Source organism: Sulfuricella sp., from assembly GCF_035531155.1.
Taxonomy (GTDB): Bacteria; Pseudomonadota; Gammaproteobacteria; order Burkholderiales; family Sulfuricellaceae; genus Sulfuricella.
In genome coordinates, this window is record NZ_DATKTK010000043.1 from 1 (window position 1) to 55,144 (window position 55,144).

Annotated in this window: 65 protein-coding genes and 1 pseudogene (1 of these 66 cut by a window edge); 16 read left to right on the plus strand and 50 right to left on the minus strand. The window is 57.4% G+C overall.

Annotation, left to right across the window (positions count from 1 at the left end):
• A pseudogene (locus tag VMV64_RS08960) lies at nt 1-202 on the plus strand (IS4 family transposase); the annotation flags it as partial.
• A 16-nt stretch (nt 203-218) separates the two neighbouring features.
• Here VMV64_RS08960 and VMV64_RS08965 read toward each other — a convergent pair.
• The gene (locus VMV64_RS08965; RefSeq protein ID WP_325329618.1) at nt 219-1,214 is read right to left on the minus strand and encodes a glucokinase; all 996 of its coding nucleotides are present in this window, start codon (nt 1,212-1,214) and stop codon (nt 219-221) included.
• 150 nt (nt 1,215-1,364) lie between these two features.
• Here VMV64_RS08965 and VMV64_RS08970 point away from each other — a divergent pair, with 150 nt between their 5' ends.
• The gene (locus tag VMV64_RS08970; RefSeq protein ID WP_325329619.1) at nt 1,365-1,625 is read left to right on the plus strand and encodes a hypothetical protein; all 261 of its coding nucleotides are present in this window, start codon (nt 1,365-1,367) and stop codon (nt 1,623-1,625) included.
• On the opposite strand, the gene VMV64_RS08975 is transcribed toward VMV64_RS08970, so the two are convergent.
• The 3 genes from VMV64_RS08975 to tadA form a co-directional block, all read right to left on the minus strand.
• Nucleotides 1,622-3,223, minus strand: a complete 1,602-nt coding sequence (locus VMV64_RS08975; RefSeq protein WP_325329620.1) for a methyl-accepting chemotaxis protein — start codon at nt 3,221-3,223, stop codon at nt 1,622-1,624. The genes VMV64_RS08970 and VMV64_RS08975 overlap by 4 nt on opposite strands.
• A 179-nt stretch (nt 3,224-3,402) precedes the next feature.
• Nucleotides 3,403-3,888 carry a L,D-transpeptidase gene (locus VMV64_RS08980; protein WP_325329621.1) on the minus strand — a complete coding sequence of 162 codons (486 nt, stop codon included), beginning with the start codon at nt 3,886-3,888 and terminating at the stop codon, nt 3,403-3,405.
• Nucleotides 3,878-4,330, minus strand: a complete 453-nt coding sequence (gene tadA, locus VMV64_RS08985) for a tRNA adenosine(34) deaminase TadA (protein ID WP_325329754.1) — start codon at nt 4,328-4,330, stop codon at nt 3,878-3,880. The genes VMV64_RS08980 and tadA overlap by 11 nt, the downstream gene beginning before the upstream one ends.
• Before the next feature lie 170 nt (nt 4,331-4,500).
• Between tadA and VMV64_RS08990 the strand changes: the two genes are divergently transcribed.
• On the plus strand, nt 4,501-4,812 hold the full coding sequence (locus VMV64_RS08990; protein WP_325329622.1) for a DUF2288 domain-containing protein: 312 nt from the start codon (nt 4,501-4,503) through the stop codon (nt 4,810-4,812).
• An 81-nt stretch (nt 4,813-4,893) separates the two neighbouring features.
• On the opposite strand, the gene guaA is transcribed toward VMV64_RS08990, so the two are convergent.
• Both guaA and guaB read right to left on the minus strand, forming a co-directional pair.
• Nucleotides 4,894-6,456 carry a glutamine-hydrolyzing GMP synthase gene (guaA, locus tag VMV64_RS08995; RefSeq protein ID WP_325329623.1) on the minus strand — a complete coding sequence of 521 codons (1,563 nt, stop codon included), beginning with the start codon at nt 6,454-6,456 and terminating at the stop codon, nt 4,894-4,896.
• Between the two features lie 86 nt (nt 6,457-6,542).
• On the minus strand, nt 6,543-8,003 hold the full coding sequence (gene guaB / locus VMV64_RS09000) for an IMP dehydrogenase (RefSeq protein WP_325329624.1): 1,461 nt from the start codon (nt 8,001-8,003) through the stop codon (nt 6,543-6,545).
• Between the two features lie 181 nt (nt 8,004-8,184).
• On the opposite strand from guaB, the gene VMV64_RS09005 reads away from it, so the two are divergent.
• Nucleotides 8,185-8,532, plus strand: a complete 348-nt coding sequence (locus VMV64_RS09005; RefSeq protein ID WP_325329625.1) for a hypothetical protein — start codon at nt 8,185-8,187, stop codon at nt 8,530-8,532.
• Nucleotides 8,533-8,546: 14 nt separating this feature from the next.
• Entirely contained in the window at nt 8,547-9,011 is a 465-nt protein-coding gene (locus VMV64_RS09010; RefSeq protein WP_325329626.1) for a DUF4124 domain-containing protein, read from the plus strand.
• A gap of 176 nt (nt 9,012-9,187) precedes the next feature.
• Here the strand turns inward: VMV64_RS09010 and VMV64_RS09015 are convergent, their stop codons facing one another.
• Both VMV64_RS09015 and VMV64_RS09020 read right to left on the minus strand, forming a co-directional pair.
• Entirely contained in the window at nt 9,188-9,514 is a 327-nt protein-coding gene (locus VMV64_RS09015; RefSeq protein WP_325329627.1) for an RnfH family protein, read from the minus strand.
• A complete protein-coding gene (locus tag VMV64_RS09020) occupies nt 9,511-9,948 on the minus strand; it encodes a type II toxin-antitoxin system RatA family toxin (RefSeq protein WP_325329628.1) in 438 nt (145 codons plus the stop codon). Before VMV64_RS09020 ends, VMV64_RS09015 begins: the two co-directional genes overlap by 4 nt.
• 74 nt (nt 9,949-10,022) lie before the next feature.
• Between VMV64_RS09020 and smpB the strand changes: the two genes are divergently transcribed.
• The 7 genes from smpB to VMV64_RS09055 all read left to right on the plus strand — a co-directional run bounded on the left by smpB (nt 10,023) and on the right by VMV64_RS09055 (nt 14,061).
• Nucleotides 10,023-10,466 (plus strand): SsrA-binding protein SmpB, encoded by a 444-nt coding sequence (gene smpB, locus VMV64_RS09025; RefSeq protein WP_325329629.1) that lies wholly within the window; start codon nt 10,023-10,025, stop codon nt 10,464-10,466.
• A gap of 92 nt (nt 10,467-10,558) precedes the next feature.
• Nucleotides 10,559-11,134, plus strand: coding sequence for a molybdopterin-guanine dinucleotide biosynthesis protein B (gene mobB / locus VMV64_RS09030; protein WP_414718875.1), 576 nt, complete (start codon nt 10,559-10,561; stop codon nt 11,132-11,134).
• 10 nt (nt 11,135-11,144) lie between these two features.
• A complete protein-coding gene (glp, locus tag VMV64_RS09035) occupies nt 11,145-12,350 on the plus strand; it encodes a gephyrin-like molybdotransferase Glp (RefSeq protein ID WP_325329756.1) in 1,206 nt (401 codons plus the stop codon).
• A 17-nt stretch (nt 12,351-12,367) separates the two neighbouring features.
• Nucleotides 12,368-12,622, plus strand: a complete 255-nt coding sequence (gene moaD / locus VMV64_RS09040) for a molybdopterin converting factor subunit 1 (protein WP_325329630.1) — start codon at nt 12,368-12,370, stop codon at nt 12,620-12,622.
• Between the two features lies 1 nt (nt 12,623).
• The gene (moaE, locus tag VMV64_RS09045) at nt 12,624-13,085 is read left to right on the plus strand and encodes a molybdopterin synthase catalytic subunit MoaE (protein ID WP_325329631.1); all 462 of its coding nucleotides are present in this window, start codon (nt 12,624-12,626) and stop codon (nt 13,083-13,085) included.
• A 152-nt stretch (nt 13,086-13,237) separates the two neighbouring features.
• Nucleotides 13,238-13,561, plus strand: a complete 324-nt coding sequence (gene flgM / locus VMV64_RS09050) for a flagellar biosynthesis anti-sigma factor FlgM (RefSeq protein WP_325329632.1) — start codon at nt 13,238-13,240, stop codon at nt 13,559-13,561.
• Nucleotides 13,562-13,563: 2 nt separating this feature from the next.
• The gene (locus VMV64_RS09055; protein ID WP_325329633.1) at nt 13,564-14,061 is read left to right on the plus strand and encodes a flagellar protein FlgN; all 498 of its coding nucleotides are present in this window, start codon (nt 13,564-13,566) and stop codon (nt 14,059-14,061) included.
• Between the two features lie 9 nt (nt 14,062-14,070).
• Here VMV64_RS09055 and motD read toward each other — a convergent pair whose 3' ends face one another.
• From motD to trmJ, 18 genes are all read right to left on the minus strand, one after another.
• Nucleotides 14,071-14,928: a flagellar motor protein MotD gene (gene motD, locus VMV64_RS09060; RefSeq protein WP_325329634.1), complete on the minus strand. Its 858-nt coding sequence runs from the start codon at nt 14,926-14,928 to the stop codon at nt 14,071-14,073.
• Nucleotides 14,929-14,960: 32 nt separating this feature from the next.
• Entirely contained in the window at nt 14,961-15,701 is a 741-nt protein-coding gene (locus VMV64_RS09065; RefSeq protein ID WP_325329635.1) for a flagellar motor protein, read from the minus strand.
• Between the two features lie 52 nt (nt 15,702-15,753).
• Nucleotides 15,754-16,464 (minus strand): RNA polymerase sigma factor FliA, encoded by a 711-nt coding sequence (locus tag VMV64_RS09070; RefSeq protein ID WP_325329636.1) that lies wholly within the window; start codon nt 16,462-16,464, stop codon nt 15,754-15,756.
• Between the two features lie 9 nt (nt 16,465-16,473).
• Nucleotides 16,474-17,376: a P-loop NTPase gene (locus tag VMV64_RS09075; RefSeq protein ID WP_325329637.1), complete on the minus strand. Its 903-nt coding sequence runs from the start codon at nt 17,374-17,376 to the stop codon at nt 16,474-16,476.
• The gene (gene flhF / locus VMV64_RS09080) at nt 17,351-18,694 is read right to left on the minus strand and encodes a flagellar biosynthesis protein FlhF (RefSeq protein ID WP_325329638.1); all 1,344 of its coding nucleotides are present in this window, start codon (nt 18,692-18,694) and stop codon (nt 17,351-17,353) included. Before flhF ends, VMV64_RS09075 begins: the two co-directional genes overlap by 26 nt.
• On the minus strand, nt 18,691-20,754 hold the full coding sequence (gene flhA, locus VMV64_RS09085; protein WP_414718876.1) for a flagellar biosynthesis protein FlhA: 2,064 nt from the start codon (nt 20,752-20,754) through the stop codon (nt 18,691-18,693). The genes flhF and flhA overlap by 4 nt, the downstream gene beginning before the upstream one ends.
• Nucleotides 20,755-20,771: 17 nt before the next feature.
• Nucleotides 20,772-21,914 carry a flagellar biosynthesis protein FlhB gene (flhB, locus tag VMV64_RS09090; RefSeq protein WP_325329640.1) on the minus strand — a complete coding sequence of 381 codons (1,143 nt, stop codon included), beginning with the start codon at nt 21,912-21,914 and terminating at the stop codon, nt 20,772-20,774.
• Between the two features lie 143 nt (nt 21,915-22,057).
• Complete coding sequence (gene iscX, locus VMV64_RS09095; RefSeq protein ID WP_325329641.1) at nt 22,058-22,252, minus strand: Fe-S cluster assembly protein IscX; 195 nt, start codon at nt 22,250-22,252, stop codon at nt 22,058-22,060.
• 11 nt (nt 22,253-22,263) lie between these two features.
• Nucleotides 22,264-22,602, minus strand: a complete 339-nt coding sequence (gene fdx / locus VMV64_RS09100) for an ISC system 2Fe-2S type ferredoxin (RefSeq protein ID WP_325329642.1) — start codon at nt 22,600-22,602, stop codon at nt 22,264-22,266.
• A 3-nt stretch (nt 22,603-22,605) separates the two neighbouring features.
• Complete coding sequence (hscA, locus tag VMV64_RS09105) at nt 22,606-24,474, minus strand: Fe-S protein assembly chaperone HscA (RefSeq protein ID WP_325329643.1); 1,869 nt, start codon at nt 24,472-24,474, stop codon at nt 22,606-22,608.
• Nucleotides 24,474-25,007 (minus strand): Fe-S protein assembly co-chaperone HscB, encoded by a 534-nt coding sequence (gene hscB, locus VMV64_RS09110; protein WP_325329644.1) that lies wholly within the window; start codon nt 25,005-25,007, stop codon nt 24,474-24,476. The genes hscA and hscB overlap by 1 nt, the downstream gene beginning before the upstream one ends.
• Before the next feature lie 22 nt (nt 25,008-25,029).
• Nucleotides 25,030-25,353: an iron-sulfur cluster assembly protein IscA gene (gene iscA / locus VMV64_RS09115; RefSeq protein WP_325329645.1), complete on the minus strand. Its 324-nt coding sequence runs from the start codon at nt 25,351-25,353 to the stop codon at nt 25,030-25,032.
• 11 nt (nt 25,354-25,364) lie between these two features.
• Entirely contained in the window at nt 25,365-25,790 is a 426-nt protein-coding gene (gene iscU / locus VMV64_RS09120) for a Fe-S cluster assembly scaffold IscU (protein WP_325329646.1), read from the minus strand.
• A gap of 15 nt (nt 25,791-25,805) precedes the next feature.
• Nucleotides 25,806-27,017 carry an IscS subfamily cysteine desulfurase gene (locus tag VMV64_RS09125; RefSeq protein WP_325329647.1) on the minus strand — a complete coding sequence of 404 codons (1,212 nt, stop codon included), beginning with the start codon at nt 27,015-27,017 and terminating at the stop codon, nt 25,806-25,808.
• 99 nt (nt 27,018-27,116) lie between these two features.
• Nucleotides 27,117-28,265 (minus strand): cysteine desulfurase family protein, encoded by a 1,149-nt coding sequence (locus tag VMV64_RS09130; protein WP_325329648.1) that lies wholly within the window; start codon nt 28,263-28,265, stop codon nt 27,117-27,119.
• A complete protein-coding gene (iscR, locus tag VMV64_RS09135) occupies nt 28,246-28,737 on the minus strand; it encodes a Fe-S cluster assembly transcriptional regulator IscR (protein WP_325329649.1) in 492 nt (163 codons plus the stop codon). The genes VMV64_RS09130 and iscR overlap by 20 nt, the downstream gene beginning before the upstream one ends.
• Before the next feature lie 52 nt (nt 28,738-28,789).
• Entirely contained in the window at nt 28,790-29,542 is a 753-nt protein-coding gene (gene cysE, locus VMV64_RS09140) for a serine O-acetyltransferase (RefSeq protein WP_325329650.1), read from the minus strand.
• Between the two features lie 67 nt (nt 29,543-29,609).
• Nucleotides 29,610-30,359, minus strand: a complete 750-nt coding sequence (trmJ, locus tag VMV64_RS09145; protein ID WP_325329651.1) for a tRNA (cytosine(32)/uridine(32)-2'-O)-methyltransferase TrmJ — start codon at nt 30,357-30,359, stop codon at nt 29,610-29,612.
• 70 nt (nt 30,360-30,429) lie between these two features.
• Here trmJ and VMV64_RS09150 point away from each other — a divergent pair, with 70 nt between their 5' ends.
• Together VMV64_RS09150 and mutS are read left to right on the plus strand one after the other, a co-directional pair.
• The gene (locus tag VMV64_RS09150; protein WP_325329652.1) at nt 30,430-31,224 is read left to right on the plus strand and encodes an inositol monophosphatase family protein; all 795 of its coding nucleotides are present in this window, start codon (nt 30,430-30,432) and stop codon (nt 31,222-31,224) included.
• 11 nt (nt 31,225-31,235) lie between these two features.
• The gene (mutS, locus tag VMV64_RS09155) at nt 31,236-33,797 is read left to right on the plus strand and encodes a DNA mismatch repair protein MutS (protein WP_325329653.1); all 2,562 of its coding nucleotides are present in this window, start codon (nt 31,236-31,238) and stop codon (nt 33,795-33,797) included.
• A 78-nt stretch (nt 33,798-33,875) separates the two neighbouring features.
• Here mutS and VMV64_RS09160 read toward each other — a convergent pair whose 3' ends face one another.
• The gene (locus VMV64_RS09160; protein ID WP_325329654.1) at nt 33,876-34,358 is read right to left on the minus strand and encodes a peptidylprolyl isomerase; all 483 of its coding nucleotides are present in this window, start codon (nt 34,356-34,358) and stop codon (nt 33,876-33,878) included.
• A gap of 4 nt (nt 34,359-34,362) precedes the next feature.
• The gene (locus tag VMV64_RS09165; RefSeq protein ID WP_325329655.1) at nt 34,363-34,827 is read right to left on the minus strand and encodes a peroxiredoxin; all 465 of its coding nucleotides are present in this window, start codon (nt 34,825-34,827) and stop codon (nt 34,363-34,365) included.
• Between the two features lie 259 nt (nt 34,828-35,086).
• Here VMV64_RS09165 and VMV64_RS09170 point away from each other — a divergent pair, with 259 nt between their 5' ends.
• Together VMV64_RS09170 and VMV64_RS09175 are read left to right on the plus strand one after the other, a co-directional pair.
• Nucleotides 35,087-35,590: a hypothetical protein gene (locus VMV64_RS09170; protein WP_325329656.1), complete on the plus strand. Its 504-nt coding sequence runs from the start codon at nt 35,087-35,089 to the stop codon at nt 35,588-35,590.
• Nucleotides 35,591-35,844: 254 nt separating this feature from the next.
• The gene (locus VMV64_RS09175) at nt 35,845-36,057 is read left to right on the plus strand and encodes a hypothetical protein (RefSeq protein ID WP_325329657.1); all 213 of its coding nucleotides are present in this window, start codon (nt 35,845-35,847) and stop codon (nt 36,055-36,057) included.
• A gap of 71 nt (nt 36,058-36,128) precedes the next feature.
• Here VMV64_RS09175 and VMV64_RS09180 read toward each other — a convergent pair whose 3' ends face one another.
• From VMV64_RS09180 to VMV64_RS09285, 22 genes are all read right to left on the minus strand, one after another.
• The gene (locus tag VMV64_RS09180) at nt 36,129-36,893 is read right to left on the minus strand and encodes an MBL fold metallo-hydrolase (protein ID WP_325329658.1); all 765 of its coding nucleotides are present in this window, start codon (nt 36,891-36,893) and stop codon (nt 36,129-36,131) included.
• Nucleotides 36,894-36,910: 17 nt separating this feature from the next.
• The gene (bamC, locus tag VMV64_RS09185) at nt 36,911-38,068 is read right to left on the minus strand and encodes an outer membrane protein assembly factor BamC (protein WP_325329659.1); all 1,158 of its coding nucleotides are present in this window, start codon (nt 38,066-38,068) and stop codon (nt 36,911-36,913) included.
• Between the two features lie 7 nt (nt 38,069-38,075).
• Nucleotides 38,076-38,963, minus strand: coding sequence for a 4-hydroxy-tetrahydrodipicolinate synthase (gene dapA / locus VMV64_RS09190; protein ID WP_325329660.1), 888 nt, complete (start codon nt 38,961-38,963; stop codon nt 38,076-38,078).
• A 323-nt stretch (nt 38,964-39,286) separates the two neighbouring features.
• Nucleotides 39,287-41,107: an adenosylcobalamin-dependent ribonucleoside-diphosphate reductase gene (locus VMV64_RS09195; RefSeq protein WP_325329661.1), complete on the minus strand. Its 1,821-nt coding sequence runs from the start codon at nt 41,105-41,107 to the stop codon at nt 39,287-39,289.
• 78 nt (nt 41,108-41,185) lie between these two features.
• Complete coding sequence (locus VMV64_RS09200) at nt 41,186-41,413, minus strand: hypothetical protein (protein ID WP_325329662.1); 228 nt, start codon at nt 41,411-41,413, stop codon at nt 41,186-41,188.
• A 93-nt stretch (nt 41,414-41,506) separates the two neighbouring features.
• Nucleotides 41,507-42,031, minus strand: a complete 525-nt coding sequence (locus tag VMV64_RS09205) for a class I SAM-dependent methyltransferase (RefSeq protein ID WP_325329663.1) — start codon at nt 42,029-42,031, stop codon at nt 41,507-41,509.
• Entirely contained in the window at nt 42,031-42,825 is a 795-nt protein-coding gene (gene fliR, locus VMV64_RS09210; protein WP_325329664.1) for a flagellar biosynthetic protein FliR, read from the minus strand. Before fliR ends, VMV64_RS09205 begins: the two co-directional genes overlap by 1 nt.
• Before the next feature lie 11 nt (nt 42,826-42,836).
• Complete coding sequence (gene fliQ, locus VMV64_RS09215; RefSeq protein WP_325329665.1) at nt 42,837-43,106, minus strand: flagellar biosynthesis protein FliQ; 270 nt, start codon at nt 43,104-43,106, stop codon at nt 42,837-42,839.
• A complete protein-coding gene (gene fliP, locus VMV64_RS09220) occupies nt 43,103-43,807 on the minus strand; it encodes a flagellar type III secretion system pore protein FliP (RefSeq protein WP_325329757.1) in 705 nt (234 codons plus the stop codon). The genes fliQ and fliP overlap by 4 nt, the downstream gene beginning before the upstream one ends.
• 67 nt (nt 43,808-43,874) lie before the next feature.
• A complete protein-coding gene (gene fliO, locus VMV64_RS09225; RefSeq protein WP_325329666.1) occupies nt 43,875-44,339 on the minus strand; it encodes a flagellar biosynthetic protein FliO in 465 nt (154 codons plus the stop codon).
• Nucleotides 44,336-44,839 carry a flagellar motor switch protein FliN gene (fliN, locus tag VMV64_RS09230; protein WP_325329667.1) on the minus strand — a complete coding sequence of 168 codons (504 nt, stop codon included), beginning with the start codon at nt 44,837-44,839 and terminating at the stop codon, nt 44,336-44,338. The genes fliO and fliN overlap by 4 nt, the downstream gene beginning before the upstream one ends.
• Complete coding sequence (fliM, locus tag VMV64_RS09235) at nt 44,832-45,833, minus strand: flagellar motor switch protein FliM (protein ID WP_325329668.1); 1,002 nt, start codon at nt 45,831-45,833, stop codon at nt 44,832-44,834. The genes fliN and fliM overlap by 8 nt, the downstream gene beginning before the upstream one ends.
• Nucleotides 45,834-45,869: 36 nt before the next feature.
• Nucleotides 45,870-46,367, minus strand: coding sequence for a flagellar basal body-associated protein FliL (fliL, locus tag VMV64_RS09240; RefSeq protein ID WP_325329669.1), 498 nt, complete (start codon nt 46,365-46,367; stop codon nt 45,870-45,872).
• A 252-nt stretch (nt 46,368-46,619) separates the two neighbouring features.
• Nucleotides 46,620-47,651 carry a flagellar hook-length control protein FliK gene (locus VMV64_RS09245; RefSeq protein ID WP_325329670.1) on the minus strand — a complete coding sequence of 344 codons (1,032 nt, stop codon included), beginning with the start codon at nt 47,649-47,651 and terminating at the stop codon, nt 46,620-46,622.
• Nucleotides 47,652-47,712: 61 nt separating this feature from the next.
• Nucleotides 47,713-48,174 carry a flagellar export protein FliJ gene (gene fliJ / locus VMV64_RS09250; RefSeq protein WP_325329671.1) on the minus strand — a complete coding sequence of 154 codons (462 nt, stop codon included), beginning with the start codon at nt 48,172-48,174 and terminating at the stop codon, nt 47,713-47,715.
• Nucleotides 48,175-48,193: 19 nt separating this feature from the next.
• The gene (gene fliI / locus VMV64_RS09255) at nt 48,194-49,594 is read right to left on the minus strand and encodes a flagellar protein export ATPase FliI (RefSeq protein ID WP_325329672.1); all 1,401 of its coding nucleotides are present in this window, start codon (nt 49,592-49,594) and stop codon (nt 48,194-48,196) included.
• A 36-nt stretch (nt 49,595-49,630) separates the two neighbouring features.
• Complete coding sequence (locus VMV64_RS09260; protein ID WP_325329673.1) at nt 49,631-50,236, minus strand: flagellar assembly protein FliH; 606 nt, start codon at nt 50,234-50,236, stop codon at nt 49,631-49,633.
• The gene (gene fliG / locus VMV64_RS09265) at nt 50,229-51,221 is read right to left on the minus strand and encodes a flagellar motor switch protein FliG (RefSeq protein ID WP_325329674.1); all 993 of its coding nucleotides are present in this window, start codon (nt 51,219-51,221) and stop codon (nt 50,229-50,231) included. Before fliG ends, VMV64_RS09260 begins: the two co-directional genes overlap by 8 nt.
• Nucleotides 51,218-52,828 (minus strand): flagellar basal-body MS-ring/collar protein FliF, encoded by a 1,611-nt coding sequence (gene fliF, locus VMV64_RS09270; protein ID WP_325329675.1) that lies wholly within the window; start codon nt 52,826-52,828, stop codon nt 51,218-51,220. The genes fliG and fliF overlap by 4 nt, the downstream gene beginning before the upstream one ends.
• A gap of 95 nt (nt 52,829-52,923) precedes the next feature.
• Nucleotides 52,924-53,244, minus strand: coding sequence for a flagellar hook-basal body complex protein FliE (fliE, locus tag VMV64_RS09275; RefSeq protein ID WP_325329676.1), 321 nt, complete (start codon nt 53,242-53,244; stop codon nt 52,924-52,926).
• A 106-nt stretch (nt 53,245-53,350) separates the two neighbouring features.
• Nucleotides 53,351-54,685, minus strand: a complete 1,335-nt coding sequence (locus VMV64_RS09280; RefSeq protein ID WP_325329677.1) for a sigma-54 dependent transcriptional regulator — start codon at nt 54,683-54,685, stop codon at nt 53,351-53,353.
• Between the two features lie 26 nt (nt 54,686-54,711).
• On the minus strand, nt 54,712-55,144 hold the final stretch of the coding sequence (locus VMV64_RS09285) for a sensor histidine kinase (RefSeq protein ID WP_325329678.1). The gene runs 749 nt beyond the window's last position; the window shows 433 of its 1,182 coding nt (coding positions 750-1,182); the start codon falls outside the window, past its right edge — the gene reads right to left on this strand; its stop codon occupies nt 54,712-54,714.

The following is a 55,144-nucleotide window of genomic DNA, read 5'->3' on the forward strand; positions in this document are numbered from 1 at the left end:
AATCTGGTGCGCCGTGTCCACCTACGTGCTGATCGCCATCGTTAAAAAGGAGCTTCATCTCAATGCCTCGCTCTACACTTTGCTACAGATTTTGTCGGTCTCGGTTTTTGAGAAAACCCTTATTTCATGCGCCTTGCAGCCCGACACCACCAGAACTATTGCGACACAACCAAGCAACCAAATGATTCTGTTCGATTTTTAACCGGACACTAGTGTTTTTATACAACGATCCTCTCTGCCACCCGCGCCGCTCCCATCAGACCGACCTTGGGGTTGAGCACGACATGAACGGGAATATCCCCCAGCAGCCCGGCAAAGCGCCCCTTGTCGGCAAAAGCGCGTAGAAATTCTCCGTCCTCCAGCTTGCCCATGATCTGCGGCGCGATGCCGCCGGCAATGTACACGCCGCCGCGCGCCAGAACTTTGAGCGCAAGGTTGCCGGCTTCCGCGCCGTAGATGCGAGCGAACAGGTCAAGCGTGGACACGGCCAAGGCATCTTTGCCGCCCATGGCGAGGGTCGAAATCGCCGCCGCCGGGTCGCCATCCTTCATCGCTGATTGCAACTTCGCAGTTGCCTGCTGACCTCGGCTGTCGCGCAGGAACTCGAAGATGTTCACCATACCCGGGCCGGACAGCAGCCGTTCGTAGGAGACATGGCCGTAACGCTCGGCCAGATGGCGCAGCAACTCGATTTGCAGCGCATCGGTCGGCGCGAAGTCGGCATGGCTGCCCTCCGACGGAAAGGCTGCGTAATAGCCCCCCTGCCAGACCATGAAGCCTTCTCCCAAGCCGGTGCCGGCGCCGATCACCGCGCGCACGCCAAATTCCTGCGGCGCGCCGGCTTGCAGAGTCGCCAGATCCCGGCTTTCCAGGGCCTCGATGCCGTAAGCCACGGCCTGAAAATCGTTGATCAATCGAACCTGCGGGATGCGGAATTCCGCTGCGATCGACGCCTCATCGATCCGCCATGGCAGGTTGGTGATGTTCGCCCGCCCTCCTTCAACCGGGCCGGCCACGCCAAAACAGGCGGCGGCAAGGGAGAGGGAGGGGAAATCGTTCAGGAAACCGGCGGCGACCTGTTCCAGGCTGGCGAATGAAGCGCTGTCGAAGCGCCGCTCGGCAAGCACGCCGCCACCGGCTTCGAACAGCCGAAGCAGCGTCTTGGTGCCGCCGACATCACCGGCGAGTAAGGTTTGCTTGATGGAAGTATTCATGGCCAGAATGATAAACTACTCTGCAAGATAATGCCGTGATCACAATACCAACACATCGAAGCGAGGCCACTAGGATCCGGCCTTGCTGCCGCGCTTCCGGAAGGCGAACCGCTTCCCCTGCTGGCAAACGCCTGGCTGATGCAATTGCGGATGACCTGGGATACGCTGAACAACGACTGGAACCAGTGGATGTTGGGCTCTACGGGCAGGAACGGCTATGACTTGCTGTCACGCCCGGGATTCGAGATGGCCTCGTGGAAGGAACTGGCGGCCGGGCTTGGCGGCTGGCGTTGGGCGCATCAGCAATCAGCTGAGCTTTATATTGCACTGCGTTACGCGCCAGACCCAAATACCGCCGACTTGCGACAGTTCAGGAAGCGAGGTAAGAGCCTTCAAGCCCAACCAGATTAAGTCTTGAAGCGCCCCACCAACGTTTGCAAGTCGTCGGCCAAGTGCTCAAGATTGCGCGCCCCAGACACCGCCTGTTCATTGGAGCGCGCACTTTCTCCTGCCATCGCGGCAATCGCCTCGACATTGGCCGCCACTTCGTTGCTCGCAGCACGTTGTTTCTCGGTGGCGGCGACGATACTGGCCAGTTCGCGACTAACCTCTCCCACCGAGCCACTGGCCTCGGACAGTACGATTGCCACATTCTCCAATGCATCCTGACTGCTGCTCAGATGCTTCAGGCCATTTTCGATGGAAACTTCCACGGTAGCGGACTGTTGTGCCAGCGCATGGGTCACCGCATCGATCTCGCTGGCTGAATGTGCCGATTTCTCGGCCAGCTTCCTGACCTCATCGGCCACCACGGCGAAGCCGCGCCCCTGCTCGCCGGCACGGGCCGCCTCAATAGCCGCATTCAATGCCAGCAGGTTGGTTTGCTCGGCAATATCCTTGACCTGACGGGTCATGGTGGTAATGGCCGCGGTGCTGCGCACGAACTCGTTGACCGAACCGGCAATTTCCCTGACGGCACTTTCCACCATATCAATTTCGCCCACCAGCGCAGACAGGCTCTCATTCCCCTGGTTGGCGCGCTCCAGACTTTCCTCGGCCTGATGCCCGACCTGCCCGGTGCTTTGTGCCACTGAAGCGATGCTACTGGCCATTGCTTCAACGGCGCCAGCAGTGGAAATGGATCTCTCGCTTTGCTGCGCGGCACTCTCGGCAATCTGCTGGGCATTGCCGGAAAGCTGCTTTGCTGCAACGGAGACCTGAGTAGCCGAGCCACTTACATGCCGGATCAGGGCGCTGAACTTCTCCATCACCTGGTTGAAGGATTGTGACGCCTCACCGATCTCGTCCGTATGTTCCACATCGAGGCGCCGGCTCAGGTCCCCTTCCCCCTGTGCAATGTCTCTCAGGCCATGGGTCATGTGCTCGAGCGGCCGGGTCACGAATTTGGTAATAAACAGGTAAATGAACAGGAGCAGCGGAATGCTCATCAGCACTGCCGCCGCAAAAATCTGGGTGCTGAAATCCCTTACCGCTGCGTTTTCCTTCTCCAGCGAGATGTTCATGCTCACCGCACCAAGCACGGTCCCGGCCGGCACCATGTGGCACATCAGGCAGTCCTTGCCTAGGTAGTTTTTCTGTGCAATCGCCGGGATCACGGCCCTCAGGCTCTCACCGAAGGAGTTTTGCTGAACCTGGTAATAGGGTTTGCCGGATTCCAGAACCTTCTTCTCGGTGTCATCGGTTTTCTGCTCGTCCGCCGAACCCGCGCCAAACTGCTTGGCCACAGCATCGCTGCGAATCACCCGCAGCGCCTTGATTTCGTCGGATTGCTTAATCTGGTCGAGATAGACCGCTCGCTGGGCAATGGTGCCGGTAATCATCATCCCGGTCAGGCTGGCCATGGTCATTTTGTGGACGCTGTTGGAGAAGTCTTCCGCCTGCTTGATCGCGGTTTCCCGGCTTTTCATCGACGCCCAGTAGATCATTCCAGACCAAGCCAGAACCAGCATCAACCAGATCACAATGACAAGCCGAACCCAGATCTTCATATTATTGAAACTGCTTATAGCCTTGTTCATGCTTCAAAATCCTCACGTCCATGAAATAACTTTGTCGTAATGCCCACTAGGCGGGCCGATTATAAACCCCTAGGCCGAATCGTGCATCGGATAATAAGATCCATAGGTCTGATAGTCAACGAGTGTTTGGAGACGCGCGTCCCCAGGCTTTAAGCAGCTTCAACTATCTCGACGGGGATGCCGGTCTCAACCCGGTCAAACAGGTCCAGGATATCTGCATTTTGCATCCGCACGCAGCCCTTCGAGCCGGGCACGCCCATCTCCGCTCCGTCCGGGGAGCCGTGGATGTAAATGTAGCGGCGCATGGTATCGACGCTGCCGAGCCGGTTCCTGCCCGGCTCGCAGCCTGAAAGCCAGAGAATACGGGTGAGTATCCAGTCGCGACCGGGAGATTGCGCGCCCAGTTCCGGCGTATAAACCTCTCCGGTCGGCCGGCGTTTGACGAACACGCTGTTGACGGGCTGACCCGCACCGATCTTGGCACGAATGATGTGCGACCCGCGCGGCGTGCAGTAGCTGCCGCTCTCCTCACCGACCCCATTCAGGGCAGTGGAGACGATATAACGCCTGATCAGCGCGTCCTGATCATCGAACAATTCCAGGGTTTGATCGGCAACGACTATCCTAATTCGCAACGTGATAACCCTTTCCGCGCCGCTGCGCAAAAAAATCACTCAACAGGCCGCCACATTCGTCCGCCAGAACCCCGCCCACCACCTCGGCATGGTGGTTTAGCCGGGTCTCGGCAGGGAGATCGATGATGCTGCCGCAAGCGCCGGTTTTTGGATCGGAAGCGCCGTACACCACCCGCTCGACACGAGCGTGGAAAATCGCCCCCATGCACATGACGCAGGGTTCCAGGGTCACGTAAAGGGAGCAACCGACCAGCCGGTAATTGCCGAGGCTCTCGGCGGCATCGCGCAAGGCCATGATTTCCGCATGGGCGCTGGGGTCGTGGCGCGAAATCGGCGCATTGAAACCGCGCCCGACAATCTCTCCATTTCTCACCACCACCGCCCCGACGGGCACCTCCCCCGCAGCCCAGGCATCGCGGGCAAGGGCGAGCGCATCGCGCATGAAACGCATATCCAATGAATCATCTTCCATAAGCAAATAAAACTATCACAGTTCCATGGGGATGGTCACGCCTTTGCCACCCGAAGTAAAATAGAAGGATTGCGAACAAGGACAAAATTGGCATATTAGGACCATCATTAGCATTAACCCAGAAAGCAGGAATACAACAAGTGCCAGAGTTACAACATCAAAACGACATTCTCCGCGCCAAACTGAATAGGGAAACGTCCAGGATTTCGTGGAAGGAATTGCTTCGTTTTTTTGCCGCCGGAACGGTCATTGCGGTTAGCGCGGAACTGGATTTGGTTGAAGTCGCCATTCAAATCTCGAATGACAACAAGGCGCTGATCGAACAATGGATGCTCGAGAAGCGAGTTGACAAGGTCTCCGATGCACAGGCGAAAGACTGGCTGGAAACAGATGCCACCTTGTGGGCAGTGGTGGTCAGGCCGTGGATATTGGTCCAGCAAGTCACCTCATAAACCAATCAAGCCCGCTCCGCGTTTCTGCTGCCGGGCCGCGGAGTCAGCCTTACGAAAAAGCGAGCGGGCGCTGGCTCGTTCTCACTCCCACTCTATCGTTCCGGGCGGCTTGCCGCAGATGTCGTAGACGACGCGATTGATGCCGCGCACTTCGTTGATGATGCGGTTGGAGACTTTCCCCAGCAGCGTGTAGGGAAGCTCTGCCCAGTGTGCGGTCATGAAGTCCTGGGTCTGCACTGCGCGCAGCGCGACGACGTAATCATAGGTACGACAGTCGCCCATCACCCCTACTGCTTTCACGGGCAGAAATACGGCAAAGGCCTGCGAGGTTTTTTCATACCAGCCCGAGGCGCGCAACTCCTCGATGAAAATGGCATCGGCACGGCGCAGCAGATCGGCGTACTCCGGCTTCACTTCGCCCAGGATGCGCACGCCCAGGCCGGGGCCGGGGAAGGGGTGACGGTAGACCATGTCATGGGGCAGGCCGAGCGCAACGCCGAGCTCGCGCACTTCATCCTTGAACAATTCCCGCAGCGGCTCCAGCAGCTTGAGATGCAGGGTATCAGGCAGGCCGCCGACATTGTGGTGCGACTTGATGGTATGGGCCTTCTTGGTCTTGGAACTGGCCGATTCGATCACGTCCGGGTAGATCGTCCCCTGCGCCAGCCACTTTGCGTTCGGCAGCTTTGCCGACTCGCTCTGGAACACCTCGACGAATTCGCGGCCGATGATCTTGCGCTTCTGTTCCGGGTCGGTCACACCCGCCAGATGCTTCATGAATTCCGCACCGGCATCGACGTGGATGACCTTGACGCCGAGATTATCGGCGAAAGTCTTCATCACCTGCTCGGCCTCATTCAGGCGCAGCAGGCCGTTATCCACGAACACGCAGGTGAGTTGCGTACCGATGGCGCGATGCAGCAGCGCGGCCACCACCGAGGAATCCACCCCGCCGGACAGTCCGAGGATGACTTCGTCCGACCCCACTTCGGAGCGAATTCTGCCGATCGCTTCCTCGACGTAATCCGGCATGTTCCAGTCGTAGCCGCAACCGCAGATGCCATGCACGAAGCGCTCGAACAGGGCCTTGCCCTGCAGGGTATGGGTCACTTCGGGGTGAAACTGCACACCGTAAAAATGGCGGGCTTCGTCGGCCATGCCGGCGATCGGCGTAGCCGCGTTGGAGCTGATCACCTTGAAGCCCGGCGGCAGTTCCGTCACCTTGTCGCCGTGGCTCATCCACACGTCGAGCAGGCCGTGACCTTCCTCGTTGATCCGATCCTGAATGTCGCGCAGCAGCGCGGAATGGCCCTGTGCGCGCACCTCGGCATAGCCGAACTCGCGATGCAACGCGTTTTCCACCTTGCCGCCCAATTGCGCCGCCATGGTCTGCATGCCGTAGCAGATACCGAGCACCGGCACGCCCAGATTGAACACGATATCCGGCGCGCGCGGTGTTTCCTCCTCGTAGACCGAGGACGGCCCGCCGGAGAGGATGATGCCCCGGGGGTTGAAATCACGGATGAACTGTTCGCTCACATCGTAGGGATGCAGTTCGCAGTAAACGCTGGATTCGCGCACCCGACGGGCAATCAGCTGGGTGTATTGGGAACCGAAATCAAGGATGAGGATTTTCTGGTGCATGGATGAGGAGGCCGGTAATGAGTGATGGGGAATGGGGAATGTCGGAGTAATGGGTGAGGCACCCATTACTCCTCTCTCATCACCCATTACTCGACGTGGTAGTTGGGCGCTTCCTTGGTGATCTGCACGTCGTGGACGTGAGACTCGCGGATACCCGCCGAACTGATCTCGACGAACTCGGCCTTGGCGTGTACCTCGGCGATGCTCGAACAACCCAGATAGCCCATGCTCGAACGCACGCCGCCGATCAACTGATGAATCACCGACAGCACACTACCCTTGTAGGGCACCCGACCTTCGATACCTTCCGGCACCAGTTTGTCGGCATTGGCTTCTGCTTCCTGGAAGTAACGGTCTTTTGAACCCTGCTGCATCGCACCGAGCGAACCCATGCCGCGGTAGGATTTGTAGGAGCGGCCCTGGAACAGCTCGATTTCGCCTGGGGCTTCCTCGGTGCCTGCGAACAGGCCGCCGAGCATCACGCAATCCGCACCGGCAGCGATCGCCTTGGAGATGTCGCCGGAATAGCGGATGCCGCCATCGGCGATTATCGGCACGCCGCTGCCTTTCAGCGCCTGCACCACATTGGCGATGGCCGTAATCTGTGGCACACCGACGCCAGCAACAATACGGGTGGTGCAAATCGAGCCCGGGCCGATGCCGACCTTGACTGCATCGGCGCCGTGGTCAACCAGCGCCAGAGCCGCCGATGCGGTGGCAATATTGCCGCCGATCACTTGGACCTGCGGGAAGTTGTCCTTTACCCACTTCACCCGGCTCAGCACACCTTGGGAATGGCCGTGCGCAGTATCCACTACGATCATATCCACACCCGCTTCAGCCAGCAGGGTAACGCGCTCCTCGGTACCCTCGCCCACGCCCACTGCGGCACCTACCCTCAGCCTGCCCTGGCTGTCCTTGCATGCCAGCGGATGCTCGGTGGATTTCTGAATGTCCTTGACGGTGATCAGACCACGCAGCTCGAAATCATTGTTGATCACCAACACCCGCTCCAGGCGGTATTTATGCATCAGCGTCATGGCTTCTTCGCGGCTGGCGCCTTCTTTGACCGTGATCAGGCGGTCTCGCGGCGTCATGATATTCTTGATCGGCTGATCGAGGTTGGTCTCGAAGCGCAGGTCGCGGTTGGTGATGATGCCGACCACATGACCGTTATCCACCACCGGCAGGCCGGAAATCTTGTGCTGGCGAGTCAGCACCAACACATCGCGGACCGTCATCTCCGGGGAAATGGTGATCGGATCCTTGACCACGCCGCTCTCAAAGCGTTTCACGCGGGCCACCTGCGCGGCTTGCGCGGCGGCGGTCATGTTCTTGTGAATAATGCCGACCCCCCCTTCCTGCGCCAGAGCGATCGCCAGGCGCGCTTCGGTGACGGTATCCATCGCCGCCGAAATCAAGGGGATGTTGAGGGAAATTTCTCGGGTAAGCCGCGTGGCGAGGCTTACGTCGCGGGGCAAAACGTTGGAATACGCAGGGACCAACAATACATCATCGAAGGTCAGCGCTTTCTGAATAACACGCATGTTTTTATCCTTGTTACCAAAGCGATATTATACAAGTTTCGGGCATCCCCGGTAAACCGGCTTCTCTAATTTTTACATTTACTTTGCCGACCTTATAAACCCGGTACGCTTGAACCATTGACGGGCGTATCGCGAAACGCTATGTTTAGCCACACAAAACAAATATCGAGGAGAGCAAATCATGCGTAACACCCTTATTACTATCATCACTTTCGGTTTCTTGCTGCTCAGCGGCTGTCAGAGCAGCGGTACGGTAAAACCCGACTCATCCGCCGCTATCACCCCGGCTGCCGAGGCCGCCAAACCCGCACTCTCCGAAGAAGCCAGGCAGGCACTCGCCAAGGCCGAAGCCGACGTCAAGGAGGCAAAAACCCAGAAAGCACTATGGACCACGGCGGAAGACGCCCTGAAGAAGGCACAAGAAGCCGCAGCCAAAGGCGACAGCGCGGCCACCCTGAAGCTTTCAAAAACCGCGAGCGAGCAAGCCCGCCTGGGGTTGATGCAAAAGAGCTACCCTCTAACCAAGTGAACCAAATGCCAATTATGCGACAATTTCTGACTATCGTTTCGATGCTGGCACTGGCGACTGCCGCACAAGCCGGGGTCACCCGATGGGTGGGTGCAGATGGTAAGGTGCATTATTCCGACCAACCTCCGCCACCCACCGCCAAATCGCAAAAAACCCTGGACCTGAAGACCAGTCCAGCCTTGCCCATAGCCGCACCCGATAGCAAGGACGGAGAAAAAAGCCTGGCGGAGAAGGATCTGGAATTCCGAAAACGCAGGGTTCAGGCGGAAGAGACCGCTGCCAAACAAGCCAAGGATCAGGAAGAGGCGAAAAGCAGAAAGGCGAACTGCGAGCAAGCACGCCATCAGGTGCAGGCCTTGCAGGGGGGGCAAAGGATCAGCAAATTCGACGAAAAAGGCGAACGCGTCTTTCTCGAAGACAATGACCGCGCGCAAGCCCTCGAGGCAGCGAAGAAGTCGGCGGACTCTTGGTGTAAATGAGATGAAACGATAAAAGCAGCTCAGCCACTGATAAACACGGATTAACACAGATAAAACAACACGCTGCTGAAATTTTCTGTTCATCCGAAAGGTGCGTCAGATGAGAATGGTAACTCATTGATAATCTGTGTACATCCGTGTTAATCCGTGGCTAAGTAGCCGTTTTTAACATGAAATCAGGTTGGGGCCGCTTCGGCATCCCCGGCTTCCTTCTTCATTTCCTTGCCTTCTGCCGCACGTTTCCTGCGGATTTCCTTCGGATCGGCAATCAGCGGGCGGTAAATCTCGATTCGGTCCTTATCCCGGAGTACGGCGTCAAGCTTGACTTGCTTGCCGTAAATCCCCACCTTGGCGCTGGCCAGGTCAATTTCCGGAAAATCCCGCAGGATGCCGGACCGCTCAATCGCCTCGGACACCACGGCACCCGACCTTATCTTCAAGGACAGGATCTCCTGTTTCTGTGGCAGGGCATACGCCACTTCCACCAAAATATCTTCACTCATGGCTCACCATATATGACTGCTGCACGTTGAACGAAAGCTTCGACAAAACTGTTTGCGATATGTCCGAAAACCGGACTGACCAGCTTCTCCATGATCTTGCTTGAGAATTCATAATGGAGTTTAAACTCGATCTTGCAGGCCGTCTCATCCAGTTCGACAAATCTCCAACTGCCCTCAAGATGGCTGAACGGGCCGTGGCGGAACTTCATTTCGATCAGGTGCGGCGCCTGCCGAATATTTTCGGTAGCGAAGCTTTGCTTGATATGATGATAGTCGATATGCACCGTCGCTTCGAGCGCTTCGTCGCTATGCCGCTGCACCTCCGTCCCGCCGCACCAGGGAAGGAAATTCGGATAATCCTCGATCCGATCGACCAGCACGAACATTTGCCGAGCCGAGTAAAAAACCAGCACGGATTTTTCCACTACTATCATTCAGTCTGCCGCTATCAAAAACTGTTAAAATACACGATTTCCCAGAGAAACTCACCAGAGAAATTCACCTGCCGATGAGCATCGCGCAAAACAAAAAAGCTTTTCACGACTACTTCATCGAGGAAAAGTATGAAGCCGGCATCGTCCTTGATGGCTGGGAGGTCAAGGCGATCCGCGCCGGGCGTACGCAACTCAAGGAAGCCTACGTCATCATCCGCGGCGGCGAACTCTATCTGCTCGGCTGCCATATCAGTCCGCTGCCGACCGCCTCCACCCACGTCAACCCCGACCCGGTGCGCACTCGCAAACTGCTGCTGCATGCCGAGGAAATCAGCAAGCTGATCGGCAAGGTGGAGCGATCCGGTTACACCCTCGTACCGCTGGACATGCATTTCGTCCGTGGCCGCATCAAGCTGGAAATCGGCCTGGCCAAGGGCAAAAAACAGCACGACAAGCGGGAAGCCGAGAAAGAGAAAGACTGGCAGCGCGAAAAACATCGCCTGTTGCGGAACAAATAACCTAAAAAAGCAGTTCAGCCACGGATTAACACGGATTTACACAGATTATCAATGAATTACCACTCTCACCCCAATCATTTTCTGGAGGAGGCGTGAACCCTCAACAACACATTGTTTTATCTGTGTTAATCCGTGTTAATCTGTGGATAAAAGAGGTTTGCAGAATGAAAGTTTTCGGATTCGCCGGTTACTCGGGCAGCGGCAAGACCACCTTGATCGAACAGCTGATTCCGCTGTTCGTGGCGCAAGGACTGAAGGTGTCCTTGATCAAGCATACCCACCACGATTTTACCGTCGATCAGCCGGGCAAGGACTCCTACCGCCACCGCGTTGCAGGCTGCAGCGAGGTGATGGTGACTTCGCAACATCGCTGGGCGTTGGTTCATGAGTTGCGCGATGAACCGGAACCGGGGTTGAGAGAACTGCTGGCGCGGCTTTCGCCCTGCGATCTGGTGCTGGTTGAAAGCTTCAAGAATGAGGCGATTGCCAAACTGGAGGTGCACCGCACTGTCATTGGCAAGCCGTTGCTTTTTCCCCATGACCCGAATATCGTCGCCATCGCCAGCGAGCTTCCCCTAGAAACGTTGCTGCCGCAATTCAGGCTAGACCAGCCGAAAAAAATCGCCGAATTTGTCTTGCAACAAACAGGTCTTATAAAACATGGATAAGAAACCGAACATGCTCAGCGCTGACGAGGCGTTGTCCTTTCTGCTGGCACGAGTGCGGCCAGCAAACAAAACCGAACAGATCGCTACCTCCGATGCGCTGGGGCGGGTACTTGCCGAACGCCTGACTTCGGCGGTCAACGTTCCTCCGCTGGACAACAGCGCCATGGATGGCTACGCGGTGCGAATTGCCGACCTCATGAACGCATCGACCCGACTACGGGTGACTCAGCGCATCCCGGCCGGCACAGTCGGGCAGCCGCTGGAAGCCGGCCAAGCCGCCAGAATTTTCACCGGGGCGCCAGTGCCGGCAGGCTGCGACGCAGTGGTGATGCAAGAATATTGTGGCGTCGAAGGTAATACGGTAACCGTCAGCAAACATCCCAAAACGGGCGAGAATATCCGCCGTTCCGGCGAGGACATTGCTGCCGGAGCCGAGATTCTTCCCGCCGGCATCAGGTTGCGCCCTCAGGAAATGGGGCTGGCAGCATCGGTCGGCATTGCAACCCTGCTTGTTTACCGTAAGCTGAAAGTTGCCACTTTCTTTACCGGCGATGAAATCGTCATGCCCGGGGAGTCCCTCAAGCCAGGCCAGATCTACAATTCCAACCGCTTCGTACTGACCGGCCTGCTACAGGCGCTGGGCTGTGAAGTCATTGATCTGGGGATCGTGCCGGATGACTTCACCGCTACCGTGAAGGTGCTCGAAACCGCTACAGCCGGAGCGGACCTTATCATCACTAGCGGCGGCGTCTCCGTGGGCGAGGAAGACCATGTCAAAGCCGCAGTGGAAGCGGTAGGCAAGCTCGATTTGTGGAAAATCGCGATCAAGCCGGGCAAGCCGCTGGCTTTTGGCGAGGTCGGCACGGTGCCATTCATCGGCCTGCCGGGCAATCCAGTCTCGGCTTTTGTCACCTTTTGCCTGTTCGTGCGACCGTTCATTTTGCGCAGCCAGGGCATTACTGCCGCTGTCCCGCAAGCCTTCTCGCTGAAGGCCGATTTCGACTGGCTGAAACCCGACAAACGCCGCGAATTTCTGCGCGCCCGGTTGCACACGGCGGAAAATGGCGAAGTCGAAGTCCAGCTCTACCCGCACCAGGGTTCCGGCGTCCTGACGTCCACCGTCTGGGCCGATGGCCTGGTGGAAGTGCAGGAAGGAACGCCGATCCAACGCGGCGAGACCGTCAAATTCCTGCCTTTCTCCGGATTGCTCAACTAACATCTAAGGAGGCCCGCATGATCACCCTGCTTTATTTCGCCCGTCTACGCGAAGCCTTCGGCCTTTCCGCCGAGCAGGCGAACCTGCCTGCCGATGTCGCCGATGTCCGATCACTGACTGAATGGCTGCGCCAGCGGGGCGGCGCATGGCAGGAAGAGCTTGCCCAGGACAAACCAGTACGCATGGCCGTCAATCAAGACATGGCTGCCCCGGACACAGCCGTGCGTGATGGCGACGAAATAGCTTTCTTCCCACCCGTGACGGGAGGCTGAAATGCCGGTACGCGTGCAAACCGAAGATTTCGACCTCGGCGCGGAAATCCTTAATCTGCGCCGGGGTAATACTGGAATCGGCGCAGTCGCCAGCTTCGTCGGCCTGGTGCGCGATCTGAACCACAACACCACGGTTACCGAAATGACCCTGGAACACTACCCCGGCATGACGGAAAAAGCATTGACCGAAATCGTGGAGGAAGCGAAGCGGCGCTGGAATATCATCGATGCGCTGGTGATCCACCGCATCGGCCCACTCAAACCCACGGACCAAATCGTGCTGGTAGCGGTCAGCAGCGCGCATCGTGGCGACGCCTTCGCCGCCTGCGAATTCATCATGGATTACCTGAAGACCCGGGCACCGTTCTGGAAGAAAGAGCAGACCGAAGAGGGCGTACATTGGGTGGACGCGCGTGAAAGTGACGAAACAGCGGCACAACGCTGGGCTGCGCCATCAGCCTGATTTACCCGGGTTAACTTGAAAAAATAGGCATTCTCCGCTAAAGTTCCATCAGTTCATGCCGTTATCCTTACCATAAATCGGATAACCGCTAATGGATCGCGAGGCGTCAATGACGTTATCGAAAAACGATCTGCAACCCGAAGGAATTAACTTTGAAGATCGATGCCTCCGTAAAATCGCCGACCAGTAGCGGCGTCAAAGAAACCGCGCCACGCGCCTCGAAGGCGGGGACGGGCGCGCCGACTGCCGCACCGCAAGGAAAATCAAGCTCGCAGGACAATGTCCGGATCACCGCACTTTCATCGCAGCTTCAAGCCATGGAAAGCAGCATGGACAACGTGCCGGTGGTTGATAGTGCACGCGTGGAAGCAATCAAACTGGCCATTAGCGAAGGGCGCTTCAAAATCAACCCGGAAGTCATTGCAGACAGCCTGCTGGCAACAGTTAACGACCTGATGCAGAACCAGAAGGGCTGATATTGACAGTCAACCCGGCAATCGCCTCTCCCTCCGATTTAGTCAAGAACCTGGAAGCAGAATTACGAGTATTCCAGGACTTCATCCAAGTATTACAAACCGAGCAGGATACTCTGGTTCAGGGCAATGTTGACCCCCTCCTCGAACTGGCCCGAATCAAATCCGAAAAAGTGGTGTTGCTGTCGCAGCTTGCCGAGAGCCGCGCCCGTTTCCTCAGCGCGCAGGGTTACTCCCAGGAACATGGCGGCATGACAAAGTGGATGCAGCAGCAGCGCGATGGAGGAAATCCACAAATTGCCAAACTCTGGCAGCAACTACTGACACTTGCGGAAAACGCCCAGCAACTCAATCAGATCAACGGCGGCATGATCGACACCCGACTCAGGAACAACCAGCAAGCACTTGCCATCCTTCAAGTAGCGGCCAATCAGAGCGCGCTGTATGGGCCGGACGGCCAGACCCAGGCTCTAGGTTTGGGGAGACCGATTGGCAAGGTTTAAGAGGGCTGCTTAGGGCGCCTTGGTAGTGCGAATTCCCTCCGGCACAGCCTTGGATACCTGGCTGGCAAGCGGAATGTCTGTAATTTTCTCCTGCTGTTCCGACAGAATCATGATTGTCACTCGGCGGTTCCGTGCGCGCCCTTCCGGCGTGCTATTGGTGTCAACCGGACGAAACTCCCCATAACCCACGGCGACCAGACGCTCGGGCGGCGCCCCGCTCTCTGCAAGCAGGCGTACCACACTGCTTGCACGTGCGGTCGACAGCTCCCAGTTGGACGGGAAAGCTGCGGTGTTTATCGGTGTGTTATCGGTAAACCCTTCCACCTGAACGTCATTTGGTACCTGCGCCAGAACACGCCCCACTGCGCGCAGCGCCTTGACCGACCCCGGCTCCAGGGACGCCTGGCCTGAAGCAAACAGCACACTGGCATTGATCTCGATCGCGATGCCGTGAACGCTTTGGCTGACCCTGACCTGGCCCTCTTTCACCAAGGGTTCCATCGCCTTGAGAATATCCATGGCGACACCTTTCATCTTCTCCGTTTGCTGTTTCTGACGGGCTTCAAAGACGGGGTCAGGTTTGCGCACGAAAATCGTTTGTTTCAGGACCAGAGCCTGAGCGGTACTCGACGCTCCCTTGGTTGATGCATCGATCCGCAGTGCGGGTGCAATCGGCGTGGTGGCGGTCGGTGCGTTCTTGAAGGCGTTGACCAGGGAATCGCTCAGCACCCGGTATTTGCCCTCATTAACCTGGGAAATCGAGTACATCACGACAAAAAAGGCGAACAACAGGGTAATGAAGTCGGCGTATGACACCAACCAGCGCTCGTGGTTCTCATGCTCTTCGTGCTTCTGTCTGCGCGCCATCGTACACCGCCGCCGGAAGTGGCTCTAAATGACTAAATGATGTAACCCTGCAATTTTGATTCGATCACGCGGGGATTCTCGCCGTTGGCAATGGATACCAGGCCTTCAATCAGCATCTCGCGCATCACCACTTCCTGCTCGATAAGGTATTTGAGCTTGCTGAACATCGGCAGGAAAAACAGGTTGGCCGATCCCACGCCGTAAACGGTGGCGACGAAAGCCACGGCGATACCTCCGCCCAGTTTGGATGGGTCGCTCAGGTTCTCCATCACGTGAATCAAGCCGAGCACCGCACCCAGAATGCCAATGGTAGGGGCATAGCCGCCCGCAGCCTGCCAGACTTTCGAAGCATCCAGATGATGTTTCTCATAAGTGGAAATTTCCACCTCAAGCGCGGCTCGAATTTTCTCCGGTTCGCCGCCGTCCACCAGCATTTGCAACCCTTTTTTGGTGAAGGCGTCCTGCAGCTCATCCAGTTGCGACTCCAGCGCCAACAATCCACCCTTGCGCGCAATGTTGCTCCAGTTCAGCACCTGCTCGATCAATAACTGCGGGACCGCCCTGGGTGGCCAGATTATCCATTTGGCCAGCCTCATGCCCTCAAAAAAAATCTTGGACGAACTCTGCAGCATGATGGCGCCCGTCGTGCCGCCGAGGACGATAACGAATGCTGTCAACTGCAGCAGGGAATTGATATGTCCCCCCTCCAGAACCTGGCCGCCAATAATCGCGGTAAAAGCCAGCAAAATACCGAATATGCTGACTAGATCCATCTGTCTGCTCCGTCGTTAATGCTCCACCCCATGCACCGTTTGCCTTCCATTTTCACAGCCATTCCTTCAACTTGCTGCGCAAGCGTGCCATGGCCTGGCTATGCAGCTGACACACGCGCGATTCGCTAACACCCAGCACCTCGCCGATTTCACGCAGATTCAGCTCTTCCTCGTAGTACATCGCCATCATCAGCTTCTCGCGCTCTGGCAGCATGCTGATTGCCTCGATCAGTTTTGCCCGGAACCTTCCGTCCTGCAGTTTAACGAACGGTTCGGCAGAGTCGTCGGCACAGTGGCGCTCGAAGAAGTCCTCGTCCTCGCCGTTCTGCAAGTCCTCGTAATGCAGCAACTGACAACCACGCGCGTCCAGCAGCATCTGCTGGTAGTCACCCAGACTCACGTGCAGCTCGTCGGCCACCTCACGCTCGGTCGGAGCGCGGCATACGCGCTGCTCCAAAGCATTCATTGCCATTTCGATCTGACGTAGCGTTTTCCGCGCCGAGCGCGGCAACCAGTCGCATTGCCGCAATTCATCCAGCATTGCGCCGCGGATACGCTGCACTGCATAGGTCTCGAACTGCGCGCCCTGCGTGTCGTCGTAATTGCTCACTGCATCAAGCAGGCCGATCATGCCTACCTGAATCAGGTCATCGACCTGAACGCTGGCAGGCAGCCTCGCCATCAGGTGATAGGCAATGCGCTTGACCAGCGGAGCATGTTGGACGACGTATTGATTTTTCTCCAGTCCGGTTTTGGCGTACATAGCGCAATTCTATAGGCGAAAGCCCCCCGCCGCCATCCGGCTGCTCTGAATCAGGCGCTGCATGAATGCTTCCAAGCGCCCGTCCTCGCCCGATGGTTGCGGCCACTGCTCCATGGTTTCCGCCAAGTCCCTGAGCGCTTTGGCCGATTCGGTGACGGGAAATGCTTCCACTACCGGCCGACAAATCCGGGCGGCCTGCCTGAGCTTCTCGTCAAACGGCACATAGCCCATGAAATCGAGGGATACATCGAGGAATCGCACAGCCACTTCAGCCATGTTATCGTACAGCGCCCGCGCCTCCTGCTCGTTCTTGACCTTGCTGGCCAGGATATGGAAACGGTGAATGGCAAAATTCTGATTGAGCACCTTGATCAGGGCATAGGCGTCTTTAATCGAAGAAGGATGCGGGGACACCACGATCACGATTTCCTGCGACGCCAAAGAAAGCGGCAAGACATTGCTCGCAAACCCGGCAATGGCATCCACCAGCACCACGTCCACCGTTTTCGACAGCTGACGGAATGACTGTACCAGCCAATCCTGATCTTCCTGCCCCAGTTCTCCCAGCACTCGCAGTCCATTGCCGGCGGAAACGATACCTACCCCCTCCGGTCCGCGCAGCATCACCTCATCCAGCGTCTTTTCGCGCCGGATCACGTGCATCAAGTCGTAGCGTGCGGTGAGGCCTAGCAGCGTTTCTGTGCTACCTTTGCCCTGCTGCTCGTCCAGCACCAGCACATGTCGACCACGCTTGGCCAATGCCACGGCAAGGTTGACGACAATATTGGTTTTTCCGACCCCGGTCCTGCCGCTAGTCAGCGTCACCACCCGCACCGAATCCCGTGCCAGCAGACGACGCAACCCCTCGGCTTGATCCTGCAGGACATCAGCCACGTAGCGCTCCCACGTCACGCTTTGCTTCCGTGTAGCCGGTCGACTCTACACCAGCCAACCCGCCGGCCGCCGCCATAACCAATGGATATTCTGCTTCCAGCGGGGTAAACGGCGAATCTCCCTGGACGGGTTTCAAGACCCGATCCACCAGATAAACCGGATTTGGGAGGTGCAGGTCCTCCGGCACACGCTGTCCATTGGCAACATAATGGAGCATCAATTTGTGGCGGATCACCACGTCCAGCGCAGGGCCAATACTGATCGCCTCATCGATTTTTGTCAGGATGCAGCCATCCATATCATCCTTCTTGTAGGAACGGACAACGTCTTCAAGTGTGCTGCCCTGCCCGTTGGCGGAAAGCAGCAATAAGCGCTTGATGCTGCGTCCGGCGCCGGACAGAAGTGCCACCTGCTCGGAAAGGCGGCGATCGCGCTGGCTCATGCCGACCGTGTCGATCAGGATCAGGTGCTTGTTCTGCAGATCGGACAGGGTGAGTTGCAAATCGGCCTCATCCTTGATCACGTACACCGGTACGCCGAGTATCTTGCCGTAAATGCGCAACTGCTCGTGAGCACCGATCCGGTAGGTGTCGGTAGTGATCAGTGCCAGACTGGCCGGACCATGTTTCAAGGTGCAGCGCGCCGCCAGCTTCGCCACGGTGGTGGTCTTGCCGACTCCAGTGGGTCCGGTCAACGCATAGACTCCACCGCGCTCGACAATATCGTCGCCCGCCTTCACGACATGCAGGTTGTGCATCAGTGCCGCCTTCAGCCAGCGCAGGCTTTTTTCCAGATCATAGCCGGTCGGCATTTTATCCAGCAGCTGGCGCGATAACAACGGGCTGAACCCCACGCTCAGCATGTGGCGCAATGCCTCGACCTTGGCGGGTTCTCCTCGTTGCAGCTCGCCCCAGGCAAAGCCTGACAGCTGGCCTTCCAGCATTCCACGCAGAAACTTGATTTCGCGGATGATTTCCTGAGTCACCAGATCCGGGGAAGCATCCTTGCTCTCCGTTTCCACCACGGCCGGCTTGCCCTTTTCCTGCAACTCGGCGATTTGTGATCGTGAAATCGTAGAAGATACGGCAGTGGGCTGCGGAGGTGGCGTGGGCTCGGCACGGGTGAAAAATTCTGCAGGCATCGGCCGCGCCTTGGCTGGGGGCGGGCTCACCGGGTTGCCGGCAAGGGATGAGACATCCATATCTGCCACCGCCATGATCTCGATACCGCCCGCCACCTGGCGGTTGGACAGGATGATGGCGTCGGCACCCAGTGCGTCCCTGACTTGGCGCAGGGCCTCGCGCGTGGAGCTGGCATGAAATTTCCGGACGTTCATCCCCTACCCCCCAATACGGCGGTCACTCTAATGGTTTTGGTATCCGGCACTTCGGCATGAGAAATGACCTTGAGTTGCGGCACAGCGCGCCGCAAGAAGCGCGACATCAGGCCACGCAACGGCGCCTGCACCAGCAGTACGGCCGGCAGGCCGATCTGCTCCTGGCTCTGCGCCACGGCCTGCGCCTGTGCCAGCAAGTTTTCTGCCAGACCGGGCTCCAGTCCGGCACCTTCAGCGCCCGACGTCTGAGTCGCCTGCATCAGAATACCCTCCAGGCCAGGGTCCAGCGTAATGACTTGTAATTCATTTGTGCCCGGATAAATTTGCTGGATGATAGCACGTCCCAGCGCGACACGAACCAGAGACGCCAGCTCTTCGACGTTTTGCGTACGCGGCGCATGCTCGGCGAGGGTTTCGATGACAGTACGCATGTCGCGGATATGCACGCCCTCTTCCAACAGGCTTTGCAAGACGCGGTGCAACGTAGAAAGGGATAAGAGCTTCGGCACCAGTTCCTCGATCAGCTTGGGCGATTCCTTCGCCAGATGATCCAGCAGTTGCTGCACTTCCTCGCGACCCAACAGTTCAGCGCTGTGCGACTGAATGATGTTGGACAGATGGGTTGCAATCACCGTGCTGGCATCCACCACGGTGTAACCGAAAGTTTGCGCCTGCTCACGCAGTTCAGCCTCAATCCAGACAGCGGGGAGACCAAAGGCGGGGTCGCGAGTGGGCGTGCCGGCCAAGCTGCCAAGCACCCGACCGGGGTTGATCGCCAGAAACATGCCGACATAAGCCTCTCCCCGCCCCATCTCGACGCCCTTCAAGGCAAGACGGTAGCCATTTGGCTTGAGTTCCAGGTTGTCGCGGATATGCACGGCCGGGACCACGAAACCCATTTCGTGAGCAAATTTCTTGCGAATGCCGCGAATACGTCTCAGCAGCTCTCCATCCTGATTCCGGTCCACCAGGGGGATGAGGCGATAGCCAACCTCCAGCCCCAGAATATCCACTGGCATCACATCATCCCAGCTCACTTCGACCGGCTCGGTCGGTGCCTGTAGCTGTGCCGTAACCTCAAGCGCCACGGGTTGCCGCGCGCGCTGTTCAATGTAATAGGCTGCGCCGGCAAGCATGGCCGCCAGCGTCAGGAAGGAGAAATGGGGCATGTTCGGAATCAGGCCCATTACGCCAATAATCGTGGCGGTAATGTAGAGCACCAGGGGCTGGTTGAACAACTGGCCGAGAAGTTGGGTGCTCAAATCCTCGTCGGTAGAAACGCGACTCACCACGATGCCCGCCGCAGTCGAGATTACCAGGGCGGGAATCTGCGCCACCAAGCCGTCTCCGATGGTGAGCAGAGTGTAGTTGTTGGCAGCAGTGGCGAAATCCAGGTTGTGCTGCAGCACGCCTATCGCCAACCCGCCGATGATCATGATCAGCATGATCAGAATGCCGGCGACGGCATCGCCGCGCACGAACTTGCTGGCGCCGTCCATCGAGCCGAAGAAATCCGCCTCCTGGGAAATGATAGAGCGGCGTGTTCGGGCTTCATCCTCGCCGATAAGTCCGGCGTTGAGATCAGCGTCGATCGCCATCTGCTTGCCGGGCATGGCATCCAGAGTGAAGCGCGCGCTGACTTCGGCAATCCGTCCGGCACCCTTGGTGATCACCACGAAATTGATGATCACCAGGATAATGAACAAGATAATGCCGACGGTGTAATTGCCTCCTACCAGGAAATGACCGAAGGCCTCGATCACCTTGCCAGCGGCGTCGGGGCCGGTGTGCCCTTCGAGCAGCACGATCCGGGCTGAAGCGACGTTGAGCGACAGCCGCAGCAACGTGGTCACCAGCAACACGGTGGGAAATACGGCGAATTCGAGCGGCTTGGTGGTATACAGGCTGACCAGCAGCACGATCATCGCCAGGGCGATGTTGAAAGTAAACAGCAGGTCAAGCAGGATTGGTGGCAGCGGCAGGATCATCATGCCCAGAATCATGATGATCAGGATCGGGCCGGCCAGTTTGGTCAAGCTCAGGCCGCCCGGTAAGTTCATTCCATCAACCCTGGCGTTCATGCGATTTCACTTTCCGGGTCCAAGCCCGGCGGCACCGGCAGGCTCCGTGGCGGCTGAGGCGGCACACCCCCACCTACCTCATAGCTGCGCAGCTGGTAGACATAGGCCAGCACTTCGGCTACCGCCGTATAAAGCGCGGCCGGAATTTCCTCGCCCAGCTCGCCATGGCGGAAAAGGGCTCGGGCCAGAGGCGGCGCCTCCAGAATCGGGATATGATGCTCCTCGCCCAACTCCCTGATGCGGGCCGCTATCAGCGCAGAACCCTTGGCAACGATGACCGGTGCACCCATCAGCTTGTCCTGGTAGCGCAACGCCACGGCATAATGGGTCGGGTTGGTGACGATCACGTCGGCCTTGGGTACTTCCGCCATCATGCGACGACGCGCCATCTCGCGCTGCATCCGGCGAATTTGCGCCTTGACTTCGGGCGAGCCTTCCGACTCCTTGTTCTCCTGTCGCACTTCCTCTTTGGTCATCTTCAGCTTGCTGGAGTGATCCCACAACTGGAAGGGCACATCGATCGCCACGATCAGTATCATCGAACTGACGATAGTCAGGAAGGTCACGCCAAGCAGGCTGCCCAAATGAGCAATGCTTTGATTGACCGATTCACCCGCCAGAGAAAACATCGCTTCCTTATGATGCATGATTACCCAGTAGGCGACGCCTCCAATCAGTGCCGACTTGCCCAGGGCCTTGACCAGCTCGACCAAGCTGTTCCGGGAAAACAGGCGGCCGAGGCCTTTAAGCGGATCGATGCGGCTGAAGTCGGGTTGCAATGCCTGGAAGGAAAACAGCCAGCCGCTCAGCACCATCGGTGCAAAAATTGCGGCTACAACCATCAACAGGATAAAAGGAAGAAAAGCAATGAGGGCGCTCAATGACAGTTGATGAATGCGGGCCAGCATCATCAGGGGGTCGAATGCCGCCGCCCGGTCCAGCATCAGGCCGCCACGCATCACCCCAGCCAGGCTGTCCATCAGTTGCGGACCCATCACCATTAAGCCAGCGCCGGCAGCGATCAACACGGTGAATGTCGATAGTTCGCGGGAACGGGCAACTTGCCCCTTCTCGCGGGCCTGCTCTATGCGTCGCGATGACGCAGGTTCTGTTCGTTCTAAATCGCTGTCTTCCGCCATTTATCCCCCTCGGCTGTAGGGCAGCGCAGGTAGCACATCTGGTGTGCAGTTTACATCATTTCCACCAGATATAGTAGGGGAGCAGGTTTTTTATCGGATTGCGAAGCTTGCCAGTAATGGCAAGATAATGCGAGGGAAGCGAGTCATTCGGTCTCGTCTATCCAGGCCATCTGGATCGCTTCGAGAATTTTCTCGCTGGATTTGTCCGGGTCGTCATCAAAATCGGTCAACTCGGTAACCCAACGGTGCAAATCGGTAAAGCGGACATAGCGGGGATCCACTTCGGGAAACTTTTCGTAAAGCTCGATGGCAATATCCAGCGTATCGGTCCACTTCATGATGTCCTCCGTCAGTGTTGCTCGCTGGCCAGATTGATGGTGTATTTCGGAATTTCAATCACCAGATCCTGGTCCTTGACGATCGCCTGGCAGGAAAGGCGCGAGGCCGGCTCCAGCCCCCAGGCCTTGTCCAGCATATCCTCTTCCAGTTCCTCGGCGGGATCCAGCGATTCGTAGCCTTCGCGCACCACCACATGGCAGGTTGTGCAGGCGCACGCTTTTTCGCAGGCATGCTCGATTTCGATGCCGTGCTCAAGCAGGGTATCGCAGATGGATACACCGGGCTTCGCCTCGATCAATGCGCCATCGGGGCAGAGTTGCTCGTTAGGTAGAACTATCAGTTGGGGCATGGTTTAAATCTCAAGTTCTTCCAGTTTATGGCCGGTCAGTGCCTTTTGCACGCTCTGGTCCATGCGTCGTCCGGCAAACATCTCGGAAATATGGTTCAGGCGTTCGACCTGCTCTTTGATTAGCTGATGGTTGACCCCTTCCAGGGCTCGGTGCAGCGCCGCCATTCCTTCATCGATCTCGGCGCGTTCCGCAGCGCTGAGCAGACTGTCGCCGTTTTCGTTGAGCGCCGCCTCGATCGCCTCAATCAGGCGCCCGGCCTCGACCTGCTGCTCGCGCAAGGCGCGCGCAGCCATGTCGGCCTTGGCATTTTCCTGAGAGGTGAGCAGCATTCGGGTAATTTCGTCATCGCTGAGGCCGTAGGACGGCTTCACCACAACTGAAGCCTCCACCCCGCTGCTTTTTTCACGCGCGGACACACTGAGCAGACCATCCGCATCCACCTGAAAAGTGACACGGATCCGCGCCCCGCCCGCCACCATCGGCGGGATGCCGCGCAGTTCGAATTTGGCCAGGGAGCGGCAGTCGCTCACCAGTTCGCGTTCGCCCTGCACCACGTGGATGCTCATCGCGGTCTGGCCGTCCTTGTAGGTGGTGAATTCCTGGGCGCGCGCCACGGGGATGGTGGAGTTGCGAGGAATGACCTTCTCCACCAGTCCGCCCATGGTTTCCAGACCCAGGGAAAGTGGAATCACATCGAGCAACAGCCAGTCGTCGTCGGAACGGTTACCGGCCAGCACATTGGCCTGGATCGCCGCTCCCAGCGCAACCACCTTGTCCGGGTCGAGATTGTTGAGCGGCTCCTGACGGAAAAACTGCCCAACCGCACGCTGGATCTGGGGCATGCGCGTCGCCCCGCCCACCATTACCACTCCCTTTACGTCTTCAGGCTCCAACCCGGCATCGCGCAGGGCTTTTCGAGTGGGTGCCAGCGTCTTGTTGACCAGGCTGCTGGTGATATCGATAAAAGTTTCAGAGGTGAGCGTGAGATCCACCATTTCACCGGTACCAAGAACCGCCGTGATGCGCACTTCAGGACGGAGAGTCAGGTCTTCCTTGGCTTCGCGCGCGCGGGTCAGGAGCAGGCGAGCATCCTGCGGCTTCACGCCGGACAACTTAGCCTGCTCAAGTACCCAGCAATAGATGCGGTGGTCGAAATCGTCGCCGCCCAGGGCGGAGTCGCCGTTGGTCGCCAACACCTCGAACACGCCTTTGGACAAACGCAGTATGGAAATATCGAAAGTGCCGCCGCCCAGGTCGTAAACGGCGTAGACACCTTCAGCCGCATTATCCAGCCCGTAGGCGACCGCCGCCGCGGTAGGTTCGTTGAGCAGGCGCAGCACATTGAGTCCGGCCAGCCGGGCCGCGTCCTTGGTGGCTTGGCGCTGGGCGTCGTCAAAATAGGCTGGCACCGTGATCACCGCTCCCACCAGATCTCCGCCCAGCGCCTTCTCGGCACGATCGCGCAGCACTTTGAGGATCTCGGCTGACACCTCGACCGGGCTTTTTACGCCGGCCACGGTCTTGAGCTGCACCATGCCGGGCGCATCGACGAACTGATAAGGCATGCTGCCGGCATCGGGCAGGTCGCGCAGCCCCCGGCCCATGAAGCGTTTCACCGAAACAATGGTGTTGTGGGGATCCCGGCTTTGCATCGCCTGCGCGGGATAGCCGACATCGGTACTGCCGTCCTCGTGATAGCGCACCACCGAAGGCAACAATCCACGGCCATTCTCGTCATGCAGTACAACGCTCATACCGCTCCTGACCGTTGCCACCAGGGAATTGGTCGTGCCCAGGTCTATCCCCACCGCCAGCCGATGCTGGTGTGGCGCGGTGCTCATACCGGGTTCTGCGATCTGCAACAAAGCCATTATGCGTCCAAAGCCTCCAGCGCGTAGTTGATTTCCTCGCGCAATTTTTCCATGAATTTAAGCTCGCGTACAATTTCCGCAGCCTTCGGGTAATTCTTTTCCTTATCCAGCAAATCAGCCAGCTGGTGCTGCTGCGCCTGAATCTCGGCGCGCAGCTGCCCGCTCAAATGCTCCAGTTCGGGCGCATCCTTGGCCGCCCTGGCTTCGCCGATCGCCTCGCGCCACTCCATCTGCTGCATCAGGAAGGCGGGCGACATCGCCGTATTGGTTTCCTCGTGGAGCTCGACGCCGTTCAAATGCAGCAAATAACGCGCCCTGCCGAGAGGCTGTCTGAGTGTCTGGTAAGCCTCGTTGGCCTGCGTCGACCATTGCATCGACAACCTGCGCTCGGCATCGGAAAGGTGCGCGAACTTGTCAGGATGGATCTGGCTCTGGATGTCGCGATAAGCCTGCTCCAGCTGGATCGGGTCGATCTGGTAGAGCGGTGGAATACCGAACAGCTCGAAATGGTTCTTGCTGAAATCAAAATTCATTGCGCGCCGTTCATGCATCCGTCTAGAAGCCGACGCTCTCGCCGCAACCGCACGAGCTCTTGACGTTGGGGTTGTTGAACTTGAAGCCCTCGTTCAGTCCTTCGCGCACGAAATCCAGCTCGGTGCCTTCAAGATAAACTAGGCTCTTCGGATCAACGAGAACCTTCACGCCGAAGCTTTCGAATTGGTTGTCGGTGTCGTTGAATTCATCGGCGAATTCCAGCGTATAGGCCATGCCGGAACAACCGCTGGTGCGCACGCCCAGACGCAAACCCACTCCCTTGCCGCGTTTTGCGATGTAGTTCTTGATATGGGTGGCGGCCTTCTCAGTCAGGGTAACTGCCATGCTCTATCTCCTTAAACAGTGCAATCCGAACCTTTGCAGGCGGCGGTTTCAACCAGCTCGCCATGCTTGGCCTTGTAATCGGCCACAGCCGCCTTGATGGCGTCTTCCGCCAGCACTGAGCAGTGAATCTTCACCGGCGGCAACGCCAGCTCTTCCGCAATCTGGGTGTTTTTGATGGTGAGCGCCTCGTCCAGGGTCTTGCCCTTGACCCACTCGGTCACCAGCGAGCTCGATGCGATCGCCGAACCGCAGCCATAGGTTTTGAACTTCGCGTCCTCGATCACCCCGTCCTTGTTCACCTTGATCTGCAGCTTCATCACGTCGCCGCAGGCGGGCGCCCCAACCATGCCGGTGGCAACACCTTCGTCGTCCTTGCCGAAAGTCCCGACATTACGGGGATTTTCATAGTGATCCAATACTTTTGTGCTGTAAGACATTTTAACCTCCTGTAATTAATGCGCGGCCCACTGTACGGTACTTAAATCGACACCTTCCTTGAACATGTCCCACAGTGGAGACATTTCGCGCAAACGGCCGATCTTCGCCTTCACCAGATCAATCGCAAAGTCGATCTCTTCTTCGGTGGTAAAACGACCGATGGTGAAGCGGATCGAGCTGTGCGCCAGTTCGTCGCTGCGGCCCAGGGCGCGCAGCACATAAGAAGGTTCCAGACTCGCGGAAGTACAGGCAGAGCCGCTGGAAACTGCGAGTTCGCGGATCGCCATGATCAGCGATTCACCCTCGACAAAGTTGAAGCTGATGTTGAGGTTATGCGGCACCCGTTGTTCCATGTCGCCATTGACATGCGCTTCCTCGATTTGCGACAGCCCTTTGTAGAGCCGGTCGCGCAGGTAGCGAATGCGCTCGTTCTCGGTGGCCATTTCTTCACGCGCGATGCGGAATGCCTCGCCCATGCCGACGATCTGGTGCGTCGCCAAAGTCCCGGAGCGCAGCCCGCGTTCGTGGCCGCCGCCGTGCATTTGAGCTTCCAGCCGTACGCGCGGCTTCCTCTGCACGTACAGCGCACCGATGCCCTTCGGGCCATAGGTCTTGTGGGCGGAGAAGGACATCAGATCGACCTTAAGTTTGGCCATATCTATCGTCACCTTGCCGGTGGCTTGGGCGGCATCCACATGGAAAAGCACGCCCTTGGCACGGCAAACCTCGCCCAGCGCGGCGATATCCTGAATCACCCCGATCTCGTTGTTGACCAGCATGACAGAGGCGAGAATGGTGTCAGGGCGCAGGACAGCCTTGAATTTCTCCATATCCACCAGGCCGTTTGTTTCCGGCATGAGATAGGTAACTTCGTAGCCCTCGCTCTCGAGGTGGCGCATGGTATCGATCACCGCCTTGTGCTCGGTCATCACCGTGACCAGATGCTTACCCTTTCCCTTGTAAAAGTGCGCGGCACCCTTGATGGCAAGGTTGTTCGATTCGGTTGCGCCCGAGGTCCAGATGATTTCCTTGGGATCGGCACCAACCAGCGCGGCAACCTGCTCGCGCGCCTCCTCAACGGCTCTTTCCGCTTCCCAGCCAAATTCATGGGAGCGGCTCGCCGGGTTGCCGAATTTTTCGGTCAGGTAAGGAATCATTTTTTCTGCCACTCGCGGATCAACCGGCGTAGTTGCGGAATAATCCAGATAAATTGGTTGCTTAATCATTTTTCACTTCTCCACTTTCCAAGTTTTTCTGTTCGCCACGTCCGGTTTAAACCGTATACGGCTCCGCACGAGTTTTAGTTCGTAGCGGATCGGATCCCCTTATGGGGCAACCGCCACCAGCCTTTTCAGACCGAGAATCTCGCCCTGCAGCGCCAGCAAGAACCGCTCGATCTGACTCATTTCATTATCCCTGCCCAAGCTGATGCGCACTGCGCACCGCGCCAGCTCACGCTCGACTCCCATGGCCAGCAATACCGGGCTCGGGTCAGTGCCACCGCTGGAGCAGGCTGACCCGCTCGCCACCGCAAACCCGGCGCGGTCCAGCGCCATCACCAGTGTTTCGCCGTCTATGCCCGGAATGGCAAAATAGCTGGTATTGGCCAAACGCTCGGCGCCATCGCCGAACAGCACCGCACCCATTGTCCGCAAACCCTGGTCCATCCGCTCCCGCATTTGCTGGAGCTTAGGTGGAAGCTCGGTCAGGCGGCTCGTCGCTAGCGCACAAGCTGTACCGAAACCGACGATCGCCGGCACGTTCTCGGTGCCTGCGCGCAAACCCTTCTCATGCTCGCCGCCGGTGATTTGCGGCTTGATATCGAGGCGCTTGTCCAGAACCAGTGCACCAATACCTTTGGGCCCGTATACTTTGTGCGCGGAAATCGTCATTGCATGTACGTTCAACGCAGCAAAATTGACCGGCATCTTGCCCAGCGCCTGCACTGCATCGGTATGGGCCATTGCGCCCACGCCGCGCGCCAGCTCCGCCACCGTCGCCACATCCTGCACCACACCGGTTTCATTATTGGCCAGCATCACCGACACTAGTCCAGTGACTGACTCACGGAGTGCAATTTCCACATCATCCATTTCGAGCCGGCCAGCAACGTCAACCGCCAACCTTCTCACCTTCCAGCCCTGCTCGCGCAATTCTTGCGCCGGCTTGGTCACGCTCGGGTGTTCCACCGCGCTCACCACGACCTGTGAAGGCTGGCACCGCGCCGCCGCACCTTTAATCAGCAGGTTGTTAGCTTCGGTGCCACCGCTAACGAAAACCACCTGCGAAGGATGCGCGCCGACCATGTCTGCCACTTGCTCACGAGCATCGTCCACCGCCTTGCGCGCTACCCGCCCGTACTCGTGGCGACTGGAGGCATTACCGTAATGCTCCAGAAAAAACGGCAGCATCGCCTGCAACACACGCTCGTCGAGCGGCGTAGTGGCGTTGTGGTCAAAGTACGCTGGCAACATCCGCTTTAGTCCCGGCACTACGTCTCGACATAGACTGGGTATTGTCTTTTATCTCTGCCACGCCTACCCCACGTTGCTGCGCCACCAGATGTGCCAACGTAACTGACGCCAGATAGTCGTAAATTTTACCGCTCAGATTAGTCCACAATTCATGGGTCATGCATTCGCGGTCGTCGTGGCAGTTGCCTAGTCCGCCACACTGAGTGGCATCAATCGGCTCATCTACTGCCTTGATGATGTCCGAGACCGCGATATCATCAAGGCTCTTGGCCAGATAATAGCCGCCGCCGGGCCCGCGCACGCTCTCCACCAGAGCATGGCGACGCAGCTTGCCAAACAGCTGTTCCAGGTAAGACAGGGAAATTTTCTGGCGCTCACTGATCCCGGCCAGCGTCACCGGTCCGCCACCCCGACGTAAGGCCAGATCGAGCATTGCGGTTACCGCGAAACGTCCCTTAGTTGTCAGTCGCATATTAATTCCTTCCCATGAAAGTCACGCTGCAACTTTATAATACCTTATTATTTTAGTCAACTATTTTATTCAAATAGTTCGCATCGAAATGATCCTGGGTCGGCGCCAGCGGCTCCATCTCGACTCCCATCTTCTTCAACTGAGCCAGGATCAGTTCGATGCGCTGATCCAGCACCACGGTGTGGTCAAGCAGACCGTGGATCGCCTTGACGACCGGGTCATTCATGTCGGCACTAATGGCATAGGCGGAAAATCCCATCTTCTGAGCCTTGATTTCGCGCATTTCCGCCTGCGTCGGGTCGATAATTCGCGCCGGAATACCCACCGCCGTAGCGCCCGCCGGGACATCCTTCACCACCACCGCATTGGAGCCTACCTTGGCGCCATCGCCGATAAAAATCGGGCCAAGAATCTTGGCGCCGGCACCAACCACCACCCCCTTGCCAAGAGTAGGATGACGCTTGCCCTTGTTCCATGAAGTGCCGCCCAGCGTAACACCATGATAAAGCGTCGAATCATCACCAATCTCGGCGGTCTCGCCGATGACCACGCCCATGCCGTGGTCGATGAACACCCGCCGTCCGATTTGCGCGCCAGGATGGATTTCGATGCCGGTCAACCAGCGCCCCAGGTGCGAAACAAAGCGCGCCAGCCACTTCAGGTTCCAGCACCATAGACGTTGCGCCAGGCGGTGCACCAGCAACGCATGCAGACCCGGGTAGGTAGTCAGCACCTCCCAGGAAGAACGAGCTGCCGGATCCCGCTCGAACACGACCGATATGTCTTCACGCAAATGATCGAACATCACTGGATTCCGAAATATATAAGGAAAATATTATATTCCAGACTCCATTAGTCAACTATGGGTTTTTTCATTTATTTGTGAATTTGTCCACCGAAGTCAAAATCCCACGCAGGATGCTGACCTCTTCCTTCTCTGGGCGCGCCCGTGCAAACAGCCTTCTCAACCGCTGCATCAAGCGCCCTGGGCAAGCTGGATCGAGAAAACCGGTGTCTATCATGGTCCGCTCCAGGTGCTGATAGAACCGCTCCACATCTTCGAAACTGGCGGCCTCCATCGCCTTTGCGGCAGGCGTTTCAGTCGCACCAAGAGAAGCTAGATTCAGCAATGCCATGCGCAGCTCATAAGCCAGGATTTGCACCGCAGAGGCCAGATTCAGCGAGGTAAACTCCGGATTGGCAGGGATGGTGGCGAGCAGTTGGCATTTGTCCAGTTCGGCGTTGGATAGCCCCGACATCTCGGTGCCGAACAGCAGCGCCACTTCCCCTTGGGCAGCAAGCCCGATCATCTGGGACGCCGCTTGATGCGCTGATAGCATTTCGTGGGAAAGATCGCGCCGCCGGGCGGTTACCGCCACGGCGAGTACCGTGCCAGCCAGCGCCTCGTCCAGGGTGGCGCAAACCTGCGCATTTTCCAGCACGTCCGCCGCCCCGGCGGCACGCGCATCCGCGACGGGATCAGGAAAAGCCTTGGGGTTGACCAGATAAAGGCGCTCCAATCCCATCGTCTTCATCGCCCGCGCAGCAGCGCCGATATTGCCTGGGTGGCTGGTGTGACTGAGCACAATGCGAATGTTATTCAGAGCATTGGGTTTCTTCATCCGTAGTTTCCCTTTAAAATAGCGGAGATGCGCTCAGCGTTTTGTTCCTTAAACTTTCCCAGGATAACCCATGCATCCCATGCTCAACACCGCGGTCAAAGCCGCGCGCCGCGCCGGTCAGATCATCAACCGCGCCTCCCAAAACCTGGATTCGCTCACGATCAAACACAAGAGCTTTAATGATTTCGTCAGCGAAGTGGATCAAAAAGCGGAAGATGCCATCAAGGAAGTCCTGCTGGAAGCCTACCCGAAACACGCGATTTTAGCAGAAGAAAGCGGCGCACAGGGCGACTCGGAGTTCCAGTGGATCATCGACCCACTCGACGGCACCACCAACTTCCTCCACGGCTTCCCGCAGTACGCCGTGTCAATCGCCATGCAGCACAAGGGCGTGCTGACCCACGCCGTAATCTACGACCCCAGCCGCAATGACCTGTTCACCGCCTCGCGCGGCGCCGGCGCCTTCCTCAATGACCGCCGGCTCCGTGTCAGCCGCTGCGAATACCTGAAGGATGCCCTGATCGGCACCGGCTTCCCGTTCCGCGATTTCACCCATCTCGACGCCTATCTGGGCATTTTCCGCGAGCTGATGCAGAAAACCGCCGGCCTGCGCCGCCCCGGCTCGGCCGCACTGGACCTGGCCTACACTGCCGCCGGTCGCTTCGACGGCTTCTGGGAATTCGACCTGAAAGCCTGGGATATCGCCGCCGGCGCGCTGATGGTGCAGGAAGCGGGCGGACTGGTGGGAGATTTTCAGGGCGAGCCGGACTACCTGCAAAGCGGCAACATCGTTGCCGGCAACCCTAAAGTGTTCGTGCAACTACTCCAGACCATCGCACCCCATCTGGCGGCAAAGGCAAAATAAAGCCACGCCCCATGAACTCCCCGGAGGATCTGTCCCGGCATACCCCGATGATGCAGCAGTATCTGCGCATCAAGTCGGAACACCCCGACATGCTGTTGTTCTACCGCATGGGGGACTTCTACGAGCTGTTTTTCGATGATGCGGAGAAGGCGGCGCAGTTGCTGGATATCACCCTCACCACCCGCGGCGCGACAGCAGGACAACCGATCAAGATGGCGGGCGTGCCCTACCATGCCGCCGAGCAGTATCTCGCCAAGCTGGTCAAGCTCGGAATGACGGTAGCGATCTGCGAACAGATCGGCGACCCGGCCACTTCCAAAGGCCCGGTCGAGCGCAAGGTGATGCGCATCATCACGCCCGGCACCTTGACCGACGCGGCGCTGCTCGACGAAAAGCAGGACAAACTGCTGCTCGCGCTGGTTCCAGGAAACCAGGTTCTGGGACTGGCCTGGCTCAACCTCGCCAGCGGGCGCTTCAGCGTTGCAGAAATTCGGCCCGACCGCCTCGATGCGACCCTGGAGCGCCTCAAACCGGCGGAAATTCTGCTCCCGGAAGGCTACGCCAATGCCGCACTGGAAAACCTGAAATGTACCCGCAGAACCCTGCCCCCATGGCAGTTCGATTACGATTCGGCTTTGCAAAGACTATGCCGGCAATTCGCCACCCTGGATCTGCAGGGCTTCGGTTGTCATGATCTGCACTGCGCCATCGAGGCCGCGGGCGCCTTGCTGGAATACGCGAAAAGCACCCAGTGCGGTGCGCTGCCACACATCCGCAGCTTGCAGGTCGAGCGTGAGAGCGGTTACGTACTGCTCGACGCCGCCGCCCGGCGCAATCTGGAAATTTCCGAAACCCTGCGCGGCGAACCCTCACCGACACTCTATTCCCTGCTCGACACCACCGCCGGCAGCATGGGCAGTCGCCTGCTGCGCCACTGGCTGCACCATCCTCTGCGCGACCGGGCCGAGCTGCACGACCGGCTCGACGCCATCACCCGGCTGATCGGCGAATCCGGCGCTCCCGCCTACGCGCACGCCCACCAGGGCCTGAAGCAGATCGCCGACATCGAGCGCATCACCGCACGCATCGCACTCAGGTCCGCGCGACCCAGGGATCTTGCCGGTCTGCGCAACAGCCTGCTGGCCTTGCCGCACATCGCCGGGGAAACGGCACTGCTCGACAGCCCGCGCCTGACGCAGCTGGCAAATAAGCTGCATGCGCCGGAAACACTGGTCACCGAGCTAACCCGGGCGATCCAGCCCGAGCCGGCGGCGGTGTTACGCGAAGGCGGCGTTATCGCCACCGGCTACGATGCCGAACTTGACGAACTGCGCGCGATCCAGAGCAACTGCGGCGAGTTCCTGCTGGCCCTCGAAACCAGGGAGCGCGAACGCAGTGGCATCAGTAATCTCAAGGTCGAATACAACCGGGTACACGGCTTTTACATCGAGGTCACGCGCAGTCAGGCCGATGCGGTGCCGGACAATTACCGCCGGCGCCAGACGCTGAAGAACGCGGAACGCTTTATCACGCCGGAGCTGAAGACTTTCGAGGACAAGGCCCTGTCTGCCTCGGAACGGGCGCTGGCGCGTGAGAAAATGCTGTATGAGTTGCTACTGGACAATCTGGCTCCGCACATTCCGGCGCTTCAGGAGATCGCCGCCGCGGTGGCTGAGCTCGACGTGCTGGCTGCGCTTGCCGAACGGGCCGAAACCCTGGGCTGGATCGCGCCTGAATTCACCGACGACGCGATGATAGAAATCACGGGCGGCCGACATCCGGTGGTGGAAGCGCAAACCGCCAATTTCATCGCCAACGACACGCGGCTTTCCCGCACCCGCCAGATGCTGCTGATTACCGGCCCGAACATGGGCGGAAAATCCACCTACATGCGCCAGACCGCACTGATCGTTCTGCTCGCTCACTGCGGCAGCTTCGTACCGGCAGCCAGTGCAAAAATCGGTCCTGTTGACCAGATCTTCACCCGCATCGGCGCCTCCGACGACTTGGCCGGCGGCCGTTCCACCTTCATGGTGGAAATGACTGAAGCGGCCGACATCCTGAACAATGCCACCGAACACAGCCTGGTGCTGCTGGACGAGATCGGGCGTGGCACTTCCACCTTCGACGGCCTCGCCCTGGCTTGGGCAATCGCCCGCCATCTGATCGAAAAGACCCGCTGCCACACCCTGTTCGCCACCCATTATTTCGAGTTGACCCGGCTGAACCAGGAGTTCAGGCAGATCACCAATGTCCACCTCGATGCACTGGAACACCGCGACCACATCGTGTTCCTGCACAGCGTACAGGAAGGCCCGGCAAGCCAGAGCTATGGCCTGCAGGTGGCTCAGCTGGCAGGCGTACCCGCGCCGGTGATCCAGGCGGCGAAAAGACACCTGCTGCAACTGGAGCAGCAAGGCATCAGCAACGGCATTCAGGGGGATTTGTTCGTCGATCCACCGCAAGCTGCGGCGCCTTCGGCGCTGGAAGAAGCGCTGCTTGAGGTTGAGCCCGACGAGCTCAGCCCGAAAGCGGCGCTGGAACTGGTTTACCAACTAAAAAGGATGCTTTGACCCAGGAAAGCAACAAGTAATGAGTAATGGGTGATGTGTAATGAACCCCATCACTCATTACCCCTTACCGATTAGTCATCAATGGTGGTGGCCGTGCTCGCCATGCCCATGGCCATGGGCGAGTTCCTCAGCAGTGGCGGGACGGACGCCCTCAACGGTGCCCTTGAACAGCAGGGTCTGCCCGGCCAGGGGATGGTTTCCATCGATCACCACGCTTTCTGTGGTGATCTCCGTCACCGTGAAGACCAGATCTTCATCCGAACCTTCTGCGCCGGCCTGAAACTGCATGCCGACCTCAATCCCGTCCATCGGGAAAGCATCGCGTGGTTCGACCCGCACCAGTTCGTCCTCATATTCACCAAAGGCGTTTTCCGGATCCAGCGTCACTGCAACGATGCCGCCCTCGGCGACACCTTCCAGCGCTTCCTCCACGGTAGGAAATATCCCGTCATAGCCGCCATGCAGGTAGCTGATAGGTTGATCACTTTTTTCCAGAAGCTTGCCGGTGCTGTCGCTCAATTCGAAACTAAGAGTCACCACCGAGTTTTTTGAAACCTGCATAAACTTACTCCATCACTTTGATTAAATTGATTACCTCGGCTGCGTGACCACGCGGATTTACACCATAGAGCACATGCTTGAGAATGCCATGCTTGTCGATGACGAACGTGGAACGCAATATCCCCATTTTTTTCACACCGTCTTTTTCCTTCTCCTGCCACACGCCATATTTCTCGCACACTTTACCTTCCTCATCCGCCAGCAGACGGACCGACAGGCCATGTTTATCGCGAAAGGCAGCATGGCTGATACAGTCATCCCGGCTCACACCAAGCACAACAGTGTCCAGTCGGGCAAACTCATTGTCCAGATCGCTGAAATCAACGGCCTCGATGGTACAGCCCGGCGTATCGTCTTTCGGATAAAAGTACAGCACGACATTCTTGCCTTTGTACGCAGAGAGTTTGACCATTTCCATATCCGCATCAGGCAAGCTGAATCCGGGGGCAGGATGTCCGACTTGCAGCATAAGAACTCCTTCACAGCACATCCACATTTTAAACGATTTCGCCCGGGTGGGAAGAGACATGCCATAATTAAACCGAGATTACTGGCAGCCTGTCGGCCTTGAAGAATCGAAGCGAAAATTCGGCTGGGCGAGGACAGATTTTGCTGGTTTTGCAGGTCAATAGTCGTTCTATTGACCAAAAAAGCGGCGAAATATGGACCGGTCAGGCGGATTTGCAGCCGATTTCCTTTAAGTCCGACAGGCTGCTAGGGAGGATACCATGGCAGAAAACCCGGAAAAACCCGTTTTGCTGCATAGGCAATTAAACAGCACGGCAGACTATACGGAAGCGCTCGATGTCCTGATCGGCCTCGCCCGGCACCGCTTGCGAATTTTCGATTACAACCTGGACGATGGCGGTTACACCACGTTGCACCGCTATGAGCTACTACGCACTTTTCTGCTAGCAAGCCGTAGTAATCGGCTGGAAATTGTGCTGCATGACATCGACTATCTGACCCGCTTCTGCCCGCGCATACTCAGCCTGTTCAAGCAATTCAGTCACGCCATCACGATCCAGGAAACCACTCCGCAAGCAAAAAGCATCTACGACCCCTTTGCCATTGCCGACGAAGCCTGCTTCTTGCATCGCTTCCATTATGACAATCCACGCGCATTGCTCGCACTCCACGATATTGAAGGTAGCCACGTGCTGATCAAGCGTTTCGAGGAAATCTGGGCAGCATCGGTGCTGGCAATTGCCGCAACGACACTGGGATTATAAATTCATTCAATCGGCATGATGATGCCATGCGCAAGTCTCGCAAGAGTGACGGATCGGCAGGAAACAATCAGCAAAATTAATTATTAACAACAATACATAATAAGACACTAGAATTATTTAATAAACCTGCTAAAATCGCTCAGTCGGTTGGACATCGTTGATGTGGAAGCCGATTTGCATCAATGGTATTTAAATAGTATAAATAAATAGCATTTAGTCAAATCTTAAAACCCAAGTTTTTATAAGGAAATAAAATGAAACATTCCATCCTGCTTGCCGCCCTGCTGGCCCTGACCTTGACCGCTTGCGGCAAAAAAGAAGAAGCTCCTGCTCCTGCTCCTGCTGAAGCCCCTAAAGTCGAAGCTCCCGCTCCCGCTCCTGCCGCTCCTGCTCCTGAAGCTGCGCCTGCTCCTGAAGCTGCGCCTGCCGCTCCTGCTGCACCGGCTGCCGAACCTGAAAAGAAGTAATTCAGGCATTCAGCAAACAAAAAAACCGGCGCTTCGGCGCCGGTTTTTTTGTTGTAACCCACCAAATCTCACTAAAAGACCTGGCGCCAGCCAAACCCCTCCAGTTGATCCGCCACCCCGATCCATTCCTGCTCACAATTTAAAACGCCACTCAATGCAGCCCGGGCAAGCTCCGGTGTATTGTTCTTTTCGCTAAGATGCGCCGCAATCAAGTGCTGTAGCTTGCTGCTGTCCAAGCTCGCCAGCAAGCTGGCCGCCATGCCGTTATCAAGATGGCCAAAACGGCCCGCAACCCGTTGCTTCAGCATTGGCGGATAAGTTCCTTCGCGCAGCATGTCAGAATCATGATTGCATTCCAGCACCAGAGCATCGCAGCCACTCAAAATGGCTTCGATATGTGGCGTGGATCCGCCGGTGTCGGTCAGCACACCCAATCTCCTGCTACCGCTGCTAAAGGCATACTGTACCGGCTCGCGAGCGTCATGAGGAACAGGGAAAGGCTGCACCTCGATCTCGTCCGCCTGAAACGCACTGTGGCCATCAATCAAACGAATATCGGGCAGCGTTTGCGCAAGGGCATGGTTTGTGAAAGTGCCGTGGGTCAGCCACACCGGCAACTCAAACCGGCGCGCAAATCTGACCGCACCGCCGATATGATCGCCATGTTCGTGAGTGATGAGGATGCCGGTAAGGTCTTCCGGCTGCAAGTCGAGGCGCGATAGCCGGGCAACCATTTCCCGGATACCGAAACCGCAGTCGAGAAGCAAGCGGGTTTGCTTGACCTCGACCACCAGTGCATTGCCCCGGCTGCCACTACCCAGGGAAGCGAAACGCATAGACGCGCCTCGCTGGGTTATTTCAATTGCTCTAAAAGCAAGTTGAGAATTTTGGTTGCAGTCTCGGAGTTTTCGACCGCACCGTCCTTGTTCAAAATATTGACCGCACTACCCTCGCTCGTGGCCATAACCTGAATACGGTACTGCTCCAGCTTGTCCTTGTCCTTTTCCTTGTCTTTGCCATCGCCTTTCCAGAAGGCCAGCTTGGACATAAAACCTTTTTCTTCTTTCTTGCCGTCAATATCGGGGTCAACATAGCGAACGAAATATAGCCCCTTGGAGCGGTCGCGGTCTACCACGGTAAAACCAACCCGGTCAAGAGCCAGCCCGACGCTACGCCAAGCGCGATCAAATGTGTCGTATAGCGTGAGACTGCCCGCACCTTCCTGAGTGCGCGTCACCTTGGCCCGCTCGCGCTTGCCATCCGCCACCATCATGGACTGGGAACGCACCTCCTCGACTCCGAAGCGCACCATCAAGCGACGCAACATGTCGGCCTCGAGCTCCGGATCGGCCGGGCGTGGCTGCCACACTGTCCGGTTACCGCCATCGCCACCTTCGATCACTTCATACATGCCGCGGTGGCTGATATAGATTTCCGCGGTACCCTGCTCCGCACCGCGTTCCAGTCGGGTGCGGAATTTATCGCGTTCGGCGGTGGAATAAAGTCCATCCATGACTTTACTCAACACGCTGCGAATCGCATCCTGGGGAATCTTGGCGCGGTTTTCCGCCCAGTCAGTTTCCATCACGCCGGATTCCGGCACTTCCAATTTTATGAGGAAACCATTTTCCTGCCAGAACTCCTTGACCACCGGCCATACCTGCTCCGGTGTGGCATTCACCACCAGCCAGCGCTGCGAGCCTGCACGCTCCACTCTGACCTTGTCCTGAGATGGCAATAGGTTGGATGTCGCCGTTGCGGTCTGTGGCTGGCCCGCCCTTTCCTTGTTGTACACCGACAAGGTGGCACTGCCCTGCGGGCTGACATCAGGCACGGCAAAACGGTTATCCGCCGTCGGCGAAGTCAGGTCGGGAGGAATTTCCAGCGGAGGAAGCTTGCCTGCCGACTTGTAGTCAATCTTCTTGCCTTCCAGCAAGGACGTCGAACCGCAACCCGCCATTAACGCGACCGCTGTTATCACCACAAATGAAGATAAGAACCTGTTATTCATAGTCACCTTAAATAATTGATTGCAGCACGCCGGCCTGGCGCATAGCCTGTTTCAAAACGTCGTGATGAATAGCGGAGAGCGGGGTTAGCGGCAGGCGAATGCCCTCGCCAATCAATCCCATCTGCGCCACCACCCATTTAACCGGAATCGGATTAGCTTCGACAAACAGCTTCTGGTGCAAGCCCAACAATTTGTTATTGATGACGCGTGCCGCAGCCGGATCACCCCTGAATGCCGCCTCACACATTTCATGCATCAAACGTGGCGCCACGTTGCTGGTCACTGAGATTACGCCATGGCAGCCGAGCAGCAACAAAGCCAAGCCGCTGCCATCGTCACCGCTGTATACGGCGAAATCCTGCGGTGCGCGCAGCAACAGGTCGCTGCCGCGCTCGATATTGCCGGTTGCATCCTTGATGCCGACGATGTTGGGAATCTGCGCCAACCGCAACACTGTGTCGTTCAGCAGGTCGCAAGCGGTGCGGCCCGGCACGTTATAAAGAATCTGCGGGATGTCCACCGCCTCGGCAATTGCCTTGAAGTGACGGTACAATCCTTCCTGAGTGGGCTTGTTATAGTACGGCGTAACCAACAAACTGTAGTCCGCGCCGGCCGCCTTGGCACAGGTTGTCAGCTCGATCGCTTCGCTGGTTGAGTTGGCGCCGGTTCCGGCAATCACTGGAATGTGACCGGCCACCTGATCCACCACGGTGCGGATCAGCAGGCAATGCTCATCGAAATTCACCGTCGGGGATTCGCCCGTGGTGCCGACGACGACGATGCCGTCGGTCCCTTCTGCCAAGTGAAAATCCACCAGCGCACGCAAACGATCCAGATCCAGACTGCCATCATCGTGCATCGGCGTAACGATCGCGACCAGACTGCCTTTAAGCATGAAATTTTTCCACAAAAAGTTTAGGGCTCGTTAATGAATAAGTTGGGCATGCGCTGGGGCTGATTGGGGTGCAGTCCTAGGCGCGAGACGCACCGTTGTGTCGTTCACAACAAACGGCTCGCAACACCGGAATGCACCCCAACCAGCCCCAGCCCGAAGGGTTGCTGCGTATTCGGGCGTCTGCGGCGTTGCAAGGCTTGCGAATGGAACAACCATTCGCCGCGCCTCGCGCCTTGCATCCATCCCGAATACGCAGCAACGTATACCCAACTTATTCATTAACGAGCCCTAAGTTTACCCGAATATCAGGTTGCGCGAAATGATCAATCCGCTTCGCGCTCAATCGAACAGCACTGCTTCTCGACAGAACCGCTATCGGCAAGCAGAACCTGCCCGGTAACCGGGTTAGGACGAAAAACGGTACAACCTTTCAGACCCATGTCATAGGCCTTTTCATAAATCGAGCGAAATGCTTCGAAGTCGAATTCAATCGGCACGTTGATGGTTTTGGAAATGGCGTTGTCGACATGAGCCTGAAGAGCAGCCTGCATCCCGATGTGCGCTTCCGGCGGAATTTCACCGACACGAACGAAGGCTGTGGGCAACGAGGCCTCCTCACCATGTTGCAGACGAAACTGACGGTAGGCATAGTCGTCCACTCGCATCTCACTAAAGCCGCCATCAGCCTCTCGGATGCGCCGCGTGTACTCCCAATCGAAAATCGGCTCGAGTCCGCTGGAAACATTGTTCGCCAACAAGCTGATGGTTCCGGTCGGTGCGATAGCGGTCAGATGGCTGTTGCGCAAGCCGTGACGCTTGATCCCCTGCACGATGTCCTCGGGCAGGGAGCGAATGAATTCACCCGCCAGGTAGGGGTCGGCCTGGAATGCCGGAAACGTCCCTTTTTCACGCGCCAGTTCGATCGATGCCCGGTACGCACTGTGGCAGATCGCCTGCATCACCTTCTCGCCCAGCACAAAAGATTCCGGGCTGCCATAGCGTATTCCGAGCATCGCCAGGGCATCGGCCAGACCGGTAAGACCGAGCCCGACCCGCCGCGATGCGCGCGCGGTGCTCGCCTGCTTTTGCAGCGGGAAATGGGAAAGGTCGTAAACATTGTCGAGCAGGCGCACAGCCGTCGCCGCAGTCGCTGCGATTCCTTCCAGATCCAGATCGCCATCAACCCTAAAGGGACGCCGGACGAATTGCGTCAGGTTGATCGCGCCCAGATTGCAGGCGCCATAGTGCGGCAGGGGGATTTCTCCGCAGGGATTGGTGGCGCTGATCTGTTCGCAGTACCACAGGTTGTTCATGCGGTTGACACGATCGATAAAGATCACGCCGGGCTCGGCGTAATCATAGGTTGCCCGCATGATCTTGTCCCACAGCGCCCGTGCTCCGACACGACGCAGCACCTTGCAACGGCGCGGCGTGCTGCTGCCTGACCATGCACGTTCCACCACCTCCCCGGTTGATTCACCCCCTGAGAGCGGAAACACCAGCGGCCAGTCGGCATCCTCCCGCACCGCGCGCATGAAATCGTCTGTCACCAGCACCGACAAATTGAAATGCCGCAGCACACTGGGGTCACGTTTTGCCGCGATAAAAATCTCGATATCCGGGTGGTCGCAGCGCAGCGTCGCCATCATCGCACCACGGCGCGCACCGGTGGAAAGAATGGTGGCGCACATGCTATCCCAGATGTGCATAAACGAGACCGGCCCGGAAGCGGTGACTCCGACACCACGGGCTGGTTCGCCGCTCGGTCGCAGGGTGGAGAAATCATAGCCAACCCCCCCACCCTGCTGCATGGTCAGCGCGCCTTCCTTGAGCGCCTCGAAAATGCCGTCGAGTGCATCCTCTACTTCACCCATGACGAAACAGTTGAACAGCGTGACCCGGTGAGAGGTGCCTGCTCCGGCGAGAATGCGCCCACCCGGCAGAAAGCGGAACCCCTCCAGAACCTGGTAGAAACGCCGCTCCCAGATTCCCTTATCCTGCCGCTCCATCTCGGCAAGCGCGCGGGCAACACGACGCCAGGTGTCCTCAACGGCCAGGTCGATGATCTTTCCCGGCTCGCGGTAACGATAGCGGATATCCCAGATACGGGAAGAGATATCGGAGGTGAAGGGCCCATCACTCATCGAGGATTCCTAAAAATGATAAAGGCGAGAGCCGCTCAAACGGTTCTCGCCGATTTTAAAGGACTCAACGGCTGCAAACTATCTCTGAGATGCGTACATCCGCGCCAGAAAAGTCTCGACATCCATAGCCGCCACATCCGCCGAGATACTGCCCGTGCGCTGGGACTGATAATGGATCAATTGTGCGGCAAGTTCCGCCGCCCTGCCTTGCAGCAGCGCAATTTCAGGATTCCAGCCGGCGCACATCACCTCTGAAGTATAGTCGCTGTCCGCTTTGACTGAGCACATATCCATAGTCACTAACATGATCCCACCTCCGCTTTTCCGCCCATTTGTATTCTGGCGCCTGTAATTAATATATCGGGTGTTTCAGGAAAAAATAAAGGGGTAAATGCAAAATTACTTGACGGCCTTTACCGCGCAAATCCGCTGCACCACGGCACGGTTATTTTGCATAACGCACAATTCCTCATAAGCGTTGACTTCCAGCCGCCCTTTTACTTGTTCAAGCAATTCACCTGATTTGAGGAGATAATCCGGATTACGCGGCCGGCCTAGCAGTTGATTGCCATCGGAAAAAGTTTCATAAATCAATACCCCACCCGCTGCGAGCGCTTCGAACAGGTGCAAAAATAGAGGGCGGTGCAAATAGTTGGTCACCACAATGCCATCGAACTCCCCGACAGAATACGGCCAGGGTTCGCCTTCAAGGTCAGCCTGGCGTGTCACAACACCGGCTAATAAAGCCAATGCGGAGGCATCACGATCCACCGCTTCGACCTGAAACCCAGCCTGAAGCAGGAAGAGAGCGTGCCTGCCGGTTCCACAAGCAACATCCAGCACCCGACCTCCACTACGAATAAGTGGAGCGCAACGCACCACCCATTCGGAAGGCGCGGAAACAAACTGTAGATCCGGAACCATCAGGGTGCGACGGGATTTGCCAGACGCAAGACTTGCATCGTCATCTGCAGCGCGTCATGGAGCAAGCGGTCAAACAAGGGAACGAAATAAGGCAAGGCAATGGCAAGCACGACAAATCCGGCTGCCAGCGTGATCGGGAAGCCGACCGAGAACACATTGAGTTGCGGCGCTGCTCGAGTCATGATGCCCAACGCCAGGTTGGTGATCAACAGGGCTGCCATGATCGGCATGGAAAGCAGCAACCCGGCGAGAAATATCTCGCCTCCCCAGCCCGCCAGGGCGCGCCAGCCTGCAGCGGAAAAAGGTTGTGCCGCCACCGGTAGCGCCTGGAAGCTTTGCGCCAACACCTCAATCATGTATAAATGACCGTTCAAGACTAGGAACAGCAAGGTGGCGAGCAGTCCGAGAAAAGTTCCCACCACGGGAATCTGGGCCGCATTTTGCGGATCGAAGAAGGTAGCGAATCCTAGACCCATCTGCATACCGGCAATATTACCGGCCATTTCCACTGCGGTGAAGATGATGCGCATGGTGAATCCGATCGCCACGCCGATCACGATTTGTTGCGCCAGAATCAGGATACCGATTGCAGAACCCGGCTCCACCGCTGGCATGCTACCGAGAATGGGTGCCAGAACCAGAGTGAGGACAACGGCCAGCCCAACTTTCACCCGCACGGGTATGCTGGGATTGCCGAGAATAGGCGCGCTACTGACCAGGGCAAGAATACGGAAAAAAGGCCAGATGAAAGCACCCAACCAGGCGCTCAACTGGGCTGAAGTAACGCTGATCATCGCCGTATGGGCTAGCCCACCAAACCCGGAATACTGGTAAACAGGCGGCGGGTATAATCCATCATCAGAGTCAACATCCAGGGCCCCCCCACGACCAGCACGAAAAACATCACCAGCAGCTTGGGGATGAACGACAGGGTCATTTCATTGATCTGGGTAGCGGCCTGAAAGATGCTCACCAGCAGGCCGACGGCCAGTGCGGAGAGAAGCAGCGGCGCCGACACCAGCAGGGTGATTTCTATCGCCTGCTGACCAATAGTTATCACACTTTCCGGCGTCACGTGTAGAAGCTCTGCACCAGGGAACCGATGATCAGATTCCAGCCATCCACCAGCACGAACAGCATCAGCTTGAAAGGCAATGAGATCACTACCGGCGACAGCATCATCATACCCATCGACATCAACACGCTGGCCACCACCATATCAATGATCAGAAACGGAATGAACACTACGAAGCCGATCTGGAATGCGGTTTTGAGCTCGCTGATTACATAGGCCGGAACCAGAATTTTCATCGGCACCGCTTCCGGGCCGGGCAAGGGCGCGCTGTTGGAAAGCTTGACGAACAGCGCCAGATCATCCTGGCGCGTCTGCCGCAGCATGAACGCTTTCAAAGGGGCAGTACCCTTCTCCAGCGCTTGGTTAAAGTCGATTTTTTGTGCCGCATAAGGTTGATAAGCCTCTGCATAAATTTTATCGAATACCGGCGCCATGACAAAGAAGGTCAAAAACAGGGAAAGGCCGATCAGAATCTGGTTGGGAGGCGCCTGCATCGTGCCGATTGCCTGGCGCAACAGCGATAGCACGATGATGATACGGGTAAACGCCGTCATCATCAGTAGCACCGCTGGCAGGAATGTCAGCGCTGTCATCATCAGCAGCGCCTGGATGCTGAGGGTATACGTCTGGGCACCACCTGGCCCTGGGGCGCTGGTGAAGGCAGGCAAACCCGGATCGGCCGCCATGACCGTTAATGGCATCAGTACGCCCAGCACCAACAGCACAGCGGCAAACAATGATTTGGCCCCAAGCAGAAGCCGCTCTGTTCTATTGCCCAAGTTTGCGCCCCTGCATTGCCTGTTTGAGCCATGTTGAAAAGCTGTGCTCTCCTCCACCAGACGACACCTCGGCTGTAAATGCGCCACGTTCCGGTTTAACCAGAGTATGCAGGGTGTTCACCTGCCCCGGCGCAACCCCCAGCACCAGCCAGGTTTCACCGATCTCCACCAGCACCAGTCGCTCCTTGGGACCCAGTGCAACGCCGCCGATTACCTTGACTGCTCCGCCCGCACCGATTTGTCCGGGGGAAAAACGTCTGAGCAGCCAGGCTGAGCCGGCTACCGCCGCCAGTACCAGGCCCAGACCTAACAGGACCTGCAACATACCGCCTAAAGAAACCGGGGAAACAATCGGTGCAGGAATAGCTGACTGTGCAGCCAGGACAGCGAAAGGCAGAAAAAACAGAGGAAGCCCAACGGAGAATCGCGCCACCACCTCTTTCATCGGACTCATTTATGCAGTCTGCGTATGCGTTCGGAGGGGGAAATAATATCGGTCAGGCGAATCCCGAATTTGTCATTCACCACCACTACCTCACCCTGGGCAATCAGGCAACCGTTGACCAGCACGTCCATCGGTTCGCCCGCCAAGCCATCCAACTCCACCACGGATCCCTGGGCCAGTTGCAACAGGCTGCGAATTGCCAGCTTGGTGCGCCCCAGTTCGACTGTAAGGTTGACCGGGATGTCCAGGATCATGTCGATGTTGTTGGGCGCACCGGCTGGAATGCCGGATGGGGAAAGCTGCTCGAACTGGGCCTTCGCCGCAGGTGAATTGCTTCCGGCAAACATCGCTGCGGCATCCTGCGTCGCAGAGGATGCCTGCTCGGCTAGTGCCGCACCCCAATCGTCTTCAGCCGGAGTGCCGGCAGCTGTATCCGCGGTCGCCTGCTCGGCCATCGCAGCCGCCCAATCGTCTGTACCGGCCGAATCTTCAGCGTTTTCGTCAGCCATGACGGCCTCCGTGGCCGGATTCGTCATCCGCGCCGGCAATGATTTTGTTCACTTTGAGCGCGTACTGACCATTGAGAACGCCATAATTGCATTCCAGCACAGGCACGCCATCCACTTCAGCGACAATCGCTTCGGGAATATCCAGGGAAATCACATCCCCCACTTTCATGTTCAGAATTTGTCCAAGATTAACCGGGGCCTCGCCCAGGTTCGCGACTAGATCGACCTCTGCTGACTGCACCTGTTTCGTCATCAGTTTTGCCCAGCGATGATCCACCTCCATGCGCTCGCCCTGCATGCTGCTATACAGAATATCGCGAATCGGCTCGATCATAGCATAGGGCATGCAGATGTGAAAATCGCCGCCACCCGATCCCAGCTCGATATTGAAGGTAGTCACCACCACGACTTCGCTGGGCGTGGCGATGTTGGCAAACTGCGTGTTCATCTCGGAACGGATATATTCGAAGTCAACCTGATAGACCGATTCCCAGGCTTTCTTGTATTCGGAAAAAACCACTTCCAGCATACGCTGAATGATGCGCTGCTCTGTCGGCGTGAAGTCACGGCCTTCCACGCGCATATGGAAGCGTCCATCACCGCCAAATAGGTTGTCCACTACCAGAAACACCAGATTCGGATCAAAAATGAACAGCGACGTGCCGCGTAGCGGCTTGATTTGCACCATGTTCAAGTTGGTCGGCACGACCAGGTTGCGAACAAATTCACTGTATTTGAGAACACGCACCGGGCTAACGGAAATTTCAGCGGTGCGGCGCATGAAATTGAACAGTGCGATTCGGAACAAACGGGCAAAACGCTCGTTGATAATCTCCAGGGTGGGCATGCGACCCCGGACGATTCGCTCCTGCTTGGCCAGATTATAAGGGCGAACACCTTCCTCGCCCTTTTCGGCGACAACCTCCTCCACCTCACCGGTTACCCCTTTGAGTAAGGCATCAACTTCGTCTTGAGACAGTATGTCTTCTGCCACGTGCGCCCTTTAGGTATTACGGCTGATTACACACTCTTACTGAATGACAAAGGATGTGAAAAACACACCGGTCACGCCCTTGCCAGTAGCCTTGGCATTGAGTGGTATGTTTACCTGCTCCTGAATGTCAGCACTCAGTTTCTGCTTGCCCTCCAGGCTGGCGATCTGCTCGGCACTCTTGCTCGAAAGCAGCAACAGCACGCCATTGCGAATTTCCGGCATGTGCAGCTTGACCAGATCAACCACAGTAGGGTCAGTCACTTTCAAATCAATCCCGACCTGGAGATAGTGTTCGCCACCCCCATCTGCCTGCAAATTCACGGTAAAGGTTTCCAGCGTCACAAAAACAGGCGGCTTCGGTTTTTCTTCCTTGTGCTCGGCTAGCTTTGTGTCTGACTGGGTGAAGTACCATGCCGCACCACCGCCCGCACCGCCCAACACCAACAGGATACCGAGAACCAGAAACAGCTTCCCCTTCTTCTTTTTGGGTGGCTCATCCGCCACGGCTTCTTCTTTCGCCTTGTCCCTTGCCATGCCTAGTCCCCTTGCCACTGCCACTTCAATCGTCCACTCCGGTTAATTTCAAATCGGACGACTAAACAATATTAAAAACAACCAGTTTCAGATGATATTTTATGTTCTTTATAATATCAACTCAAATTTAATGCAAGAACTACTGCAAGCCAAAACCATTTTCTGCCCACTATTTTATCGCCAGAGAAAACAAAAAGCAGCTATCCCATTGAGATAGCTGCTTTATTTGGAACGAATAATCGCGTATCGATTTCAGGCAAAAATATCAACCATGCCATCGCGCGCCAGTCCAGCAGGGCGCCCCGGCGCAGCTATCCGGGCCATAACATTCTCCGCCCCCAGCCCGCCGCGACGTCCCTCTTTACCGTCCCTCTGATCAGACGCTTGCTGCTGGCTGAAGGATTCCGAGCCAACCGTCACATTGCCCAGCATGATGCCGTTGTCAGCAAGCATTTCACGCAATCGTGGCAATGCCGTCTCGATTGCCTCACGCACGGCGGAATGATGGGAAACGAACAATGCGCTAGCCTGGTCGTTGCTGATCGTCAAACGCACCTCGAGCGGCCCGAGATTGGGGGGATTGAGATGCAGTTCAGCCACTTGATGACTCTGGTTCGCCATCCACACAATTTTCTCGCCGACCGCTCCGCCCCATTCGGCGGAACCGACTCTAGGCGCGACCGGCAAAGCCGGTAACGGCTCCGGATTCCGGAACACGACGGCCGTAGCGGAAGGATTCGCCGCAGCGGATAAGTCAGTCGAATGAAGATCCCCACCCGCATTGCCTGCTGGAACTTCCACCAAGGCCGCCAGCTTGTCGGCAAACCGCTGCTCCGGGGACACCGCTTGCGGCAAATTTTTGCCGCTTGCGGCAATTTCTGCCGCCAGCCGGGCTTCGCCAGTCTTGGACAACAGCATCAACGGCTTTTCCGCGCCGGCTTCGGCTGGAATTCCGGCCCCGCCCACTGCCTGGACAGGAAGTGCCGGCACAAGCATGGAAGCGGTCAGGACTGACAAATCAACGGGAAGCACCGCCGCCCCAGCATTCGCAGCAGATTCAGCGCTTTCGTTGACCGCGACCAAGGAAAGCCCCGCATCCTCTTTTTGCTCAAGCAGCGAAGCAACCCCTTTCAACTGTTTGGCGAGAACCGCCCCGAAATCAAGCCCCGGCGCGCTCTCCAATCCATCCCCACCTTCCGCATCTGTGGCGGCAGGGGCTGACGTCTGACTGATGCCAGCACTGGATTGTGGAGATACAGCAGGAGTAATAGGTAATTGTGGCATCGGCCATCCTTTCGTAGTCGCTTTAGGTTCAACCGAATATAAAGCAAGACGCATACCACCATCAGGAGTACGGCGGATCCGTTGACTCTTCTTGCTTGAATTTATTGCCGGAAAGCTCATCCTGCTCACGCTGCTCGAGTTTATCCTCACGCTTCCGCTCACTGCTCAGATGACGCTGCGACAGCGTATCGAAGGCCTTGAGTTTGCGCTGCTTCGCCTGCCATTCATAACGCCCATCTTCCCAGCGTTTTTTGCAGCGCTCCACCTCTTCTGCCTGCTGGCGGATGGCGACCTCGATTTTGCCGAGAAACAGTTGAAAATCCCTGAGCGAACTCACCTGCATGCCCAGCTTCGTTGTCTGCAACAACTTTGCCCGGTAATCTTCACGATATGCGGTCAACTGCCGGAACTTTTCCTCTGCCTCCTGCCACCCGACCTTAAGCGTGTGCAGATCGCGCGCCGCAGCATCGGTATGGTTCTGGGCAAGGTCAAGAAGTGGCTGGAGAGGAAATCGCCGCGGCATATCTATTCAAGTTTCACGCTTAGGTATTGAACATTGCGGCCAGGCGACTGCGACTGTCCACATAGTTCTCGCTCTGGTGCATATCCTGCTGCAGGAAAGCCTCCATCTGCGGATAAAGCGCCATTGCCTCATCCAGCAACGGGTCACTGCCCTTGACATAGGCACCCACACTGATCAGGTCCCGGCTGCGCTGGAAGCGGGAATAAAGCAGCTTGAACCGACGCACCCGGGCCAAGTCCTCCGGTGCAAGCAGCTCGGTAATCGCCCGACTGACCGAAGCTTCTATATCGATAGCAGGATAATGCCCCTGGTCGGAAAGGCTGCGCGACAACACGACGTGGCCATCAAGGATAGCGCGGGCGCTGTCCGCGATCGGATCCTGCTGATCATCCCCCTCCACCAGCACGGTATAAAATGCGGTAATGGATCCACCGCCTGCCTGGCCGTTGCCGGCGCGCTCGACCAGCTGTGGCAGCTTGGCGAATACCGAGGGCGGATAACCTTTGGTAGCTGGCGGCTCGCCGATGGCCAAGGCAATTTCGCGTTGAGCCATGGCAAAGCGTGTGAGCGAATCCATGATCAAAAGGACATGCTTGCCCTGATCGCGAAAATACTCGGCGATCGACGTAGCGTAAGCCGCACCGTGCAGCCGCAGCAATGGCGGCGTGTCGGCCGGTGCGGCGACCACTACTGAACGCGCCAACCCGGCAGGACCCAGGATGTTTTCGATGAATTCCTTTACCTCGCGGCCACGCTCGCCGATCAGGCCGACCACGATCACATCTGCGCTGGTAAAACGCGCCATCATGCCGAGCAAAATACTCTTGCCGATACCGCTGCCGGCAAAAAGCCCCATGCGCTGTCCACGGCCGACGGTCAGCAAGGCATTGATGGCACGCACGCCAACATCCAGAACTTGCCGGATAGGGGCTCGACTAAGGGGATTGCAAGGACGGCTGTGCAGCGGCACCCGGTGAGCCAGATTCAGTGGCCCCAGAAGATCCAGCGGACGTCCGGCACCGTCAAGGATGCGCCCCAGCAACTCATTGCCCACCTGGACCTGGCGCACGCGGTCTTCGGAACGACGCCGTAGGTGAGGTGATCCGCCCCGCCCGGAGACACGTTGCGCCGGGGTATCCACCGGCGTCACCCGTGCACCCGGCACCAGTCCATATACATCGGTGGAAGGCATGAGGAACAGTTTTTCACCGGAGAAACCGACCACTTCGGCATCTACATCATGACCGTCAGGCAGGTGAACGATACAGCTACCGCCTACCGCAAGCCTCAGCCCCACCGCCTCCATCACCAGCCCGGCAACCCGGGTCAGACGACCGGTCAAGAGCCAAGGGCTGACGGCGGAAACGGTCTCACCGCATTCCCGCAGAAAACCATTCCAGCGTTCAGAGGGAGACGTCATGATTCCTGCCTGGACGACCCATACACCCCAGAGGGGCTATTCAAGCCATGCACCTTCACTGCCCAGGGCGACGAGTATCCTTTTCCAGCGATTCTCTATGGTTGCGTCAATTTCGCTGTTCGTCGTTTCCACTCGACACCCGCCCCGCTCCACGCGGCTGTCGTCAATCAGCTTCCAATGAAAGTGATTCAGCTCGTCCGCCATCAGCGACCGCACCAGAGCCGCGTCTTCCGGGTGCAATTTGAGGTGTGGATGCTGGCTGGCCTGAGGCAGGCTGTTTACCGCCTCGCGAATCACCGGCAGAACCAGCTCCGGCCGTACTCGTAAAGCCTCACGCAACATTTGCTTGGCGACATCCAGCGCCAGGGAAAGCAGGTTCTGTGTCAATGTTTCATCAAACTGATTCAGAGCCCCACCCAGTGACGACATCAGTTGCATCAGCCGCGCCAGCTCTGCATCTACCTTGCCCTTGCCCTCCCTGTAACCGGCGGCAAATCCTTCCTGATAAGCCTGCTGGTGGGTATTCTCGACCTCTTCGGCTGTCGGCAAAGGCACAGTTGTTCTTGCAGACCCATCCAGTGAATTCAGCTCCCAGCGCTGATAAGCGCTCAATTGCTCCTTGGGAATGATATTGCTAGACAAAGCTTTCCTCTCCTGCGCCGCCGATCACAATCTGGCCTTCGTCGGCCAGCTTGCGCACGACCTTGAGAATTTCCTTCTGCTCCGCCTCGACTTCACTGACGCGCACCGGACCCTTGGCTTCGAGATCGTCGCGCAACATTTCAGCAGCCCGCTGCGACATGTTCTTGAAGATTTTCTCGCGCAGCTCTTCGCTCGTACCCTTGAGCGCAATAATCAGGGATTCGGACTGCACCTCTCGCAACAGCAACTGGATAGAGCGATCGTCGATATCGAGCAGGTTCTCGAAGACGAACATCTCATCCTGGATCTTCTGTGCCAGTTCGGGGTCGTAATCGCGGACACTGGCTATGATCGCGGTTTCATTAGCGGTGCCGACATAGTTCAAAATTTCTGCCGCTGTCCTGACACCGCCCATCACGCTTTTCTTGAGATTGCTGGCGCCTGACAGCAACTTGGTCAGCACATCGTTCAATTCCTTCAGCGCAGAAGGCTGGATTCCGTCCAGCGTGGCAATACGCAGCACCACATCGTTGCGCAGACGCTCGGTAAAAAGATTCAGTATCTCACTGGCCTGATCCCGCTCAAGATGAACCAGAATGGTGGCAATAATCTGAGGGTGCTCATTCTTGATGAATTCAGCCACGGAAGCGGCATCCATCCACTTCAGGCCTTCGATGCCGCTGGTATCGCCGCCATGCAGGATTCGCTCGATCAGGTTGGCCGCTTTATCCGAACCTAGCGCCTTAGTCAGCACACTACGAATATATTCATCGGAATCAGCCAAGCCGGCCTTTTCTCCTGCCTGGAACATGAAGTCATGCATCACCCGCTCCACCTGGACGCGGTTGACGCTATCCAGGGCTGCCATGGCATGCCCTAATTTCTGAACCTCCTTGGGGCTGAGATGTTTAAATACTTCAGCGGCCTCCTCCTCACCCAAGGCCATCAGCAAAATGGCGCTTTTCTGGACCCCATCTTCACTCATGATGGGCCAATCCAATCCTTGACCACATTAGCCACCACTTTCGGTTCCTTACGCGCCAGATCCTTGACTGACCGCAAGCGCTCCTCATACCCCAGAGTTGGCGCAATCGAGAAACCTTCGGCCTGTTCCTCCTTCTGAACCACTGGCGGCGGCGGGGTCGAAAGTTCCTTCAGCAGGGGGCGCAGCACCTTGAACACCAGGAAGAACACGATGCCGGCAATTAGCAGGTTCTTGGCGATATCCTTGACCAGAGAAATCGATGCCGGATCTTTCCAGATCGGTGCTGCCGGAATTTCCTCCGTCACCACACTGAATGAGGCATTCACCACATTGAGCGTATCGCCACGATCCTGTCTGTAACCCATGGCTTCCTTGACGAGATTGCTGATCTGCGTCATTTCTGCGTTAGTCAAAGGCTTGGTGCTAACCTTCCCATCCTTGTCCGTGGATTTCTTGTAATTTACCACGACAGCCACAGATAGGCGCTTGACGCTCCCTACCGGCGACTTGACATGCATGATGGTCTTATCCAGCTCGTAATTGACGGTCGACTCCTTGTGCCCCCCCCCGCTTGAAGGCTGAGCAGGCGCTGCAGCCACGGCCGTGGCTGCAGGTGCCGTAATCGGTGCAGCAGCTGTACCGGGGGGCTGATTGGACAAGGCGCCAGGCACGCCGCCTGCAGCCTGTCCTGTTCCAGTGTTGTTTTCATTGCTTTGTTGACTGCGGATTGCCGCCTCGGCGGGTGCAGGGTTGGGCTTGAAGGTTTCAGCAGTCTGCTCGGTCTGGGAGAAATCCAGCTCAGCCGCAACCTGTGCCCGCACGTTTTCCATGCCGGTAATCGGGCTGAGGATGTTTTCGATACGTTTGATGAAACTCTGCTCCACCTGACGTAGAAATTCCAGCTGACTCGGGTCGAGACCGGCGCCCTCCTTACCCTCGGCCGCAGAGCTCAACAGGTTGCCGTTCTGATCAAGTACAGTCACATTCTTGACCGGCAAGTCCGGCACGCTGCTTGAAATCAGATGAACAATGCCGTTGACCTGGGCCTTGTCCAGCGAACGCCCGGGATGGAGGCCAACAAGCACGGATGCGCTAGGATTTTTCTGCTCGCGGGTAAAGACTGAAGGGCGCGGAATAGCGAGATGCACGCGCGCGCCCTGCACGGCAGAAAGAGACTGGATGGAACGGGTCAACTCCCCTTCCAGAGCACGCTGATAGTTCACCTGTTCGAGAAACTGACTGGTGCCCAGCTTTTGGTTTTCCATCAACTCAAAGCCAACCACACTACCCTTGGGAAGGCCCTGTGATGCCAAGCGCAGACGCACGTCATAAACCTGACCGGAAGCAACCAGGATGGCGCCGCCCCCCTCCGCCATCTTGTAGGGAACGTTCATCTGCTGCAGGGAATTGATGATCGCACCGCCATCCCGGTCGGAAAGGTTGCTGTAGAGGACGCGGTAGTCCGGCGTCTGCGACCACATCCAGGCGCCGGAAATCAGCGCGATGGCAGCGGCCAGCGCCAGCATCAGCCCAATTTTTTGGCCGCCGGACAAGCGGTTGAATTCTCTTAGACGGGCGAAAAGTGATTGCTGTGGTGCGACAGCCATATTATTTTACGCCTTGAGTCCAAACTTGCGAGTGCTTGAGCTTTGCCCCCGAACGAGGGAATACAGTAATGGCAAGTGCAGCGCTTTGATCCCTATCACACTTGCATGCTCATGACTTCGTGGTAGGCCGACACCAGCTTGTTACGCACCTGCACCATGGTCTGAAAGGAAATATTGGCTTTCTGCAGAGAAATCATCACTTCCTGGAGGTTAGCATTGGGGTCGCCCTGCTCGAACGCTTTGGCCAGATTGGCAGTATCCTGCTGCGTGCCATTCACCTGGTCCAGCGAAGCCTTGAGCAGCGCCGCAAAATCCGGTCCTTCTGTCGACGCCGGAGCAGGCTCCTGGCCGGCAGCCAAAGCCGAAGCAGCGCGCAGCTGGCCGAGTAACTGGTCAATTCCCTGTGTAGTATTCATCGCTTTCAGGCCTCCAGCTCGAATTATAGCTGTTTATCCATTACGACGACCATTTTTTGCCCGTCTCAGCACAAAAATAAAGCACATTTCATGCCCAATTTGGTCATCACAGACCCGTTTCTTCACTTTCTTCGCGGTACTGCTGCAACTTGTAACGCAACGTGCGCTCGCTCATACCCAGCTTTTCCGCAGCACGCTTACGCGAACCGCTGACTGAAGCCAGGGTTTCCAGAATATGCGTCCGCTCCAGCGTTTTCATATCCACCGCCCCACCGGTGGTTACAGCTTTTCCTGGTTGCGGCACAGCAAGTTCGGATTTGGGTAGAAGCAAATACTCCGTCTCCAGCACATCGCCCGGAGACAAAATCATGGCACGCTGTATGACGTTTTCAAGCTCCCTGATGTTACCCGGCCAGGCATATCGCGTCAATTGCTCGGCAGTCGCAGAAGACAAGCCGATTCCGGGTCGGCCCAGCGAGCCGCCCAAACGGTCAAGCAGATGCCGGGCCAATGGCATGATATCCAGTGGGCGCTCACGCAATGGCGGCAATTCCAGGGGAAACACGTTGAGGCGATAATACAAATCCTCGCGGAAGGTGCCGCGCGCCACCATCTCGCGCATGTCGCGGTTGGAGGTGGCAATGATCCTGATATCGAGTGGAATCGCCTTATGTCCGCCGACCCGCTCCACCTCGCGCTCCTGCAGCACCCGCAGCAGCTTGGCCTGGAGCGGCATCGGCATTTCGGATACCTCATCCAGCAACAGGGTACCCCCCTGCGCCTGCTCGAACTTGCCCGCGTGGGACTGGGCGGCGCCGGTAAAAGCGCCCTTTTCGTAACCGAACAAAGTGGATTCGAGCAGATTTTCCGGAATCGCCGCGCAGTTTATCGCCACGAAAGGCTTGTCGGCACGCGGGCTGTGACGATGAATGAAGCGCGCCATCACTTCCTTACCGCAACCGGACTCGCCCGTAACCAGGATCGTCGCACTGGTACTGGCAACCTTCCGCGCCAACCCCAGCAACTCAACCGTGCGAGGGTCGTCAGCCACCATTTCCGAGCCGTTCGCCGGTTGCGCAGAAAGCATATAGCGCGCCACCTCCGCCAACAGACTGTCCGGCTCGAATGGCTTGGTCAGGTAAGTGCACGCCCCTGCGCGCATTGCTTCTACCGCCTTGTCGATCATGCCATAGGCGGTCATCAGCAGCACCGGGACATGAGGATAGACCGACTTGATTTCGCGCAATAGGGTATGTCCATCCATGGGATGCATCTGCACATCCGTCACGACCAGGCCGACACTACGCTTTCCCAGCACCGCAAGCGCCGCAAGCCCATCGGAAGCGTCCAGCGTCTCGTAGCCGGCCAAACCCAGCGTGTCGCACAAGGCTTCGCGCAGGTCTCGGTCGTCCTCAACGACCAGGATAGGCAATGTTTTCATGGTTTCGCAATTTAAAATTTTCCGGATTATAGCTTGGGTAGCCGCAGAATGAATTCACTACCACAACCTGGCGCCGACTTGACCTGGACAGAACCCCGATGCGCCTCGGCCACGCCGCGCACAATCGCCAGCCCCAGACCTGTCCCGTCAGTGCGGGTCGTGTAGAACGGCTCAAAAAGGCGCTCCTTGGTTGCAACATCGATTCCCTTGCCATCGTCGACCACAGCAATCGACACTTGACCATCATCCCCTAGTTCAACCCTCAGGCTGACCTGCCCGCCCTCCGGGCAAGCCTGCATGGCATTCTCAAGCAGGTTGAGCAAGGCACCAGTCAAAGCCTTTCGACTGCCCAGCACGGCAGCGCCCCGGCTATCATCCTCAATACTGAAATTCAACCCACGCTCAATCATTTGCGGCTCCATGACCTGCTGCAAATCAACCAGCACGGAAGACATCCGG

Bases quoted from the DNA above. Each gene is read 5' to 3' on its own strand.
- trmJ (WP_325329651.1), bottom strand. From the start codon at position 30,359: ATGAAGAAACCCAATGCTCTGAATAACATTCGCATTGTGCTCAGTCAC.
- fliG (WP_325329674.1), bottom strand. From the start codon at position 51,221: ATGAGTGAAGATGGGGTCCAGAAAAGCGCCATTTTGCTGATGGCCTTG.
- VMV64_RS08970 (WP_325329619.1), top strand. From the start codon at position 1,365: ATGACCTGGGATACGCTGAACAACGACTGGAACCAGTGGATGTTGGGC.
- VMV64_RS09175 (WP_325329657.1), top strand. From the start codon at position 35,845: ATGAAACATTCCATCCTGCTTGCCGCCCTGCTGGCCCTGACCTTGACC.
- VMV64_RS09170 (WP_325329656.1), top strand. From the start codon at position 35,087: ATGGCAGAAAACCCGGAAAAACCCGTTTTGCTGCATAGGCAATTAAAC.
- VMV64_RS09130 (WP_325329648.1), bottom strand. From the start codon at position 28,265: ATGTTGCCAGCGTACTTTGACCACAACGCCACTACGCCGCTCGACGAG.
- fliN (WP_325329667.1), bottom strand. From the start codon at position 44,839: ATGGCTGACGAAAACGCTGAAGATTCGGCCGGTACAGACGATTGGGCG.
- fliF (WP_325329675.1), bottom strand. From the start codon at position 52,828: ATGGCTGTCGCACCACAGCAATCACTTTTCGCCCGTCTAAGAGAATTC.
- smpB (WP_325329629.1), top strand. From the start codon at position 10,023: ATGAGCATCGCGCAAAACAAAAAAGCTTTTCACGACTACTTCATCGAG.
- fliL (WP_325329669.1), bottom strand. From the start codon at position 46,367: ATGGCAAGGGACAAGGCGAAAGAAGAAGCCGTGGCGGATGAGCCACCC.
- VMV64_RS09165 (WP_325329655.1), bottom strand. From the start codon at position 34,827: ATGCTGCAAGTCGGACATCCTGCCCCCGGATTCAGCTTGCCTGATGCG.
- VMV64_RS09280 (WP_325329677.1), bottom strand. From the start codon at position 54,685: ATGAAAACATTGCCTATCCTGGTCGTTGAGGACGACCGAGACCTGCGC.
- VMV64_RS09200 (WP_325329662.1), bottom strand. From the start codon at position 41,413: ATGTTAGTGACTATGGATATGTGCTCAGTCAAAGCGGACAGCGACTAT.
- motD (WP_325329634.1), bottom strand. From the start codon at position 14,928: ATGGCGCGCAGACAGAAGCACGAAGAGCATGAGAACCACGAGCGCTGG.
- fliO (WP_325329666.1), bottom strand. From the start codon at position 44,339: ATGAGTCCGATGAAAGAGGTGGTGGCGCGATTCTCCGTTGGGCTTCCT.
- iscA (WP_325329645.1), bottom strand. From the start codon at position 25,353: ATGGCAGTTACCCTGACTGAGAAGGCCGCCACCCATATCAAGAACTAC.
- glp (WP_325329756.1), top strand. From the start codon at position 11,145: ATGCTCAGCGCTGACGAGGCGTTGTCCTTTCTGCTGGCACGAGTGCGG.
- hscB (WP_325329644.1), bottom strand. From the start codon at position 25,007: ATGAATTTTGATTTCAGCAAGAACCATTTCGAGCTGTTCGGTATTCCA.
- fliE (WP_325329676.1), bottom strand. From the start codon at position 53,244: ATGAATACTACACAGGGAATTGACCAGTTACTCGGCCAGCTGCGCGCT.
- hscA (WP_325329643.1), bottom strand. From the start codon at position 24,474: ATGGCTTTGTTGCAGATCGCAGAACCCGGTATGAGCACCGCGCCACAC.
- VMV64_RS09195 (WP_325329661.1), bottom strand. From the start codon at position 41,107: ATGAGTGATGGGCCCTTCACCTCCGATATCTCTTCCCGTATCTGGGAT.
- VMV64_RS09065 (WP_325329635.1), bottom strand. From the start codon at position 15,701: ATGGATCTAGTCAGCATATTCGGTATTTTGCTGGCTTTTACCGCGATT.
- cysE (WP_325329650.1), bottom strand. From the start codon at position 29,542: ATGTTCGATCATTTGCGTGAAGACATATCGGTCGTGTTCGAGCGGGAT.
- fliI (WP_325329672.1), bottom strand. From the start codon at position 49,594: ATGACGTCTCCCTCTGAACGCTGGAATGGTTTTCTGCGGGAATGCGGT.
- flhF (WP_325329638.1), bottom strand. From the start codon at position 18,694: ATGAACGTCCGGAAATTTCATGCCAGCTCCACGCGCGAGGCCCTGCGC.
- bamC (WP_325329659.1), bottom strand. From the start codon at position 38,068: ATGAATAACAGGTTCTTATCTTCATTTGTGGTGATAACAGCGGTCGCG.
- iscX (WP_325329641.1), bottom strand. From the start codon at position 22,252: ATGAAGTGGACCGATACGCTGGATATTGCCATCGAGCTTTACGAAAAG.
- fdx (WP_325329642.1), bottom strand. From the start codon at position 22,602: ATGCCCCAACTGATAGTTCTACCTAACGAGCAACTCTGCCCCGATGGC.
- mutS (WP_325329653.1), top strand. From the start codon at position 31,236: ATGAACTCCCCGGAGGATCTGTCCCGGCATACCCCGATGATGCAGCAG.
- fliR (WP_325329664.1), bottom strand. From the start codon at position 42,825: ATGATCAGCGTTACTTCAGCCCAGTTGAGCGCCTGGTTGGGTGCTTTC.
- VMV64_RS09070 (WP_325329636.1), bottom strand. From the start codon at position 16,464: ATGTACGCCAAAACCGGACTGGAGAAAAATCAATACGTCGTCCAACAT.
- VMV64_RS09010 (WP_325329626.1), top strand. From the start codon at position 8,547: ATGCGACAATTTCTGACTATCGTTTCGATGCTGGCACTGGCGACTGCC.
- VMV64_RS09245 (WP_325329670.1), bottom strand. From the start codon at position 47,651: ATGCCACAATTACCTATTACTCCTGCTGTATCTCCACAATCCAGTGCT.
- tadA (WP_325329754.1), bottom strand. From the start codon at position 4,330: ATGCGCGATGCGCTCGCCCTTGCCCGCGATGCCTGGGCTGCGGGGGAG.
- VMV64_RS09205 (WP_325329663.1), bottom strand. From the start codon at position 42,031: ATGGTTCCGGATCTACAGTTTGTTTCCGCGCCTTCCGAATGGGTGGTG.
- VMV64_RS09180 (WP_325329658.1), bottom strand. From the start codon at position 36,893: ATGCGTTTCGCTTCCCTGGGTAGTGGCAGCCGGGGCAATGCACTGGTG.
- VMV64_RS09125 (WP_325329647.1), bottom strand. From the start codon at position 27,017: ATGATTAAGCAACCAATTTATCTGGATTATTCCGCAACTACGCCGGTT.
- moaD (WP_325329630.1), top strand. From the start codon at position 12,368: ATGATCACCCTGCTTTATTTCGCCCGTCTACGCGAAGCCTTCGGCCTT.
- fliJ (WP_325329671.1), bottom strand. From the start codon at position 48,174: ATGCCGCGGCGATTTCCTCTCCAGCCACTTCTTGACCTTGCCCAGAAC.
- guaB (WP_325329624.1), bottom strand. From the start codon at position 8,003: ATGCGTGTTATTCAGAAAGCGCTGACCTTCGATGATGTATTGTTGGTC.
- VMV64_RS09020 (WP_325329628.1), bottom strand. From the start codon at position 9,948: ATGATAGTAGTGGAAAAATCCGTGCTGGTTTTTTACTCGGCTCGGCAA.
- fliP (WP_325329757.1), bottom strand. From the start codon at position 43,807: ATGCCATTAACGGTCATGGCGGCCGATCCGGGTTTGCCTGCCTTCACC.
- iscR (WP_325329649.1), bottom strand. From the start codon at position 28,737: ATGCGACTGACAACTAAGGGACGTTTCGCGGTAACCGCAATGCTCGAT.
- flhB (WP_325329640.1), bottom strand. From the start codon at position 21,914: ATGGCGGAAGACAGCGATTTAGAACGAACAGAACCTGCGTCATCGCGA.
- VMV64_RS09005 (WP_325329625.1), top strand. From the start codon at position 8,185: ATGCGTAACACCCTTATTACTATCATCACTTTCGGTTTCTTGCTGCTC.
- VMV64_RS09015 (WP_325329627.1), bottom strand. From the start codon at position 9,514: ATGAGTGAAGATATTTTGGTGGAAGTGGCGTATGCCCTGCCACAGAAA.
- VMV64_RS09160 (WP_325329654.1), bottom strand. From the start codon at position 34,358: ATGCAGGTTTCAAAAAACTCGGTGGTGACTCTTAGTTTCGAATTGAGC.
- dapA (WP_325329660.1), bottom strand. From the start codon at position 38,963: ATGCTTAAAGGCAGTCTGGTCGCGATCGTTACGCCGATGCACGATGAT.
- VMV64_RS08975 (WP_325329620.1), bottom strand. From the start codon at position 3,223: ATGAAGATCTGGGTTCGGCTTGTCATTGTGATCTGGTTGATGCTGGTT.
- VMV64_RS09150 (WP_325329652.1), top strand. From the start codon at position 30,430: ATGCATCCCATGCTCAACACCGCGGTCAAAGCCGCGCGCCGCGCCGGT.
- VMV64_RS08965 (WP_325329618.1), bottom strand. From the start codon at position 1,214: ATGAATACTTCCATCAAGCAAACCTTACTCGCCGGTGATGTCGGCGGC.
- flhA (WP_414718876.1), bottom strand. From the start codon at position 20,754: ATGAACTTACCGGGCGGCCTGAGCTTGACCAAACTGGCCGGCCCGATC.
- moaE (WP_325329631.1), top strand. From the start codon at position 12,624: ATGCCGGTACGCGTGCAAACCGAAGATTTCGACCTCGGCGCGGAAATC.
- iscU (WP_325329646.1), bottom strand. From the start codon at position 25,790: ATGTCTTACAGCACAAAAGTATTGGATCACTATGAAAATCCCCGTAAT.
- guaA (WP_325329623.1), bottom strand. From the start codon at position 6,456: ATGCACCAGAAAATCCTCATCCTTGATTTCGGTTCCCAATACACCCAG.